The organism is Amycolatopsis sp. A133 (assembly GCF_031082405.1).
In the GTDB taxonomy this organism is placed as follows: domain Bacteria; phylum Actinomycetota; class Actinomycetes; order Mycobacteriales; family Pseudonocardiaceae; genus Amycolatopsis.
Genome location: NZ_JAVHJU010000023.1, coordinates 54,851 through 112,521, shown reverse-complemented (window position 1 = coordinate 112,521; position 57,671 = coordinate 54,851). Strand labels below are relative to the sequence as shown.

General features: G+C 71.2%; 52 protein-coding genes and 1 pseudogene (1 of these 53 cut by a window edge). 27 read left to right on the top strand and 26 right to left on the bottom strand.

The annotated features are described in order from the left end of the window. Both Q5425_RS18195 and Q5425_RS18190 read left to right on the top strand, forming a co-directional pair. Positions 1-348, top strand: partial view of a carbohydrate ABC transporter permease gene (locus tag Q5425_RS18195; RefSeq protein ID WP_308673434.1) — the end only. It extends 501 nt beyond the left edge of the window; only the last 348 of its 849 coding nucleotides appear in the window; its start codon lies off the left edge, out of view; it ends in the stop codon at positions 346-348. A gap of 1 nt (position 349) precedes the next feature. After that, complete coding sequence (locus tag Q5425_RS18190; RefSeq protein ID WP_308673433.1) at positions 350-1,720, top strand: beta-N-acetylhexosaminidase; 1,371 nt, start codon at positions 350-352, stop codon at positions 1,718-1,720. Positions 1,721-1,722: 2 nt separating this feature from the next. Here Q5425_RS18190 and erm read toward each other — a convergent pair. The 4 genes and pseudogenes from erm to Q5425_RS18170 all read right to left on the bottom strand — a co-directional run. Further along, positions 1,723-2,448, bottom strand: a pseudogene (gene erm, locus Q5425_RS18185) (23S ribosomal RNA methyltransferase Erm); the annotation flags it as partial. Positions 2,449-2,659: 211 nt separating this feature from the next. Continuing rightward, a complete protein-coding gene (locus Q5425_RS18180; RefSeq protein ID WP_308673431.1) occupies positions 2,660-4,408 on the bottom strand; it encodes a M64 family metallopeptidase in 1,749 nt (582 codons plus the stop codon). 93 nt (positions 4,409-4,501) lie between these two features. Then, complete coding sequence (locus Q5425_RS18175) at positions 4,502-5,170, bottom strand: response regulator (protein ID WP_308673430.1); 669 nt, start codon at positions 5,168-5,170, stop codon at positions 4,502-4,504. Continuing rightward, positions 5,167-6,741, bottom strand: a complete 1,575-nt coding sequence (locus Q5425_RS18170) for a sensor histidine kinase (RefSeq protein ID WP_308673473.1) — start codon at positions 6,739-6,741, stop codon at positions 5,167-5,169. Before Q5425_RS18170 ends, Q5425_RS18175 begins: the two co-directional genes overlap by 4 nt. A 154-nt stretch (positions 6,742-6,895) precedes the next feature. Here Q5425_RS18170 and Q5425_RS18165 point away from each other — a divergent pair, with 154 nt between their 5' ends. Continuing rightward, entirely contained in the window at positions 6,896-8,239 is a 1,344-nt protein-coding gene (locus Q5425_RS18165) for a cation:dicarboxylate symporter family transporter (RefSeq protein ID WP_308673429.1), read from the top strand. 206 nt (positions 8,240-8,445) lie between these two features. Here the strand turns inward: Q5425_RS18165 and Q5425_RS18160 are convergent, their stop codons facing one another. Next, positions 8,446-8,838, bottom strand: coding sequence for a helix-turn-helix domain-containing protein (locus tag Q5425_RS18160; protein ID WP_308673428.1), 393 nt, complete (start codon positions 8,836-8,838; stop codon positions 8,446-8,448). 104 nt (positions 8,839-8,942) lie between these two features. Between Q5425_RS18160 and Q5425_RS18155 the strand changes: the two genes are divergently transcribed. Continuing rightward, on the top strand, positions 8,943-10,352 hold the full coding sequence (locus tag Q5425_RS18155; protein ID WP_308673427.1) for an MFS transporter: 1,410 nt from the start codon (positions 8,943-8,945) through the stop codon (positions 10,350-10,352). A gap of 179 nt (positions 10,353-10,531) precedes the next feature. Here Q5425_RS18155 and Q5425_RS18150 read toward each other — a convergent pair whose 3' ends face one another. The 4 genes from Q5425_RS18150 to Q5425_RS18135 all read right to left on the bottom strand — a co-directional run bounded on the left by Q5425_RS18150 (position 10,532) and on the right by Q5425_RS18135 (position 12,891). After that, positions 10,532-10,975: an SRPBCC family protein gene (locus Q5425_RS18150; RefSeq protein WP_308673426.1), complete on the bottom strand. Its 444-nt coding sequence runs from the start codon at positions 10,973-10,975 to the stop codon at positions 10,532-10,534. 5 nt (positions 10,976-10,980) lie between these two features. Next, positions 10,981-11,694, bottom strand: coding sequence for a zf-HC2 domain-containing protein (locus tag Q5425_RS18145; protein ID WP_308673425.1), 714 nt, complete (start codon positions 11,692-11,694; stop codon positions 10,981-10,983). Beyond that, the gene (locus tag Q5425_RS18140) at positions 11,691-12,242 is read right to left on the bottom strand and encodes a sigma-70 family RNA polymerase sigma factor (RefSeq protein WP_026469270.1); all 552 of its coding nucleotides are present in this window, start codon (positions 12,240-12,242) and stop codon (positions 11,691-11,693) included. Before Q5425_RS18140 ends, Q5425_RS18145 begins: the two co-directional genes overlap by 4 nt. Before the next feature lie 145 nt (positions 12,243-12,387). Next, complete coding sequence (locus Q5425_RS18135; RefSeq protein WP_308673424.1) at positions 12,388-12,891, bottom strand: hypothetical protein; 504 nt, start codon at positions 12,889-12,891, stop codon at positions 12,388-12,390. Positions 12,892-13,115: 224 nt separating this feature from the next. Between Q5425_RS18135 and Q5425_RS18130 the strand changes: the two genes are divergently transcribed. Next, on the top strand, positions 13,116-13,664 hold the full coding sequence (locus Q5425_RS18130) for a fibronectin type III domain-containing protein (RefSeq protein WP_308673423.1): 549 nt from the start codon (positions 13,116-13,118) through the stop codon (positions 13,662-13,664). 5 nt (positions 13,665-13,669) lie between these two features. Here Q5425_RS18130 and uvrA read toward each other — a convergent pair whose 3' ends face one another. Beyond that, complete coding sequence (gene uvrA / locus Q5425_RS18125) at positions 13,670-16,531, bottom strand: excinuclease ABC subunit UvrA (protein ID WP_308673422.1); 2,862 nt, start codon at positions 16,529-16,531, stop codon at positions 13,670-13,672. Positions 16,532-16,617: 86 nt separating this feature from the next. Next, entirely contained in the window at positions 16,618-17,823 is a 1,206-nt protein-coding gene (locus tag Q5425_RS18120) for an acyltransferase (RefSeq protein WP_308673421.1), read from the bottom strand. Between the two features lie 110 nt (positions 17,824-17,933). Between Q5425_RS18120 and Q5425_RS18115 the strand changes: the two genes are divergently transcribed. The 3 genes from Q5425_RS18115 to Q5425_RS18105 all read left to right on the top strand — a co-directional run bounded on the left by Q5425_RS18115 (position 17,934) and on the right by Q5425_RS18105 (position 20,532). Next, a complete protein-coding gene (locus tag Q5425_RS18115; RefSeq protein ID WP_308673420.1) occupies positions 17,934-18,611 on the top strand; it encodes an MBL fold metallo-hydrolase in 678 nt (225 codons plus the stop codon). 59 nt (positions 18,612-18,670) lie between these two features. Next, on the top strand, positions 18,671-19,909 hold the full coding sequence (locus Q5425_RS18110; RefSeq protein ID WP_308673419.1) for a hypothetical protein: 1,239 nt from the start codon (positions 18,671-18,673) through the stop codon (positions 19,907-19,909). A gap of 131 nt (positions 19,910-20,040) precedes the next feature. After that, positions 20,041-20,532, top strand: coding sequence for a hypothetical protein (locus Q5425_RS18105; RefSeq protein ID WP_308673418.1), 492 nt, complete (start codon positions 20,041-20,043; stop codon positions 20,530-20,532). A 15-nt stretch (positions 20,533-20,547) separates the two neighbouring features. Here the strand turns inward: Q5425_RS18105 and Q5425_RS18100 are convergent, their stop codons facing one another. From Q5425_RS18100 to Q5425_RS18085, 4 genes are all read right to left on the bottom strand, one after another. Beyond that, positions 20,548-21,330 (bottom strand): DUF1684 domain-containing protein, encoded by a 783-nt coding sequence (locus Q5425_RS18100; RefSeq protein WP_308673417.1) that lies wholly within the window; start codon positions 21,328-21,330, stop codon positions 20,548-20,550. Between the two features lie 128 nt (positions 21,331-21,458). Then, a complete protein-coding gene (locus Q5425_RS18095; RefSeq protein WP_308673416.1) occupies positions 21,459-22,397 on the bottom strand; it encodes a hypothetical protein in 939 nt (312 codons plus the stop codon). Between the two features lie 232 nt (positions 22,398-22,629). Then, on the bottom strand, positions 22,630-22,797 hold the full coding sequence (locus Q5425_RS18090) for a hypothetical protein (protein ID WP_308673415.1): 168 nt from the start codon (positions 22,795-22,797) through the stop codon (positions 22,630-22,632). Between the two features lie 111 nt (positions 22,798-22,908). Next, positions 22,909-23,613 (bottom strand): Crp/Fnr family transcriptional regulator, encoded by a 705-nt coding sequence (locus Q5425_RS18085; RefSeq protein WP_308673414.1) that lies wholly within the window; start codon positions 23,611-23,613, stop codon positions 22,909-22,911. Between the two features lie 74 nt (positions 23,614-23,687). Here Q5425_RS18085 and rnhA point away from each other — a divergent pair, with 74 nt between their 5' ends. Then, complete coding sequence (gene rnhA, locus Q5425_RS18080) at positions 23,688-24,149, top strand: ribonuclease HI (protein ID WP_308673413.1); 462 nt, start codon at positions 23,688-23,690, stop codon at positions 24,147-24,149. A gap of 43 nt (positions 24,150-24,192) precedes the next feature. Here the strand turns inward: rnhA and Q5425_RS18075 are convergent, their stop codons facing one another. After that, positions 24,193-25,005 carry a hypothetical protein gene (locus Q5425_RS18075; protein WP_308673412.1) on the bottom strand — a complete coding sequence of 271 codons (813 nt, stop codon included), beginning with the start codon at positions 25,003-25,005 and terminating at the stop codon, positions 24,193-24,195. Between the two features lie 303 nt (positions 25,006-25,308). Between Q5425_RS18075 and Q5425_RS18070 the strand changes: the two genes are divergently transcribed. From Q5425_RS18070 to Q5425_RS18050, 5 genes are all read left to right on the top strand, one after another. Continuing rightward, on the top strand, positions 25,309-26,004 hold the full coding sequence (locus tag Q5425_RS18070) for a hypothetical protein (protein WP_308673411.1): 696 nt from the start codon (positions 25,309-25,311) through the stop codon (positions 26,002-26,004). Then, positions 26,001-26,768 carry a hypothetical protein gene (locus Q5425_RS18065; protein ID WP_308673410.1) on the top strand — a complete coding sequence of 256 codons (768 nt, stop codon included), beginning with the start codon at positions 26,001-26,003 and terminating at the stop codon, positions 26,766-26,768. Before Q5425_RS18070 ends, Q5425_RS18065 begins: the two co-directional genes overlap by 4 nt. 73 nt (positions 26,769-26,841) lie before the next feature. Beyond that, complete coding sequence (locus Q5425_RS18060) at positions 26,842-27,216, top strand: YchJ family metal-binding protein (RefSeq protein WP_308673409.1); 375 nt, start codon at positions 26,842-26,844, stop codon at positions 27,214-27,216. A gap of 43 nt (positions 27,217-27,259) precedes the next feature. Next, the gene (locus Q5425_RS18055; RefSeq protein WP_308673408.1) at positions 27,260-28,492 is read left to right on the top strand and encodes a hypothetical protein; all 1,233 of its coding nucleotides are present in this window, start codon (positions 27,260-27,262) and stop codon (positions 28,490-28,492) included. A 109-nt stretch (positions 28,493-28,601) separates the two neighbouring features. Continuing rightward, positions 28,602-31,673 (top strand): glycosyl hydrolase 2 galactose-binding domain-containing protein, encoded by a 3,072-nt coding sequence (locus Q5425_RS18050; RefSeq protein WP_308673407.1) that lies wholly within the window; start codon positions 28,602-28,604, stop codon positions 31,671-31,673. Between the two features lie 47 nt (positions 31,674-31,720). Here Q5425_RS18050 and Q5425_RS18045 read toward each other — a convergent pair whose 3' ends face one another. Continuing rightward, positions 31,721-32,569 (bottom strand): aminoglycoside adenylyltransferase domain-containing protein, encoded by an 849-nt coding sequence (locus tag Q5425_RS18045; RefSeq protein WP_308673406.1) that lies wholly within the window; start codon positions 32,567-32,569, stop codon positions 31,721-31,723. Then, positions 32,566-33,963, bottom strand: coding sequence for a carboxylesterase family protein (locus tag Q5425_RS18040; protein WP_308673405.1), 1,398 nt, complete (start codon positions 33,961-33,963; stop codon positions 32,566-32,568). The genes Q5425_RS18045 and Q5425_RS18040 overlap by 4 nt, the downstream gene beginning before the upstream one ends. Positions 33,964-34,073: 110 nt before the next feature. Between Q5425_RS18040 and Q5425_RS18035 the strand changes: the two genes are divergently transcribed. The 4 genes from Q5425_RS18035 to Q5425_RS18020 all read left to right on the top strand — a co-directional run bounded on the left by Q5425_RS18035 (position 34,074) and on the right by Q5425_RS18020 (position 37,445). Then, entirely contained in the window at positions 34,074-34,307 is a 234-nt protein-coding gene (locus tag Q5425_RS18035) for a hypothetical protein (protein ID WP_308673404.1), read from the top strand. Positions 34,308-34,369: 62 nt separating this feature from the next. After that, complete coding sequence (locus Q5425_RS18030; RefSeq protein ID WP_308673403.1) at positions 34,370-34,777, top strand: nuclear transport factor 2 family protein; 408 nt, start codon at positions 34,370-34,372, stop codon at positions 34,775-34,777. 33 nt (positions 34,778-34,810) lie between these two features. Further along, complete coding sequence (locus Q5425_RS18025; RefSeq protein WP_308673402.1) at positions 34,811-36,694, top strand: Na+/H+ antiporter; 1,884 nt, start codon at positions 34,811-34,813, stop codon at positions 36,692-36,694. Positions 36,695-36,758: 64 nt separating this feature from the next. Then, positions 36,759-37,445 carry a histidine phosphatase family protein gene (locus Q5425_RS18020; RefSeq protein ID WP_308673401.1) on the top strand — a complete coding sequence of 229 codons (687 nt, stop codon included), beginning with the start codon at positions 36,759-36,761 and terminating at the stop codon, positions 37,443-37,445. Here the strand turns inward: Q5425_RS18020 and Q5425_RS18015 are convergent. Then, the gene (locus Q5425_RS18015; protein ID WP_308673400.1) at positions 37,429-38,172 is read right to left on the bottom strand and encodes an ABC transporter permease; all 744 of its coding nucleotides are present in this window, start codon (positions 38,170-38,172) and stop codon (positions 37,429-37,431) included. The genes Q5425_RS18020 and Q5425_RS18015 overlap by 17 nt on opposite strands. Before the next feature lie 22 nt (positions 38,173-38,194). Beyond that, positions 38,195-38,668, bottom strand: a complete 474-nt coding sequence (locus tag Q5425_RS18010; protein ID WP_308673399.1) for an MmpS family transport accessory protein — start codon at positions 38,666-38,668, stop codon at positions 38,195-38,197. Positions 38,669-38,812: 144 nt separating this feature from the next. On the opposite strand from Q5425_RS18010, the gene Q5425_RS18005 reads away from it, so the two are divergent. The 4 genes from Q5425_RS18005 to Q5425_RS17990 all read left to right on the top strand — a co-directional run bounded on the left by Q5425_RS18005 (position 38,813) and on the right by Q5425_RS17990 (position 42,413). After that, on the top strand, positions 38,813-39,631 hold the full coding sequence (locus Q5425_RS18005; protein ID WP_308673398.1) for a helix-turn-helix domain-containing protein: 819 nt from the start codon (positions 38,813-38,815) through the stop codon (positions 39,629-39,631). A 105-nt stretch (positions 39,632-39,736) separates the two neighbouring features. Then, on the top strand, positions 39,737-40,714 hold the full coding sequence (locus Q5425_RS18000) for a LacI family DNA-binding transcriptional regulator (RefSeq protein ID WP_308673397.1): 978 nt from the start codon (positions 39,737-39,739) through the stop codon (positions 40,712-40,714). A 409-nt stretch (positions 40,715-41,123) separates the two neighbouring features. Further along, positions 41,124-41,705: a DNA-binding protein gene (locus Q5425_RS17995; protein ID WP_308673396.1), complete on the top strand. Its 582-nt coding sequence runs from the start codon at positions 41,124-41,126 to the stop codon at positions 41,703-41,705. 51 nt (positions 41,706-41,756) lie between these two features. Next, positions 41,757-42,413 (top strand): RES family NAD+ phosphorylase, encoded by a 657-nt coding sequence (locus Q5425_RS17990; protein ID WP_308673395.1) that lies wholly within the window; start codon positions 41,757-41,759, stop codon positions 42,411-42,413. Here Q5425_RS17990 and Q5425_RS17985 read toward each other — a convergent pair. Genes Q5425_RS17985 through Q5425_RS17975 form a run of 3 tightly spaced genes read right to left on the bottom strand, consistent with a single transcriptional unit; the run spans position 42,395 to position 45,996 of the window. Next, on the bottom strand, positions 42,395-43,045 hold the full coding sequence (locus Q5425_RS17985) for a haloacid dehalogenase-like hydrolase (protein WP_308673394.1): 651 nt from the start codon (positions 43,043-43,045) through the stop codon (positions 42,395-42,397). The two genes, Q5425_RS17990 and Q5425_RS17985, sit on opposite strands and share 19 nt — an antisense overlap. After that, on the bottom strand, positions 43,027-44,982 hold the full coding sequence (locus Q5425_RS17980; protein WP_308673393.1) for a S9 family peptidase: 1,956 nt from the start codon (positions 44,980-44,982) through the stop codon (positions 43,027-43,029). Before Q5425_RS17980 ends, Q5425_RS17985 begins: the two co-directional genes overlap by 19 nt. Before the next feature lie 51 nt (positions 44,983-45,033). Beyond that, positions 45,034-45,996, bottom strand: coding sequence for a TerC family protein (locus Q5425_RS17975; RefSeq protein WP_308673392.1), 963 nt, complete (start codon positions 45,994-45,996; stop codon positions 45,034-45,036). Positions 45,997-46,301: 305 nt separating this feature from the next. Between Q5425_RS17975 and Q5425_RS17970 the strand changes: the two genes are divergently transcribed. Genes Q5425_RS17970 through Q5425_RS17960 form a run of 3 tightly spaced genes read left to right on the top strand, consistent with a single transcriptional unit; the run spans position 46,302 to position 50,862 of the window. After that, complete coding sequence (locus Q5425_RS17970) at positions 46,302-49,163, top strand: alpha/beta fold hydrolase (RefSeq protein WP_308673391.1); 2,862 nt, start codon at positions 46,302-46,304, stop codon at positions 49,161-49,163. Next, positions 49,160-50,083 carry an ABC transporter permease subunit gene (locus Q5425_RS17965; protein ID WP_308673390.1) on the top strand — a complete coding sequence of 308 codons (924 nt, stop codon included), beginning with the start codon at positions 49,160-49,162 and terminating at the stop codon, positions 50,081-50,083. Before Q5425_RS17970 ends, Q5425_RS17965 begins: the two co-directional genes overlap by 4 nt. Before the next feature lie 32 nt (positions 50,084-50,115). Then, positions 50,116-50,862, top strand: coding sequence for an enoyl-CoA hydratase/isomerase family protein (locus Q5425_RS17960; protein WP_308673389.1), 747 nt, complete (start codon positions 50,116-50,118; stop codon positions 50,860-50,862). Here Q5425_RS17960 and Q5425_RS17955 read toward each other — a convergent pair. After that, entirely contained in the window at positions 50,859-51,362 is a 504-nt protein-coding gene (locus Q5425_RS17955) for an SRPBCC family protein (RefSeq protein ID WP_308673388.1), read from the bottom strand. The two genes, Q5425_RS17960 and Q5425_RS17955, sit on opposite strands and share 4 nt — an antisense overlap. A gap of 235 nt (positions 51,363-51,597) precedes the next feature. On the opposite strand from Q5425_RS17955, the gene Q5425_RS17950 reads away from it, so the two are divergent. Together Q5425_RS17950 and Q5425_RS17945 are read left to right on the top strand one after the other, a co-directional pair. Next, positions 51,598-52,989 (top strand): S28 family serine protease, encoded by a 1,392-nt coding sequence (locus Q5425_RS17950; RefSeq protein WP_308673387.1) that lies wholly within the window; start codon positions 51,598-51,600, stop codon positions 52,987-52,989. A 75-nt stretch (positions 52,990-53,064) separates the two neighbouring features. Beyond that, entirely contained in the window at positions 53,065-53,454 is a 390-nt protein-coding gene (locus Q5425_RS17945; protein ID WP_308673386.1) for a VOC family protein, read from the top strand. Positions 53,455-53,813: 359 nt separating this feature from the next. On the opposite strand, the gene uvrB is transcribed toward Q5425_RS17945, so the two are convergent. Both uvrB and Q5425_RS17935 read right to left on the bottom strand, forming a co-directional pair. Continuing rightward, on the bottom strand, positions 53,814-55,970 hold the full coding sequence (uvrB, locus tag Q5425_RS17940) for an excinuclease ABC subunit UvrB (protein WP_308673385.1): 2,157 nt from the start codon (positions 55,968-55,970) through the stop codon (positions 53,814-53,816). Between the two features lie 104 nt (positions 55,971-56,074). Next, a complete protein-coding gene (locus Q5425_RS17935) occupies positions 56,075-57,646 on the bottom strand; it encodes a DUF5685 family protein (RefSeq protein ID WP_308673384.1) in 1,572 nt (523 codons plus the stop codon). Positions 57,647-57,671: the final 25 nt, after the last annotated feature.

The window sequence follows — 57,671 nt, the reverse complement described above, 5'->3', positions numbered from 1 at the left end:
GCGGCGGTGCCGGTCGAACTCGAGGAAGCCGCGAAGCTGGACGGCGCCTCGCGGGCGCGGTTCACCTGGCAGATCCTGTTCCCGCTGGTGGCGCCGGGACTGGTCGCGGTCAGCGTGCTCGCGTTCATCCACGCCTGGAACGACTTCCTGTTCGCGAAGACGTTCATCATCTCCAAGACCGAGAACCAGACGCTGCCGCAGGCGATCCTGGTGTTCTTCAAGCCGGAGGACACCGACTGGGGTGCGGTGATGGCGTCCTCGACGCTGATGACGATCCCCGTCCTCGTGTTCTTCGTCCTCGTCCAACGACGGCTGGTGTCCGGCATGGCCGGCGCCGTGAAGGGCTGACATGTCTTTCGCCACTCTGCTCCCCCGTCCGGTTTCGGTGACCCCGGCGGCGGGTTCGTGCCCGTGGCCGTCCACTGTGGACGTCCGGAAGGCCGACCTGCCGCCGGAGGGGTACCGGCTTTCCCTTTCCCCTTCCGGTGTGGTGCTCTTCTGCGGTGACGCGGCCGGGGAGTTCTACGGGCGGCAGACCCTGCGCCAGCTCGCGGGGCCGGACGCATTCCGCGCCGCTTCCCTCGAAGAGGGGCTTTCACTGCCCTGCGGCGTGGTCGAGGACCACCCGCGGTTCGGCTGGCGCGGGTGCCTGCTCGACGTCGCCCGGCACTACCGGACCAAGGCCGAGGTGCTGCGGTTCGTCGATCTCCTGGCCGCGCACAAGCTGAACGTGCTCAACCTGCACCTGACCGACGACCAGGGCTGGCGCTTCGAGGTCCCCGCGTTCCCCCGGTTGACGTCGGTGGGCGGCTGGCGGCCGTCGTCGATGGCGGGCAGCGGCGGTGCCCAGGACGGTCGGCCGCACGGCGGTTTCTACACCGGCGACGACCTGCGGGAGATCGTCGCGTACGCCGCTGCGCGGGCCATCACGGTGGTGCCGGAGATCGACATCCCCGGCCACGCGCGGGCGGCACTGGCGGCTTACCCCTCATTGGGGGATTCTTCGTCCTACGAGGTCTGGACCGACTGGGGCATCAGCACTTCGCTGCTCTCGCCAACGGAGTCCACTTTGGACTTCTTCCGGCAGGTGTTCGACCACCTGCTGGAGATCTTCCCGTCCCCGGTGATCGCCCTGGGCGGCGACGAGACCCCGGGCGCGACCGACGAGCACCGCGAGTTCGTCCGCCGGCTGGCCGAGCACCTGGTGGCCCGCGGCCGTACCCCGATGGGCTGGGACGAGGTCCTCGACATCCCCGGCCTGCCCCCGCTGGTGATCGGCTCGTGGCAGAACGAGGCGGCGGGCCTGCGCGCGGCCGAGGCCGGGCACGACGTGGTGATGTGCCCGGAGCAGCACGTGTACCTGGACCACCGGCAGTCTTCGCACCCCGACGAGCCGATCCCGGTCGGCTGGGTCCACACGCTGGAAGACGTCTACGCGTACGAGCCGGCGCTGACCGGGCCCCGGCTGCGCGGGGTGCAGGCCCAGGTGTGGAGCGAGCACCTGGACAGCGTCCGGCGGGTGGACTACATGGCGTTCCCGCGGCTCTCGGCGTTCGCGGAGGTGGCTTGGAGCAGCGGACCGCGGGACTACGCGGAGTTCCTGCCGCGCCTGCGGGACCACCACCTGCCGCGGCTGGACGCCCTCGGCGTGGAGTACCGGCCGCTGGACGGGCCGCACCCCTGGCAGACACGACCGGGAGTGCCGGGCCGGCCGCGCTAGCGGTTCCACAACGCCGCCCACTGCCGTGGCGTGAGGTCGCGCGGCAGGGCGGATGGCGGGATCCCGGCTGCCTCCAAGGTCGCGCGCCGCGGTTTCGGGAGGATCTCCCCGATCCCGCGGCCGCGTCCGGTGAAGACCGTGCGTACGAACTGTTCGTAGCCGCCGCGCTCGGCCGGGTCGACGAGCGGCGAACGCCGCCGCGAGATCGTGAGGAGCCCGCCGTCGACGGCCGGTTTCGGCCGGAACCCGTCGGCCGGGACGCGCCCGTGCAGGGCGAAGTCGAACCACGGCGCGCTCTGGGCGGTCAGCATGGTGCGCCCGCCGACGCCGGCGCGCTTGCGGGCCACCTCCCACTGGGTGAGGAGGACGGCCTCGGTCCAGCCGCCGTCGGTGAGGAGCCTGCGCAGGATCGGCGTGGTGAGGTGGAACGGCAGGTTGCCGACGACGACCGGCCGGTCCAGCGGGACCCGGAGGGCGTCGCCGTGGACCACGGACACCGACGGAAGGCGACGGCGGAGCCGGCGAACGCGGTGCTCGTCGAGGTCGACGGCCCGGACGTCACGCCCGAGCGCCGCCAGCTGCCGGGTGATCGCCCCGTCGCCGGCGCCGATCTCGAGGATCGGGCCGTCCGTCGCGCGGACGAGCCGGACGATCCGATCGATGGTCGGGGGGTGGTACAGGAAGTTCTGGCCGAGCTCGTGGCGGCCGCCGTGGATCGAGCGGGACAAGGGAGGTACTCCAGCCGTGCGGAATGGAGCACCCGGGAAGGGTCGGGGGACCGCCTCCGGGTGCCGGGGCATCCGGGGGTACGGCGCGATGTTCAGCGAGGCGCGCCGTCAGGCGCGGCGGTCACGCTGAGTCTTTCGCCCGCAGGCGGGCATCCACAAACTTCCCATGGCCGCGGACCCTACAAGCCCGCGGCCGCACCCGGCGACCGGTTTACGGCAGCAGCGTCACCGTGACCGCCCGCGTCGGACCCACGTTCCCCGCCGCGTCGATGGACCGGTACTCGATGCGGTGCTTGCCGTAACCCGGCTTCCGCTCCGAAAACGGCGACACCGTCAGCCCGCCCTCGCCCAGGTTCCCGTAGGCCAGCCCGTCGATCTCCGTACCGCGCGGGGTGAACAGGTACGGCGCGTCCGGATCCGTCGGCCAGCCGTAGAACTTGTGCCAGCCGTCGCCGTCCACGCGGAACTCCGGCATGCCGTCGGACGACTCGAGCCGCATGGTGAACGAACCGTGGTGCACCGGCCCGCCCGGCAGCTCCGCGGTCGTCGTCGGGCCCGTCGCGTCCACTGTCCAGGTCAGCGTGGTGCCGCCGGTCGTCGCCGTGAGCGTGTGCGTTCCGCGGGCCGCGTCGAGCGCGAAGTCGGGGCCGGTGCCCGCCATGCGGCCGTCCAGCGTCCACCGGACCTGCGGGATCGAGCCGGTCGGCTCCCCCGTCTCGACGTAGACGACGTCGTGGCCGCCGACCGGGCGCGAAACCGGCGTCGACGCCACGACCGCCGGTGCCCCGGCCGGCGGGGTGACCACCGCGGCGTCGACCGTCCACGTGCGGGTCGCCGCCGGACGGGCGGCCGGGTCGCGGACGAACGGCGTCGGGTCGGTCACCGTCGCCGTCAGCGTGTGCTTGCCCGGCTTCACGTGCGCCCGGCGCAGGTCGACCGCCTCGCGGCCGGGCAGCGCGACACCGTCGAGGGTCCAGCGGATGTCGAGGCGGTGGCTCACCGGGTGCATCGGGCGGACCCGGACGACGCGGTCGGCGCCGATCGTCCCGGCCGGGGTGCCGCCGGCGACGAGCGGGACCTTCGCCGCGATCCGCTGCGTCATCCGTTCGCGGCCGACCTGGTCGAAGGCGTAGCCGAGCGTCTTCATCATCGAGTGCGCACTCGGCCGCCAAACGCCGGTCTGGGTGTACAGCCCGCCTTCGAACCGGCCGATCCTGCCGCCCGACTCGCTCGGCTCGCCGAGCCAGCGCCACCACTTCGCGTGCTGGGCACGCAGTTGCGGCTCGGTCAGCAGCGTGTGGTGGATCGAGTCCGGCTCGCCGCCCTCGTAGGCGCCGCCCGGGACGTTGCGGGCGTAGTAGTCGTACTCGTCGTCGAGGCCGCCGAGCGAGTGACCGAGTTCGTGCGGCGAGATCAGCGCGGACAGGGCGTTCCCGCCGGACGCCGTCGCGTAGGTGCCGCCCGCGCCGCCGTAGGTGGTGCTGTTGCCCAGCGCCAGGATCTGGCGGTTCGCGCGGGTCGTGCCCGGCACGAGGTCGGCGTAGCGCTGCGCGGCCGCGTCGTCGACGGTCAGCAGCCGCTGCACGCTCTGCGGGTTGCAGCCGCCCCAGAACCCCATGTCGAGCGGGGTGTCCCGGCGCGGGCCGGCCAGGCCGGGGTCACAATCCACACCGGACTCCGGCGAGGCGATCGAAACGGCGTAGACGTTGAAGTAGCTGCGGTAGGACTTGAACGGCTCCAGCGACCACAGGGTGCTGACGTGCCGCTCGACGTCGGCGAAGAACTTCGGCTGCTCGGCGGCGGTGTAGCCGTCGCCGAGGACGACGAGGTTGAACCGCTGCGCGACGGACCCGGTCACCTGGACCTCGGTGACGCTCGCGGCCGGCTCGGCGGCGTAGGCGGGTGTGGCGATCCCGAGCGAAACCACGAGCGCTGCGACGAACCCGGCCCACTTCCGCATGGCGGCACTCCCCTGGTCGGTGATCTTCCCGGTGTACCGCACGGGACGCGGCGCCGGAACCGCCGGAAGTCGGAGGCGCGAACGTATAGACCGTTATACGCGGGTCAACCGGTACCAGACCTCCGGTCGCCCGACCTGGCCGTAGCGCGGCTCGCGTTGAGCCATCCCGTTGTCCGCCAAGTACTCCAGGTACCGGCGGGCCGTCACCCGCGACGCGCCGATCGCGCTCGCCGCCGCGCCTGCCGAAAGTCCTTCCGCGGCACCGGAAAGCGCGTCCGTAATCGCTTCGAGGGTCTGGACGCTCATTCCCTTCGGCAGCGGGGGCTGCTCGGTCGTGCGCAGCGCGCCGAGGGCCCGGTCGATCTCCGCCTGGCCGGTGACCTCGCCGGACGCGTCGCGGAATTCGGCGTAGCGTTCGAGCTTCTCGCGCAGGGTGGCGAACGTGAACGGCTTGAGCAGGTACTGCACCACGCCGACCGACACCGCCGCCTTGACCAGGCCGAGGTCGCGGGCCGACGTCACGGCGATGACGTCGATCGGCAGCCCGGCCGCGCGCAGCGAGCGGCACACCGCCAGGCCGTGCGTGTCCGGCAGGTAGAAGTCCAGCAGCACCAGGTCGACCGGCTCGCGTTCGCAGAACCGCAGCGCCTCGCCGCCGGAGTGGACGACGCCGGCCACCGCGAACCCGGGCAGCCGCTCGACGTAGACGCGGTGCGCCTCCGCGGCCACCGGCTCGTCCTCCACCACCAGCACCCGGATCACCGGCCCGCCCCCTGCCGCGGCAGGCGCACGGTGAACACCGCGCCGCCGTCCCGGCCGACCTCGACCGTGCCGCCGTAGCGGCGCACCGCCTGCCCGACGAGCGCGAGCCCGAGGCCGTGGCCGTCCTCCGCCTTCGTCGACCAGCCGCGGCGGAACACGTCGGCGCCTTCGGGCACGCCGGGCCCGGTGTCGGCGACGCGCAGCAGCAGCCCGCCCTCGTCGGAGCGGGCGGTGACGACGACCTTCGGGTGACCGGTGCCGCGCACGGCCGCGTCGAGGCCGTTGTCGATCAGGTTGCCGAGGATGGTCACCAGGTCGCGGGCCTCGATGCCGAGCGAGACGTCGTCGATCACCGTGTCCGGGGTGACCGTCAGCTCGACCCCGCGCTCGCTCGCTTCGGCGGCTTTGCCCAGCAGCAGCGCGGCGAGCACCGGCTCGGCGACGGCGCCGACGACCCGGTCGGTCAGCTCCTGGGCGAGCGCGAGCTCGGCGGTGGCGAACTCGACCGCCTGCTCGGGTTTGCCGATCTCGACGAGGGAAACGACCGTGTGCAGCCGGTTCGCCGCCTCGTGCGCCTGCGACCGCAGCGCTTCGGCGAGGCCGCGGGCGGTGGTCAGCTCGCCGGTCAGCGACTGCAGTTCGGTGTGGTCGCGCAGGACGACGACGGTGCCCTGCGCGCGGCCACCCGAGCGGACGGCGGTCGTGCTGACCAGCAGCACGCGCGCGTCCGTCAGGTGCAGCTCCTCGGCGCGGTTCTCCGCCGACGTGAACGCCTCGGCGAGCCCGTCCGGCAGGCCCAGCGTCGCCAGGTCGCGGCCGACCGGGTCGGCGTCGAGGCCGAGGAGGGTGCGGGCGCCGTCGTTGCAGAGCCCGATCCGCCCGTCCCGGCCGACGAGCAGGACGCCTTCGCGGACCGAGTGCAGCACGGCCTCGTGGTACTCGAAGAGGTTGCTCAGCTCGTCCGGCGCGACGCCCCGGGTCTGGCGCCGCAGCCGGGCGCTGATCAGCCAGCCGCCGAGCGCGCCGACCACCAGGACCGCGCCGGCCACGCCGAACAGGGGCCACAGGCGTTCGCGCAGCTCGGCGGAGATCGCCGCGACGGTGATCCCGACCGCGACCAGCGCGATCACCCGGTGGCCGGCGTCGAACACGGGCACAACCGTGCGCACGGACGGGCCGAGCGAGCCGGTGTAGGTCTCGGTGAGCTCTTCGCCGCGCTGCGCCTGGCCGATGTTCCCGATGTAGTGCTGCCCGATCAGCGCCGGAGTCGGGTGCGTGTACCGGATCCCGGCCGGGCTCATGATCGTGATGAAGTCGACGTGGGTGTGGTCCTTCAGGCGCAGCGCGAACGGCTGGAGCGTGGCGCTCGGGTCCGGCGTCCCCACCGCCGCCACGACACCGGGCTCCTCGGCGACCGTCACGGCGACCGCGCGGACCTGGTCCTCGGCGTTCTGCTTCACCGCGCGCCGCGCGTCGAGCCAGGCGAACGTGATCCCGGCGCCGGCCAGCACGCAGAGCACCACGAGCTGCAGCACGAGCAGCTGGCGCGCCAGGCTCCAATGGGACCGCAACGTCGGGGGCACCTCCTCATACCAGCACACGCGCACCCGGTGTCCGAACGGGACGGTGCGATCATCACACGAACTCAATGAACACAAGTGAGCCGGATCACCGAACTCGGCCTACAGTGTGCCGCAACCTGGACACCCCTAGCTGGAGGCAACGGTGCCTACACCGACCCCCGACGCGGCGCCGCGCCGTCGCGACAAGACCCACTACCTGTACCTGGCCGTGATCGTCGCGGTCCTGCTCGGGATCTTGGTGGGCTTCCTCTTCCCCGGCTTCGCCAAGGGCCTGAAGCCGCTGGGCGACGGTTTTGTCAACCTGATCAAGATGATGATCTCCCCGATCATCTTCTGCACCATCGTGATCGGTGTCGGCTCCGTCGCCAAGGCGGCGAAGGTCGGCAAGGTCGGCATCATGGCGCTGGTCTACTTCATCGTGATGTCGACGTTCGCGCTCGCCATCGGCCTGGTCGTCGGCAACATCCTGCACCCGGGCGAGGGCTTGCACCTCAACCCCGCCGACGTGAAGAGCGTCCAGAAGTCCGCCACCGGCGCCGAAGGCCCGGTCGACTTCCTGCTCCACATCATCCCGAAGACGTTCGTGTCCGCCTTCACCGAAGGCCAGGTCCTGCAGACGCTGCTCGTCGCGCTGCTCGTCGGCTTCGCGCTGCAGAAGCTGGGGCCGAAGGGCGCGCCGATCCTGCGCGGGATCGAGCACATCCAGCGGCTGGTCTTCCGGGTGCTGGCGATGATCATGTGGGCCGCCCCGATCGGCGCGTTCGGTGCCATCGCCGCCGTCGTCGGGGCGACCGGCTGGGCCGCGCTGAAGAGCCTCGCCGTCATCATGATCGGCTTCTACGTGACCTGCCTGGTGTTCGTGTTCGTCGTCCTCGGCCTGGTGCTGTGGCTGGGCGCCCGGATCAACATCTGGCACCTGTTGCGCTACCTCGGCCGAGAGTTCCTGCTGATCCTCTCGACGTCGTCGTCGGAATCGGCGCTGCCGCGGCTGATCGCGAAGATGGAGCACCTCGGCGTCGGCAAGTCGGTCGTCGGCATCACCGTGCCCACCGGGTACTCGTTCAACCTGGACGGCACGGCGATCTACCTGACCATGGCGACGCTGTTCATCGCCGCGGCGCAGGACGAGCCGTTGTCGCTCGGCGCGCAGATCGGCCTGCTCGTGTTCATGATCATCGCGTCGAAGGGCGCGGCCGGGGTCAGCGGTTCGGGCATCGCGACCCTCGCCAGCGGCCTGCAGTCGCACCGGCCGGAACTGGTGAACGGCGTCGGCTTCATCCTCGGCATCGACCGGTTCATGTCGGAGGCCCGCGCGCTGACCAACTTCGCGGGCAACGCCGTCGCGACCGTCCTCATCGGAAACTGGACGAAGGAGTTCGACCGCGAACAGGCGGAACGGGTGTTCGCCGGAAACGCTCCCTTCGACGAGGCCACGTTGATCGACGAGGAGCGTCAGCCCGAGCCCGAGGAAGCCACGGCGAAGTAACTCCCCCAGACGTTCGTGCTCACTGCCCCCGCTGAGCACGAACCACACGGGCCGCGGCGCGAGTCCCCCAACCTCGCCCCGCGGCCCGTTCCACGTCACTTTCCCTACGAAAGTGCAGCTTTGCGCCACAAAGCCGAGCTTTCACGTGAAAGCTCGGCTTTGCCGCGCAAAGTGCAGCTTTCACGTGAAAGCTCGGCTTTGGGGGTTCAGGGGGTGTCGTAGGCGGTGCGGGCGGCTGCTATGTCGTCGCGGTGGCGCTCTGCCCAGCCGAGCAGGCCGTTCAGCGACTGGTACAGCTCCTTGGCCATGGCCGTGGCCTCGTACTCCACGCGCGGCGGGACCGTCGGGTAGATCGTGCGGACCAGCAGGCCGTCGCGCTCGAGGTTGCGCAGGGTCAGCGTCAGCATCCGGCGGCTGATGCCCTCGACCGCGCGCTCCAGCTCGGTGAACCGCACCGGGCCCCGGATGGCCTCCAGGAGGATGCCGATCGCCCACTTGCCGCTGATCCGGTTGATGACCTCCAGCACCGTGCAGACGTCGAGTTTCTCCGGGTCGATCTCGGTGACCTGGACAGGTACACCGATGTTCCCCTGGGACATGGAAGTGCCTCCTTACGGCGAGATCCATGGTCACACATGATGGGCACTGTTACAAGAAGTGCCCTGGCAACGACCAGGGGAACTCTCGTCTGGAGGGGCCTGATATGGCCGAGAACCACCCCACCCGCTCGCGCGGTCTCGCGTTGGCGGTGCTGTGCGCCGCTTCGCTGATGGTCGTGCTCGACAGCAGCATCGTCGCGGTGGCGCTGCCCGCGATCCAGGCCGACCTCGGCTTCACGCCCGCCGGGCTGTCCTGGGTCGTCACCGCCTACCTGGTCGCGTTCGGCGGCCTGCTCCTGATCTCCGGCCGGCTCGGCGACCTGCTCGGCCGCCGCCGCGTCTTCCTCGGCGGGCTCGGCCTGTTCACCCTGGCGTCCCTGATCGCCGGCCTGGCCGCGGACGCGGGTGTCCTGGTCGTGGCGCGGTTCGCCCAGGGTGTCGGCGGCGCGCTCGCGTCGGCCGTGGTGCTCGGCATGATCGTCACGATGTACCCCGAGCCCCGGGCCCGGGCGAAAGCGATCGGTGTCTACAGCTTCACGCAGGCGGCCGGCGCGTCGATCGGGCTCATCGCCGGTGGCGCGCTGACGCAGGCGCTGAACTGGCACTGGACGTTCTACGTCAACCTGCCGATCGGCGTGGCGGCGCTGCTGCTGGCCGTCCGGGTGGTCTCGCCGGACCGCGGGACGGGCCTGCGGGCGGGCCTGGACGTGCTCGGCGCGGTCTTGGCGACCGCCGCCGTGATGCTCGGCGTGTACGGCATTTCGTCGTCGGCCTGGGGTGCGCTGGCCGCGGCCGTCGTCCTGCTCGCGGCTTTTGCGGTGCGGCAAGCGAAAGCGCGTACGCCGTTGTTGCCGCTGCGGCTGTTCCGGCTCCGCGCGGTGGCCGGCGCCAACGTCGTGATGGTGCTGATGGTCGCCGGGATGCTCGGGTTCCAGTTCGTGACCGCGTTGTACCTGCAGCAGGTGCTGGGCCTCGACGCGCTCGGCACCGGCGTCGCGTTCCTGCCGGTGCCGGTGGTGATCGCGGTGGCGTCGCTCGGCTTCGCGGAGAAGCTCGCCGCGCGGTTCGGGCCGCGGGCGGTGCTGCTGTCGGGGCTGGGCCTGGTGATCGTGGGCCTGCTGCTGCTCACCCGGGTGTCGGGCTCCTACTTCGCCGACGTCCTGCCGCCGCTGGTGTTGATGGGCCTCGGCGCCGGCGTGGCCATCCCGGCGTTGATGGGACTGGCGATGGCGGACGTCGCGGCGGCGGACGCGGGGGTCGCGTCCGGCCTGATCAACACGACCCAGCAGGTCGGCGCGGCGGTGGGCACGGCGGTGCTGGCCGCGGCGGCCGCGGCCCGGACGGAAAGCCTCGGTGCGCTGGACCACCGCGAGGCACTGGCCGCCGGCTTCCGGCTGGCCTACGGAATCAGCGCGGGATTCCTGATCGCGGCGGTCGCACTGGGCGGCCTGGTGCTGGGCCGCCACCGGCCCACGGCTCCCGCGCCGGAGCTGTGCACCGCCGATCTCGCGTGACCCGGCCCGCAACTCCCGTGATCAGGCCCGTAACTCACGTGATCAGAGCCGTAACTAGCGTGATTGGAGCCGTAACTCGTGTGATTGGAGCCGTAACTCGTGTGATTGGAGCCGTAACTCGCGAGTTCCGGCCTTAATCACGCGAGTTCCGGCCTTGATCACGCGGGTTACGGCCTCGATCACGTGAGGTAGGCCGAAAGCCCACGGTGGCCCCGCCGCATCATCAGCGCGTGGTTCGCGCGAAAGAGCGGCCGGGCCACCGTGTCGAAGCGCTGCAGCAACTTCTTGCGGGCCTGGACTTCCTGGGTGATTTCCAGCAGCGTGCCCGCGCCCGCCGCGCGGACCGCCCCGGCCAGGGTCCCGTCGAGGTCGCCGCTGAGCCTGACCCGCATCAGGCCCGTGCGCTCGTCCTGGTGGTCCCGGTGCATCCGGACGACGAGCCGGAACGGCAGCCGGGACCGGCAGACCAGTTCGGCGGTGTCGTCGTCCACGCGGCGCACCGCGCGGACGTCCGACCACCACCGCGGGTAGCCGGCGAGGTCGGTGACCACGTCGAACACCCGCTCAGGCGCGGTTCCGGGCAGCAGCCACGTGCTGCGGAACCGGTATTGCGTGCCCGTCATGCTCGTCACACCGGGGCCGAGACCAGCTTCCGGCCGTCGACCGTGACGATGTCGATCGACTTCACATCGTCGGGCGCGACCAGCGCGGACCCGTCGAGCGAGAAGCCCTGGCTCTCCCACTTCTCCGACACCTGCCAGCTGCCGGCGGTCACCGCCTGGCCTTCCTTGGTGACCACCTGGAGCAGGCACTTCTCCCCGGCTCGGACGCCCTTCACGCTGACGTTCGCCCGGACCCAGCCCTGGAACGGGCTCACCGACGCAGCCAGCTGCACGCCGGTCGTCGGATCCCGGCCTTCGACGGTCTTCGTGCCGGGCACGTCCGACGGCGGCGCGGCCACGACCCCGCCGTTGTCCGAGGCCGTCTGCCGTCCCACCAGCACGCCGCCGCCGAGGGCGGCCACGACCAGCACCGCCGCCGCGACCAGGGCCAGGCCCCGGCGTGGCGCACGACGGGCCGGAGCCACTCGTTCTTCCTCCTCGCGCACCCGGCGCAGGGTCTTCTGCAGCAGCAGGTCCCCGGCCTCGGGCGGCCCGTCGAGGAACGCCTCGGGCGGCACCTCGTCGAGCGAGTCGCGCAGGGCCACCAGCTCGTTCAGGTCGAACCGGCACTGCGCGCAGGTCTGCAGGTGCCGCCGCTCGAAGTCGGCCGCCTCCCCGGGGTCGAGCGCGCCGAGGGCGTACGCGCCGAGCTGCGTGTGACTCTCGTCGACCGAGTTCATCGCGCCACCTCCGTTCCGCTCGAAATCATCGCTGCTCTGAGTGCTCGTAGTGCGTAGTAAGACCTTGATTTCACGGTACCCGGTGCGACGCCCAGTGTTCTCGCCGCTTCGGCCACCGTCCGTCCCCGGTAGTAGATTTCCACCAGGACCTCTCGATGCTCGTTCGACAACCCGTCCATCGCGCCGAGCACGGTCATCGAGTCGACCACGCCCTGGGCGTGGTCCCGTTCGACGGCCGGGGTCGGCACGCCTTCGGCCGGTTCGGCCACCTCCTGTGGCCGGGCCGCCCGGGCACGTGCCCGGTCGGTGACCAGGTTGCGCGCGACGGTCAGCAACCAGCCGCGCACCGAGCCCTTCCCGTCGTTCTGCAGATCGTCCGCGTGTTTCCACGCTCGGACCAGCGTCTCCTGGACCACGTCCTCGGCTGCCGCCCGATCACCGGTCAACCTCGTCGCGTAAGCCAGCAGGCTTCGCCCGTGTTCGGCGTACAGCTGCCGAATCAGGTCTTCGCCTTTGGCCTTCTTAGGCCGCCTGCCTCCTATGGCCACCCTCGTCCTCCCGACGGTGTTCTGAGTCGTCGAGGACAGTAGTGCAACCCTCAGCTCCACCGGCGGTGCGTGCGCCGAGCGCAGCGCGACCATGGTGTTCATCGGCTGCCCGTCCTTCCTCGTTCTGCCCCGAAACCGTCGTCTGTCAGTTGCCGGCGCCGCCGGCCTTGCCGCCCGCGGTGATCTTGCTGCCGTCCGGGGCCATGGCGAACCAGGTGCCGTTGGCACCCTGGCCGTTCATCTCGCCCGGCGCCTTGTCGCCCGCGAACTCGTACAGCGGCCAGCCGTTCAGCGTGATCTGCTTGCTGCCGTCCTTGCGGGTCGCGGTGCCGACCTGGGTGTCCTGGATGCCCTTGAGCATCGGCGTGGCCACCCCGGCGAGCATCGGCGGCCACTGGGTCGCGCACTCGCCGTCGCAGTTGGACGTCGGCGGCTGGGAGAGGTCCTTGTCGAACCGGTAGAGCGTCTTGCCGTCGGCGTCGGTGACCACCGCGCCGACACCGTTGATCGTGGCGACCGAGAGCATCTTGTGCCCCGCTTCCCCGTGTTGCGGCCCTTGGGCGCCGCCGGCCATGTCACCGCAGGCGGACAAGGTGGCGACGGCGACGAGCGCCAGAGCGCTGACGACAGCCGGCCGGATACGGTTCATGACGTTCTCTCCTCGGTGAGGGCGGCACCGCCGTCCGGCGGACCTCGACACCGGGAAACACGGGCGCCGTCACAAAACGGTTCAGCCCGGTTTCGCGCCATTCGGTGCCGGTTCGCCGCCGGATTGGTGTGTCCCGGTGATCGGCACGATCTTGTCGCCGTGCGGACGGGTTCCTAAGCTGATCACGTCCGCACCGCCGCCCCCCGCCGTTCCGGGAGGCCGCCGTGTCCGTGAAACCCCTCGTCGTCGTGGCGCTGCTGGCCGCGGGCTGTTCCACAGCGCCACCGCCGCCACCGCCGCCCTTCACCGCGACCCTGACCTCGCCGACCGACGTCGTGCTGAGCTGGCCGGACGACGACGCCGGGCACCGCGTCGAGTACACGAACGACCCGGCCGGGCCGTGGACGACGCTGCGGTTCCTGCCGCCGCACACGACGAGCTACCACCACCCGGACCTGATCCCGGAGACGCCGTTCTACTACCGGGAGCAGCCGTTCACCGGTCCGGTCTCGACGGAGCTGCACGCCGTGACGTCCGGCGACACGGTGACGTTCACCTGGGCCGACCGTTCGCCGGACGAAGCCGGGTTCCTCCTGGAGATCCGCCGCCCGGGCGCGCCGGACTTCGACCCGGTCGAGGTGACCGGGCCCGGCGTGACGACCTGTGCGCTTTCGCTGCTCCCCGGCGAGGAGAAATCGGCCTTCCGGCTGCGGACGCTGTATTACGGCCCGCTCTCCCCGGTGGTCCACCAGACCACCGGGAAGGAGCGGTAGGCCGTTTACTGCGCCGTGAGCACCGTCCGCAGGAACTCGCCCGTGTAGCTGCCCTCGACTCCGGCGACGTACTCCGGCGTGCCCTCGGCGACCACCGTGCCACCGCCGTTGCCGCCCTCGGGACCCATGTCGATGATCCAGTCGGAGGTCTTGATCACGTCGAGGTTGTGCTCGATCACGATCACCGAGTTGCCCTTGTCGACCAGGCCGTTGATCACGCCGATCAGCTTGTTGATGTCCTCGAAGTGCAGGCCGGTGGTCGGCTCGTCGAGGATGTACACCGTCTTGCCGGTCGAGCGCTTCTGCAGCTCGCTGGCCAGCTTGACGCGCTGCGCCTCACCGCCGGACAGCGTCGGCGCCGGCTGGCCGAGCCGGACGTAGCCGAGGCCGACGTCCACCAGCGTCTGCAGGTGGCGGTGGATGGCCTTGATCGGCTCGAAGAACTGCGCGGCCTCCTCGATGGGCATGTCGAGCACGTCCGAGACGGTCTTGCCCTTGTAGTGCACCTCGAGGGTTTCCCGGTTGTACCGCGCGCCCTTGCAGACCTCGCACGGGACGTAGACGTCCGGCAGGAAGTTCATCTCGATCTTGATCGTGCCGTCGCCCGCGCACGCCTCGCAGCGGCCACCCTTGACGTTGAACGAGAACCGGCCCTGCTGGTAGCCGCGGACCTTCGCCTCGGTCGTCGCCGCGAACAGCTTGCGCACGTGATCCCAGACACCCGTGTAGGTGGCCGGGTTGGACCGCGGGGTCCGGCCGATCGGCGACTGGTCGACGCGCACCAGCTTGTCGACGTTGTTCAGGCCGTTGACCCGGGTGTGCCGGCCCGGCACCTGGCGGGCGCCGTTGAGCTTGTTCGCCAGCACCGTCGCGAGGATGTCGTTCACCAGCGTCGACTTGCCCGAGCCGGAGACGCCGGTCACCGAGACCAGGCAGCCGAGCGGGAACGAGACGTCCAGCCCGCGCAGGTTGTGCTCGCGCGCGCCCACGACGGTCAGCTGCCGCTTCTTGTCGATCGGCCGCCGGATCGCCGGGATGTCGATCTTCCGGCGCCCCGACAGGTACTGCCCGGTCAGCGACTCCTTGCTCTTCAGCAGCTTCTTGTACGGTCCGCTGTGGACGATGTGGCCGCCGTGCTCGCCCGCGCCGGGGCCGATGTCGACCACCCAGTCGCTGGACCGGATGGTGTCCTCGTCGTGCTCGACGACGATCAGCGTGTTGCCCAGGTTCCGCAGCCGGGTCAGCGTCTCGATCAGCCGGTGGTTGTCGCGCTGGTGCAGGCCGATCGACGGCTCGTCCAGCACGTACAGCACGCCGACCAGACCCGAGCCGATCTGCGTCGCGAGCCGGATCCGCTGTGCTTCACCACCCGAAAGAGTGGCGGACGCGCGGTCGAGCGAGAGGTACGTCAGGCCGACGTCGAGCAGGAAGCGCAGCCGCGCCTGGATCTCCTTGAGCACCGCACCGGCGATCATCGCCTCGCGCTGGCCCAGCTCCAGCTCGTCGAGGAACTGCGACGCCTCCGCGATGGACAGCGCGCAGACCTCGGCGATCGACATGTCACCGCGGGTCTTGTGGGCCAGCGTGACGGCGAGGATCTCCGGCTTGAGCCGGGTGCCCTGGCAGGCCGGGCACGGCACCTCGCGCATGTAGCCCTCGTACCGCTCGCGCATGTACTCGGACTCGGTCTGCTCCTGCCGCCGCTCGAGGAACGGGATGACGCCCTCGAAGGCCGCGTAGTACGAGCGCTGGCGGCCGTAGCGGTTCTTGTAGCGGACGTGCACCTGCTCGTCGACGCCGTGCAGCACCGCCTTCTGGGCGCGCGCCGGCAGCCGCCGCCACGGCGTGTCCATCCGGAAGCCGATGGTCTCCGACAGCGACTCGAGCAGCCGGATGAAGTAGTCCGCGCTCTGGCCGCCCGACCACGGCGCGATGGCGCCCTCGGCCAGCGACAGCTCGTCGTCCGGCACCACCAGTTCCGGGTCGACCTCCTTGCGGATGCCGATGCCGGTGCACTCGGGGCAGGCGCCGTAGGGCGAGTTGAAGGAGAACGAGCGGGGCTCGAGGTCCTCGATGGCCAGCGGGTGGCCGTTGGGGCAGGCGAGGTTCTCGGAGAAGCCGCGGATGCGGTGCGGGTCGTTCTCCGGCAGGTCGACGAACTCCAGCTCGATCAGCCCGTCGGCCAGCCGCAGCGCCGTCTCGACCGAGTCGGTGAGCCGCTGGCGCGAGCTCGACTTGACGCTCAGCCGGTCGATCACCACGCCGATCTGGTGCTTTTCCTGCTTCTTCAGCTTCGGCGGGTCGGTGAGCGCGTGCATCGTGCCGTCCACGACCACGCGCGCGTAGCCCTGCTGCTGCAGGTTCTCGAACAGGTCGACGTACTCGCCCTTGCGCCCGCGCACCACCGGCGCGAGCACCTGGAAGCGGACGCCCTCGTCCATCTCCAGCACCTGGTCGACGATCTGCTGCGGGGTCTGCTTGCTGATCGGCTCGCCGCACTTGGGGCAGTGCGCCTTGCCGGCGCGGGCGTAGAGCAGGCGCAGGTAGTCGTAGACCTCGGTGATCGTGCCCACGGTCGAGCGCGGGTTGCGCGAGGTCGACTTCTGGTCGATCGACACCGCGGGCGAAAGGCCCTCGATGAAGTCGACGTCCGGCTTGTCCATCTGCCCGAGGAACTGCCGGGCGTACGCCGAGAGCGACTCGACGTAGCGGCGCTGCCCTTCGGCGAAGATGGTGTCGAAGGCGAGGCTCGACTTCCCGGACCCGGACAGGCCCGTGAACACGATCAGGCTGTCGCGGGGCAGGTCGAGATCCACGCCGCGGAGGTTGTGCTCGCGGGCACCGCGAACAACGAGGCGATCAGCCACGCCAGGGTCCTCTCAGGTCATTCTCAGTCATACTCAGCTGCGGTTCGCCGACCGGTCTCAAGCTGCACGGGCGGCCGCGGCCCATGCTACGAGCCACCACCGACAGAAACTGGTTCCGCGTCTTCGACCTGCGGTTTTGCGGGCTTTCGGCGGGTGGTGAGCCACCGGTGGGCCGGACGTTCGACCCCCACGGTGACCGCCCAGCCGGCCAGCACGGCGGCGCCGACGACGGCGGGGAGCCGCAGCCAGCCGGGGAGGCCGAGGTCGACCAGAGCGCGGGCCAGGATGTAACCCAGTTCCTGGTGCACCAGATAAAGACCATACGAGATGCCCGCGAGCCAGGTGACGGCCGGGGCGATCCGGGCCAGCCCGGGGAACCGCCAGTCCGGGCCCCAGGCGGCCAGGCAGACCAGCAGGAGCAGGACGGCGAACCCGATCGTGGACGGCCAGCGCTCGGCGTCCTGCGGCAGCGCCCGGTGCAGCGGGAACACCTGCAGGTCCTGCGCGGCGACCGCGGCGAACACGAACAGCGCGGCGTGCCAGTGCGCCAGCCGCCGCTGCGACCACAGCCAGACGGCGACGCCGATGGCGAAGACGTGCAGCCGGTGCAGGCCCAGTCCGTAGTAGAACGTCTCGACGACCGGGCCGGCCGTGCCGGGTGGGAACACCAGGAACCGCAGTGCGAGCGGGACGAGGACCAGCGCCCACAGCAGGGCGACGGTCAGCCGGTGGGTGCGCCACGACCGCGGCCACAGCAGGGCCGCGCCGGTGAAGGCCAGCAGCTGCACCGGCAGCGTCCAGTAGGAGCCGTCGAGGTAGTAGAACGCGTCCCAGCGGATGCCCCACTCCTGCACCATGCCGAGGTTGGCGACCAGGTCCAGCCCGGTCGGGATGTACCACGGCGAAGGGTTCGACGGCGGCCCCTGCGGCACGCCGAACAGGAACCCGGTGACGCCGGGCGGGTAGGGCAGGCCGCTGAAGGAGATGGCCGCCCACCGCGTCACGACGTAGGTCACCAGGACGGCGACGAAGTACGCGGGCACCAGGCGCGCGACGCGGTTCCACAGCCACCGGCGGGGACTGCCCTTGCGGAGGCCGGCGCAAACGAAGAAGGCGGAGATCACCAGCAGGACGGCGGCCCCGAACTGCGCTGTCACCCGCACGGGGTACCCCGTGAGTTCGGGGTGCAGGAGCGCACCCTGGTGGGTGACGTGCCCGAGGATGACCGCAAGAACGGCGACGACGCGGAGGAGGTCCCAGCTGATCCGGCGCGGCGTCGGGGAGGTGGGCACGGTCGTCCTGAGGTCGGGGCTGGCGGGGGTCGCCGTGAGCCTACGTGGCGGGGGGTGCGGACGCTTGTGCGGGTGGAACCGCTTGGAGTGAAACGACTACCGTGTGCACGGTGAACATCGTGGAGACCTACACCGGGCACGTCGACCCGGGCGGCGACGCCACCAGGCGGACCCTCGACGCGCTGACCATCACCAAGCTGTCCGTCGGCCCGATGGACAACAACGCGTACCTGCTGGTGTGCCGGGAGTCGAACGAGGCGCTGCTGATCGACGCGGCGAACGACCCCGAGCGCATCTCCGACCTCATCGGCCACGGCCCGGACCGGCCTGCGTTGCGGACGGTCGTCACCACCCACCAGCACCAGGACCACTGGCAGGCACTGGGCGCGGTGGCCGGCGCGAACGGCGCCAACACCGCGGCCCACCCGCTGGACGCCGCGCCGTTGCCGGTGCCGCCGGACTTCCTCGTGGAGCACGGGGACACGCTGTCGGTGGGCCAGGTCACGCTTTCGGTCATCCACCTGCGGGGGCACACGCCGGGCTCGATCGCCCTGCTGTACCGCGACCCGGCCGGCATCCCGCACCTGTTCACCGGGGACTCGCTGTTCCCGGGCGGGGTGGGCAAGACGGCGTCACCGGAGAACTTCACGTCGTTGCTGGACGACGTCGAGACGCGGATCTTCGGGGAGTTGCCGGACGAGACGTGGTTCTACCCGGGGCACGGGGACGACTCGACGCTGGGCGCGGAACGGCCGAAGCTGCAGGAGTGGCGCGAGCGCGGCTGGTGAGCAACCGGGGGGCTGCCTCACGCAGCCCCCCGTCCGACGACAGAACATCCGGGGCCGAAGTGGATCTCGCGGGAGCTTTCAAGGTCATCGGCACCCCGGTGCGGCTGCCCGGGCGCAGTGACGATGCCCTGGTGCGGCAGATTCAGAAGCAAAAGGGGTTCACCGCACCCGGCAAACCCTTGTGCCCCGCGGAAGGTTTGGCGGACGGCATCGCCCTCCGGCCACTCGAAGCGTTGCACTGGCTGTCCTACGTGACGCGGCCGCGCTATCAGGACGACGTGCTCGACGTGTACCTGCGATGGGGCCTTCTGCGCTACCTGGGCTTCTTCGCCCACGACTACACCCATTCCCGGCTTCCCCGGCTCACGCTGAGCGAAGCCGGCCGCCGCATATCCGGCAACCAGCGGCGCGTGACCTCGGAAGAGATGGGCATCGCCTTCGGGACGGCGCTGGCCAAACGCTGGTTCGAAACGACCGGCGTGGCCGATCTGCGGGCGGTAGTCGACATCGATGTGGCGCTGGACGCTCGTTACGTGTTCGGACCGAGTTCGGCGGTGCAGCACATCGGCACCCAGCGTCCCGACTACCTCCTCGTCGGCGCCGATCCCCGGGACAGCACTCGATACCTGGTGCGGGTGCTCGAATGCAAGGGAACGAAGAACGCCGGCCACGCCGTGCCCCAGCTCGCCAGGGCCGTGGGCCAGCTCGACGGTGTCACGATCGGCGGGCGGGTGCCCCACGGCCTGGCCACCACGGTCATCACCGCCGAGAACAAAACGTCTTATCTGGCCGTCGACCCGGGTGACGATGACGAACCAGCCTACGAAGTCACGGCGGAGACGATCGATCGTGTCCGGAACTTCCGCTTCGAGGCCGACCGATCCGACGCCTCGGCGGCCGAGATCGCCGGCGCCTCCGTGCGGGCGTCCTGGGCGGTGCTCGCCGACTTCGGCAGCAACCTCGGTGCGCTCCGGCGCTGGGCACCGGAAGTGATGGAACGTCGCATCGAGCGGCGGGTGCGGGAACGGCGGACGTTCTCCACGCCGGTCGAAGAGGCGCGGGGTACCAGTTTCACCTTCGGCTTCGACCAGGAACAGCTCACCGTCGAGTACGGCATCGCTCGGTCGATCGACGATTCGCTGTCGGAAGGGTCCGCCGGGGCGATCATGGAGGCGCAACGCGTTTTCGCCGAGCGCTTGCGCGAGTCACCGGCCCCGGATCAAGCAGGATCGGACACCGTCTACTCGGCGACGGCCGACGGATCGATTCTCTCGCTGACCCTCGAACGACGCCGCTGACACGGTCGGCGCAGCCGGGTAACGCTTGGGGCGTCAAACGCCGCCTCCGGGCAACGGACCGGACGAACCGGGCGTCTCCCGCAAACCCAGCGCTGGGACTTCCATCGGTTCTCTCCGCCAGGAGGCCCACCATGTCCAGACCCCACCGGCGCGCGCTCGCCGCCGTCACCCTGCTGCTCGCCGGGGGCGGGATCGTCGCCGCGGCGTCGCCCGCCCAAGGCGCCGCTCCCGTCATCCCGGCCATGACGAACATCCGGACCGGGCTCAACACCGGCTTCGACCGGGTCGTGCTCGACCTGAGCTCCGGGCCCGCACCCGCCGTCTCCCACCAGCTCGCCGACGAGCTCACCGCCGACCCCAGCGGGGAAGTCGTGTGGCTCACCGGGGAGTACTTCGTCAACGTCACCGCCACCCCCGCGGCCGCGCACGACGTCAACGGGAACCCCACCTACCCCGGGCCGCAGAAGTTCCGGACGCGGAACCTGCAGAACGTGATGGCCGTCGCCGTCACCGGGGACTTCGAGGCGCACCTCTCGATCGGGCTCGGTGTGCGGTCGCGGACGACGGTGAACGTCTTCACGCTCACCTCGCCCAACCGCATCGTGATCGACGTCGCCCACTGAAGGCGGGCGGGGGAGTCACCCGCGCTCGTGCGGGATCTTCTCCCCCGCCTCGACGGCGAACGGCAGGTGGTTGCCCGCCGGCGGCAGCGGGCAGGTCGCGAAGTCGGTGAACGCGCACGGCAGGTTCACCGCGCGGTTGAAGTCGAGCGTCACCGAGCCGTCCGCGGCCGGCGCGCCGACCGGCAGCGACCGGTTGGCCGCGTAGGTCGTGACCCCGCTCGTCGCGTCGGTGAACAGGATGCTCAAGCCCCCGTCCTTGCCGTTGAACGCGGTCAGGGTGTGCGATTCGCCATCGCGGGAGAAGCGGACCACGCCCGGCGCCGTGTAGACGTGGCTCAGTCCCTCCACCACGGCACCGACCGTCGTGGGCCTCGGCGAGGCGAACGGCTCGAACCGCCCGGCCAGCACCCAGGACGGCGACGGCTCGTACGCCGGGACCCCGCGGAACTCGCGCAGCACTTCGGCCTTGGGGTCGTGGACGCGGATCAGGTACCCCGAGCGGCGGGCCACCTCGATCTCGATGTCGCCGGCCAGCACCCGCGTGCCCGCGCCGCTGTTGACCAGCTCGAACCGTCGGACGCCGGTGACCGGTTCGCCTTCGTGGGACAGCGAGGCGCCCGCCGGGTCGACGTACGCCGCGTCCGCGTCCTGCCACCAGCGGCCGGGGATGCCCGGGTACTCCCGCGGCCTGCCGGTCAGCCAGTCCAGCGAAACCAGCGCCAGCCAGCCGTGCGGCTCCGCGAGGTCGGCCTCGCGCCGGGCCTTCCAGTCCTGCCACTCCTGCGTGAACGTGCTCATCGCGGGCCCCTTCCCGTCGGCTACGACGGTGCCAACCCGTCGCCCGCGGCGCTATTCCGCGTCCCAGCATCCGGACCCGCCTGCAGCCACGCGACCGGCCGCCGGCCGGGCCGGTGCGCATCGCCGCCTCAGTGCTCCCGCGGGCCGAACGACCACTGCAGCCCGTAGCTGAGGCCCTGGTGCAGGTCGTGGAACTCGAGCCCGACCTCGCCGACCCGGTTGACGGTCAGCGCGTCGCCCGAATCGACGCCGTCGTCGACCACCCGGCCTGGCACGCCGTTGAGCCGCCACACCCGCGAGGGCGGCGCGGCGCGGTCGAAGCGGACCCGCACCGAGAACTCTTCGCACCGGCGAAGCGGGGTCATGGCGTAGTAGGGCCGCAGTTCGGTGCGCTGCGGCGTGAACCGGATGCCGTACTCGTGCCGCTGGCCGAGCCGCAGCGGGCTCGGCAGCCGCATGACGAACTGCGCGTGGCTCGCCGAAACCTGGCGCGCTTCGACGATTTCGCCGCCGAACAGCGCGTCGGCGGTGATGTCCGGCAGCGGGTCGCTGCCCGCTTCGGCCGGCACGCTGAACGGCAGGACCAGCTCGTCGAGCTCGTCGACCTCCGCGACGATCCGGCGTTCCTCCTGCAGCTCCGGCGGGTCGCGGTCGAGCCGCAGCATCGCCTTCATCGACTCGACGTACCAGCCGGCCAGCGGGTGCAGGTCACCGCGGGGCGCGGGCGCGCCGAGCAGCTCGTCGAGCCGGCGGAACGCGAGGTCGATCCGGCGGCGGGCGGTGCGGGGGTCACGGTCGAGCACGCTGGCCAGCCAGGAGATCCGCCGGTCGAGGAACTCCCCCGCGGCCTCCTCGTGCAGGCCGAGCGCGGCCAGCGCGGCCAGCTTCAGGTCCGGCGGCAGCCGCCCGCAGAGTTCGGTCAGGCGCAGCACGAGCTTCTGGCGCGCGGCCGCGGGCTGGTCGGCTTCGGTGATGGCGCACGCCGCTCGCAGGTACGGGCCGATCCGCTGGTGCAGGTCGGCCGCGTCCAGCCCGCGGCCGCGGCGCAGTTCGTTCAGCTCGCGCACGAACGGGAGGGTGTGCTCTTCCGTCGTCCCACCCCCTCGATTTCCCCGCGGAAGAAATGCTCACGTTACCAGGAGCAGTTCCGCGAAAGCAGGACAAATGCCGGACACCGGTATTCGCGCGAATGCCCGGCCGGCCGGCCCCCCACGAGCCGGCCGGCCGGGTCTCACCGCGGGTCAGCCGGCCCCGAAGATCAGGGCCCAGATCGAGTGGCTCTCCATCACACACACCTCCTCATCGCTGTACCCAGGCCGAGGCGGAGAGCGGCGCGGAGCCGTGGAACGTCGGCGCGGCCGGTTCCGCCGCGCTTCCGGCGGCCGCGACGAAACCCGCGACGGCACCGGCCACGAACGCGGCGAAGACCGATTTCACCAGGGTCAAAATTCTGCAGTAGACGTTCACGACAAGGACTCCCCGACCTCGCTCGAAATGGAAATCCGGCCGGTGGCATTGTTTTTCTTTCCGGCCGGGTTCCAGGATCGCCGGGCGGCGGCGTCCGTCAGATGTCCGCTGTCACGGGTGGTGTGTGCCGTTTGGCTCAGAACGGGCGAAGGCGCGCAGGACCCGCGGCTCGCGGATGAGGAACCGGCGACGGCCGGTCTCGACGATCCCGCGCTCGCGCAGCACGCGCAACGCCCGTGCGACGGTACGCCGGGCGGCGCCGATCTGCGCGGCGATGTCCTCCTGCGACAGCGCGTCGACGACCACCCCCTCGGCCACGGTCCGGCCGTGTTCCTCGGCCAACCGCACCAGGACCACGGCGACCCGGCGGCTGACGTCGAAGGCGGCCGAGTCGACCCGGGCGGACTCGGCGTTGCGGAGCCGGGCCGCGACCGTCTTGATCGTCGCGATGGCGATCGCGGGCCGGGCGTGCAGGACGTCGACGAACTCCGCGCCGGTCAGCTGGAAGACGGTGCAGGGTTCGATCGCGCGCACCGACGCCGACCGCGGCCGTCCGGTGACCGCCGCGAGATCGCCCAGCACTTCGCCGGGGCCGCGCAGCCCGAAGAGCACCTCGCGGCCGTCCTCGACGATCGTGGAGACGCGCACCCAGCCGGCGACCAGCACGTGGACGTGGTCCGACGGGTCGCCCTCCATGAGCACGACGTCGTTCGCGCGGAACCGGCGGCGGGTGCCGCGGGCGAGCAGGTACTCGCGATCGGCGTCGGCGAGGTAAGTCAGGAGCGCCCCCTCCGCCGTGTCGTCGTGCCCGCTCATGGCTCCCCTCCGGATCACCACCGTAACCCGGCGTGGCGGAGTTGGGCGAGAGCCGAGACCGGTAGGGTCGCCGCGTGGACGTGGAGATCTACACCGACGGCGCGTGCAGCGGGAACCCCGGACCGGGCGGCTGGGGCGCGGTGCTGCGCTACGGCAGGCACGAGCGCGAGCTGTACGGCGGCGAGGCCACCCCGACGACGAACAACCGCATGGAGCTGACGGCGCCGATCCGCGCACTGGAGAGCCTGACCCGCCCGTCCCAGGTGCGCGTGTACACGGACAGCACGTACGTGCGCAACGGAATCACGCAGTGGCTGCCCCGCTGGAAGAAGAACGGCTGGCAGACGACGGCCCGCGAACCGGTGAAGAACGCGGACCTCTGGCAGCGCCTCGACGCGGCGGTGGGCGAGCACGAGGTCGAGTGGCTGTGGGTCAAGGGCCACGCTGGGCACCCGGAGAACGAACGAGCGGACCGGCTCGCGGTGCGGGGTGCGCAGGAGGCGCGGGAGAGCGGGGAACCGGTCAACGTGGGTTAGTCCTCGGTGGACCGGGTGACCGCCACTGCCGACCGGGTCGTCATCACCATACCCACCGGAATCCCACGACCGTGTTCTCCATCGACCGGACGAACCTCCTCGTTGCGGAGTTGACAAGCTCGATCGGTTTCTCGTCGACCGGTGAGCCGTCTAGGTGGTCCGCCCACACACACCACCAAACTCGGCGTGGGACCCTGCCGGTGAACGCGACGGCCATGTCGACGTTCTCGGCTCTGGCGAACGCCGCCCTTCGCACTTCCGTCAGACCCGCGGAACGCCGGTCGAAGACAGCACAGTACTCGAGCGCCGCTGTCTCGTCTTTCTGCAACGGCCGGTCAAGCTCGATTTCGACGCTGCGCAGTCCGCGACCGTACTCATGACTCTGCCCGAGCTGCCCACCGTAGGCGACCTCGATACGAGAGGCTTCCGGCTCGTGGTTGAAGAGGTAGATGTCGACGCCGTCCTCGATCGCCCGGATCGTGTGCACCGTGCGGCGCACGCTCAGGCGCCCGTCGGTGACGTCATACCGTTCGACCAGGTTGATCGTGCGATGCCGCTGCCCGCGGATCATCTCTCGCCTGCTTCGTAGCGTATGGGCGATCTCACTGGTCGGCGTGTGCCGGCCTTCGTAGACCTCGCGAAGGTGCCTTCGGTCCGTGTCCGTCATTTCGAACGCTTCCAGGAACCAGGTCAGCGTCTCGTACGAGAGACTCTGTCCGGTCAAGGCTCGGCCCACCCGGTCCTTGAGCATGCGCGCCGTACGCTCAGTGCCTGTCGGGTCTTGTTCCCACAAATGGTGTTCGATCACTTTCGCGATCGCGGACTGATTCAGCTTCCCCGCGACTCGCGAGGTCAAGGCCCGCCACTTCGCCCGATAGGGCGGAGATTCGGCAAGGAGCCGGGCTAGAAGAGCGCCTGCTGCACGAACGTTGGGGTCAGACTGAGCCACAACCGGTACCTCCAAGCTGCACGGCGACGATTGTAGTGACATCGGAGCGCAGGAAAACTGCGCTTCCGGGTGACACGGAGGAATCGCGACCTGCAACTATGTCGCTCCCACACGGTCACGCCGAACGCCATGCGACACAACTGCGACAGAGAAGCGCCAACTCGGCGCTAGCTTTGGAGCACGCCACCGAATCATCCGGAAAGGATCACCATGGACGACGAGACACCGACGACTCCAGAAGACTCCGAGCACGACCTCGCCGACGGAGCTCCGAGCAACGTCGTGCACACGGATTTCGAGCCGAGGGCAACGAAAACAGCTGATTCCGCTGAGGACGCGCTCACCGAGCTCAAAGCCATGCAGATCTCTTTCGAAGCGCTCAGTCCGCTCGCGGAGGAAGCCCGCCGGCGCGCGGTCTTCTGGCTGATCGAGGCGCTGGGGCTGACCGACCTCGCACTGACCGGTTCGAACTCGAGTCAGCCGCACGAGAACCCGTCGTCCTACGCACCTGCGAGCGTCGGCAAGAAGACGGTCAGCGCTCGCGACTTCATGAGTCAGAAGAAGCCCGGCTCCCAGGTGGAGCGGATCGCCTGCCTCGCCTACTACCTTGCCCATCACCGGGACACCCCACACTTCAAGGCCTCGGACATCTCCGCTCTCAACCTCGAGGCAGCCGGGCAGAAGTTCGGCAACCTGCCGAGGGACTTGGACAATGCGGACCGGCAGAGCGGCTATGTGGTCTCGGCAGGACAAGGTGCGAAGCAGATGACCACCCGCGGCGACGCGGTCGTCGAGGCACTACCGGATCGGGAGGCGGTCAAGGCAGCCTTGCATGAGCACCCGCACCGGCAGAAGCGGTCCAGCGGTGGCAAGAAGAGTTTGCCGGACGAAAAGAGTGACAAGTGATCACCGCTCGAGACGTACTCGAATCGTCATACGATCACACCCTCGCCAAAGAGTTGCTCGACGCCTACGCAGAAGCCAAGCACAATTACCTCCTGGGCGGGCATCGCCTCAGCGCCGTGGAAGGCGGCAGGTTCTGCGAGGCCGCATACCGGATTCTCGAACAAATGACGAAAGGCCGCCATACGCCCATCGGCGAGCAACTGAACACCGAGAAAGTTGCGAAAGCGCTGGAATCCCTGAGCGCCACCGACTTCCCCAAGGCCGTCCGTATCTACTTGCCTCGTGCTCTACGTGTCGTCTACGACATCCGCAACAGCCGAGACATCGCACATCTCGCCGACGGGATCGATCCGAACCTTCAGGACGCCACCCTGGTGACGGCCGTCCTCGACTGGGTGATCGCCGAGTTCGTCCGGTTGAGCAAACGCGTCGATGCCGACACCGCCCAACGGCTCGTCACAGAACTGGTCACGCGCAAGTACCCGGTTGTGCAGATGTTCGGCGACCGCCCCAAAGTGCTGCGAACCGACCTTCGCGCGAGCGACACGGTGCTCGTTCTCCTTTATCACCGAGGCGCGACACCGACGACGTTGAGCGAACTCGTGACGTGGGTAGCGGACTCGATGCAAAAGAATCTGCGCCGGACCATACGGGCGCTGGACGACAAAGCCCTCGTGCACCTCGAGGGCAACAAAGTGCTGATCACCCGCGCGGGAGAGCACGCGGTCGAATCGCGAAGGATCCTCGAGTTCGAGAGCACTTGAATGGCCAACACGTGCGACCCGTACTCCGTGATCTTCGCCGGGACTACGCCAGTCGCCGTGGGACGATTTCGGCATGACTTCGTGCCCGTGCGGCCTCACCGCGTCCTACGCCGCCTGTTGTGGCCGGTTTCACGACGGCCGCCTCGCCGCTCCGACCGCCGAGCTGCTGATGCGGTCGCGGTTCAGCGCCTTCGCCGTCGGGGACACCGCCTACCTGCTGCGCACCTGGCACCCGGGCACCCGGCCGCGGCGGCTCGACCTCGATCCGGACCAGGAGTGGACGCGGCTGGAGATCCTCGGCCGCACCGGGGGTGGGCTGCTGCACGCCGAAGGCACGGTCGAATTCCGGGCACACTACCGCCACCACGGCCGGGACGGCTTCCTCGAGGAGCACAGCCGCTTCCGGCGTGAGGACGGCCACTGGGTCTACCTCGACGCGGAAGCGTAAACCCGCCCCGCGGACCGGCTCCGTCGTGCTAAACAGTGCGGCGATGGGAAAACTGACGCGCCGCGCCCGGGCGAAGGCGGACTACTTCGGCTTCATCGGCGCCCGGGAATGGCCGCTCGCCGCGTCCGGGCTGGGCGTGGTGCTCGGGGCCGTCACCATCCTGCCGAGTGCCGTCGGCGTGGTGCTCTCCGTCCTCGCGCTCGCGCTGGGCGTCACCACCTTCACCCGGGACGTCCGGCTGCTGCGGCGCCGCTGGGCCGGGTTCGAGTTCACCACCATCGCCGCTCCCTTCCCCACCGCGGAACTGCCGCCGCCGCCCGCCTACCCCGCGTCGGAGTACCTCGCCGTGCCCGCCCGCGGGACCGCGCTGGTCAGCGCCGCGATCGACCGGGACCTCTGGGAAGAGCGGCACACGATCGACGTCGCCGAGGAGCCGTACCGGCTGCCCCCGGCCCTCAAGGCCACCGCGCCGCACGTGCTGCCGATGCGGGCCCGCGGCCGGCTGCTGTTCAACGGCCCGATCGTCGGCATGCGCGGCGATCCGCTACCCGTCGCCGGCGCCCGGCCCGCGCCGATCCGGCTGCACCGGGCCCGGTTCTTCGACGCCGTCTGCTCGAACGAACTCGGCACGCTCCGCATCACGCGCACCGGCACCGGCGAGGAGTTCGACCTGCGCAAGGCCGAGCTCACCGACACCTCCGGCGCCCTGCGCGAGCTGAGCAGCAGCACCCTCGCCGACCTCGTCGGCGTCTCCACGGTGGCGTTCACCACCGACGGCAAGCTGGTCACCGTCCGGCAGTCGGCGCTCAACTCCGTCAGCGGGCTGCTGCTCGCGCCGTCGGGCAGCGGCTCGCTCGAACCCCGCGACCTGCGCACGCCCGACGGCCGGCCCCGGCGGCTGCTGCATGACGTGGTCCGCGCCGGGATGGAACGCGAACTGTGCGAGGAGACCGGGCTGACCCCCGGATACGTGCGGGAAACGAAGGTGACCGGGTTCGCGCGCTGGATGGAGCGCGGCGCCAAGCCCGAATTCTTCGGGCTCACCGAGCTGACGGTCGACAGCACCGAGGTCGCGCGGCGCCGCCCGGTCAGTGGCGAACGGCTCTACAGCGCCGGGCTGACGCTCTTCGACGTCGACCTCCCGGCGATCGGCGCCGCGCTGGGCGGCGGTGTCCCGCTCAGCGAGGCACTTCCGCAACGGCTCTGGGAAGACGGCTCCCTGCCGCTCTTGCTGGCCCTGCGCGCCGCCGCGGCGTGGCAGGCCACCCGGTTCTGACGGAACGGCCCTGTTCTCGACGTGATCGGGCCGCTACCATCGTCCGCAATTGTTAGGAAAGTTCCCTAACGATGGTCCCCCGCCGCCGTGGTGCCTAGGAGGCGCGCTAGTGAGCTATCGGCAGAGAAGAACCCGGATCGTCCTCGCGGCGGCCGCGCTGGCCGTCGCGGTGACCGGGGCGAGCGTCCCCGCCGCAACCGGGCAGGAGCCGGCGAGAGCGGTGGTCACCGCCGCGGCGCCGGCCACCGCGGTCCCCGGCTTCCTCATCCAGACATCCGCCAAGGTCGGCGACGACTCCGCGGTCTCCAAACCCGGCTTCGACACCGCGGGCTGGTACCCCGTCGGCCCGCGGTCGACCGTTTACGCCGGGCTGCTGGCCAACGGCAAGTACGCCGACCCGTTCTACTCGACGAACATGAAGAACGTGCCGGTCGCGGACTTCCAGGTCCCGTGGTGGTACCGGACCGACCTGACCGTCACCGACACGTCCCAGCGGACCTACCTCGACTTCAGCGGCGTGCTGTCGAAGGCCGACGTCTGGGTCAACGGGACGCGGATCGCCGACAAGACCCAGGTCAACGGCGCCTACACCCGCCACGACCTCGACATCACCGCGCAGGTGAAGGCCGGGACCAACAGCATCGCGTTCAAGGTCTACCCGAACGACCCCAACAAGGACCTGTCGATGGGCTGGATCGACTGGGCGCAGACCCCGCCGGACCAGAACATGGGCATCGTGCGGGACGTCCTCGTGCGCCGCAGCGGGCCGGTGGCGCTGCGCGGCGGTCACGTCGTCACGAAGCTGACCGGGCTGACCCACGCCGACCTGACGGTGAAGGCCGACGTCCGCAACGACTCCGCCGCCGCGGTGTCGGCGACGGTGTCCGGCACGGTCGCCGGGCGCGCCATCAGCCAGACGGTGTCGCTGGCGGCCAAGGAGAAGAAGACCGTGACGTTCCCGGTGCTCGGGATCGACAACCCGCAGATCTGGTGGCCGGCCGGGATGGGCGGCCAGCCGCTGCACGACCTCGACCTGACCGCGAGCGTCGGCGGCACGGCGTCGGACTCCGCGCACTCGAGCTTCGGCATCCGCCAGGTGACGGCGAACAAGAACTCGAGCGGCGGCCGGGCCTACACGATCAACGGGCGCCCGCTGCTGATCAAGGGCGGCGGTTATTCGCCGGACCTGTTCCTGCGCTGGAACGAACAGGCCGCGGCGGACAAGCTCGCCTACGTCAAGGACCTCGGGCTCAACACCGTGCGCCTGGAGGGCCACATCGAGCCGGACGAGTTCTTCGACCTCGCCGACCGGATGGGCGTGCTGACCCTGCCCGGCTGGGAGTGCTGCGACAAGTGGGAAGGCCAGGTCAACGGCGAGGAGAAGGGTGACCCCTGGACCGCCGCGGACTACCCGGTCGCGAAGGCGTCGATGACCGCGGAAGCCGAGCGGCTGCGCGACCACCCGAGCGTCATCTCGTTCCTCATCGGCAGCGACTTCGCCCCCGACGCGACGATCGAGAAGAACTACCTCGACGCGCTGAGCGCCGCGGACTGGCAGACGCCGGTGGTGCCGGCCGCGTCGGCGAAGTCGTCGCCGCAGCTGGGGTCGTCCGGGATGAAGATGAACGGGCCGTACGACTACGTCCCGCCGAACTACTGGTACGACAAGGCGCACAGCGACCTCGGCGGCGCCTGGAACTTCAACTCCGAGACCAGCGCCGGGCCGGACATCCCGACGATGGACACGCTCAAGCGGATGATGTCCGCGAGCGAGCTCGACACGATGTGGAAGAGCCCGTCGACCCCGCAGTACCACCGGTCTTCGTCGTCGACGTTCGCCAACCTGAAGCTCTTCGGCGACGCGCTCACCGGCCGCTACGGCAAGCCGGCGAGCCTGGACGACTTCGTCCGGAAGGCGCAGCTGGCGCAGTACGAGAACGTCCGCGCCGAGTTCGAGTCGCACTCGCGCAACTTCAGCGACAGCTCGAACCCGGCCACCGGGATCATCTACTGGATGCTCAACAGCGGCTGGACGTCGCTGCACTGGCAGCTGTTCGACGCCTACCTCGACCAGAACGGCTCGTACTTCGGGGCCAAGAAGGCGAACGAGCCGCTGCACATCCAGTACTCGTACGACACGAAGTCCGTCGTGGTGGTCAACCACAACCACGACGCGGCGTCGAACCTCACCGCGTCCGTCAAGCTCTACAACCTCGACGGGACGGAGAAGTTCAGCCAGTCCAAGGCCGTTTCGGTGGGCGGTGACGGCGCCAAGACCACGGCGCTGACCATCGGTTCGGTGAGCGGGCTGTCGACGACGTACCTGGCGAAGCTGGTGCTCAGCGACTCCTCGGGCAAGGAGGTCAGCCGGAACGTGTACTGGCTGTCCACCAAGGCCGACACCCTGGATTGGGCCAACAGCGACTGGTACTACACGCCGACCACGTCGTACGCGGACCTCTCGGGACTGAACGGCCTCGCCCAGGTCTCTCTCGGGTCGACGGCCACCTCGACGGCCAACGCCGACGGCACCACGACCACCAAGGTGACGCTGAAGAACGACGCGGGCGGCAAGGTGCCGGCGTTCTTCGTCGACGCGCACGTGGTCGGCGCGGCGGGCGCGCCGGTGCTGCCGGTGCGGTGGACCGACAACCAGGTCAGCCTCTGGCCGGGGGAGTCCACCACGCTGACGGCGACGTACCGGACCGCGGACCTCAAGGGCGCAAAGCCGTCCGTGCGGATCGCGGGCTGGAACACCGAGACGAAGACGATCCCCGCGGACGGCACGACCGGCCCGGGCACCCCGGCCGACTACCAGGCCGAGAACGCCACGATCACCGGTGGCGTCGCGGAGTCGAACCACCTCGGGTACACCGGCACCGGGTTCGTCAACTACGACAACGCGACCGGCAGCGCGGTGGAGTGGTCCGTGACCGCGGGCGCGGCGGGACCGGCGAACGTCGTCCTGCGGTTCGCCAACGGCACCACGGCGAACCGGCCGATGGACATCACGGTGAACGGCACGAAGGTGGCGTCCGGAGTGGCCTTCGGCGGCACGGGGAACTGGGACACGTGGCAGACGGTCACCGTGCCCGTCTCCCTGCTCGCGGGGACGAACAAGATCAAGGCGACCGCGACCACCGCCAACGGCGGCCCGAACGTCGACAAGATCACCGTCTGAGTCCGGACAGGCCACCTCGAGGGACGTCGAGTCCCCCGAGGTGGCCTTCACGGCGCAGAAAAGCGGCGCGTCAGCTCCGCGGCGAGCTCCGGTCCTCCGGTCAGGAATTCCTTCGTGGGGCCCACGGTCGCCGGATCGCTCCGGCGGTGGACTCTCCGCCACGGGTCCGGCCGGTCGTCGATCGCGGCGCGGATCAGCCCGCTCCAGCGGGCGTCGAGGTGGCGGATCGCCCACTCCCCGGCCGCGGTCTTCGTCGCCACCGAACCGGTGGCAACGGTGTAGAGGAACCGGCACAGGGCCAGGACGCAGTGCGGTTGCCCCCACGCGTTGGCGAGCAGGGCCGGGTCCTCGGCCACGTCGGCGACGGCAGAGACGGCAGCGACGGCCTCGGTCCTCAGCCGGTCGGGTCCCACGGCGTCGAGCAGGGTCTCCGGGGCGGGCCCGGCCAGGGTGATCCCGTGTTCCCGGAGCATCCACCGCGTGACCGCGCTGTTGTCGTGCCGGGACCACTCCATGACGCGGCTCCCGTTGTCGACGTAGAGCCAGACCCCGCCGTCGGACTCTTCGCGCCGGAGCTCCGCACGCGATACGTAACTGCCTTCCAGGTGCTGGGCCCAGCCGGACCCTTGCTCCGGCAAGGCGGCGTGGAGCCGGCGCACCGACTGCTCGTCCTCGGCTCCGAGCCGGTTCTCGGTGACCACCAGGAAGTCCACGTCGCTGTCCTGGTCCCCGGCGCCTCGCGCGAAAGACCCCATCAGGTAGGCGCCGGCGAACTCGCTTCCGAGCGCAGCCGTGGCTCCGTCGACCAGCCGGGTCAGCACCGCCGTCAGCTCGACGAGCTGAGCCTCGGTCAGCGCGTTGGTGCTCTTGATCCGTTCCCGCGTCGATCGTCTCACTGTCCGAGTGTGTCCCAGAGGAGGCGCTGCTCGCGGTCCGGGTCGGACACCGTCGTCGAGACGTCGTCGAAGAGGCGGGTGACGCGGTCCGCCGTCGTGTAGCGGGGCCAGCCCGGGTCGCCGGTCGTCACGAAGCGGACCCAGGCGCCGAACATCTCCGTGGCCATCGCCTGCATGCGCTCGGCCGGGAACGTGCGCCCGGCGAACAGGAACCGCCAGTTGCGGTTGCGGATGTCGTCGAACACCAGCGGCAGGTCGAGCCCGTGCGCGGCGCCGAGCCCCTTGCCGCGCGGGGCGATCCGCCAGTCGAGCCGGTACATCCAGGCGTCCGGCTGCGCTTCGGCGAAGCGGATCGCCGGGATCCACCAGTCCCCCGCGGTCAGGGCGCGGTTGCGGATCCGGTCCGCCGGCCAATCGAGTAAGTCGTTATACGCCGCGACGGCCTTTTCGACTTGAGCGGCGTCCAGCACGGTCGAGCCGACGCCCAGCAGCTTCGCGCCGCCCGATTGCAGCCAGCTGAACAGGTCCTCCTCGTCGGCCGTCGTCCCGATGAGCAGCGGGACCGCACGGACGCCGTCGAGCGGCCGCTGCGGAAGCAGTTCGTCGCCGACGACCACGCGGTAGGTCACCTTGGTGCCGGACGTCGCCGAAACCCGTTGCTGCGCCTCGAGGATCCGCGTCACCGTTAGCGTCGCCAGGTCGTCCGGCGAGGCATCGAGCTCCCCGAGGACCGCTTCGGCCACGGCCGTCCCTTCGGCCGGGGTGTGCACGACCGAGCCGACGCCGGTGCCGCTCTGCACGATCGCCCGGTGGACCAGCCCGCGGGTGGCGGGCACGGCCAGCAGCGTCCCGACCGTGCGGCCGCCGTTGGACTGCCCGGCCAGCGTCACGCGGCCCGGATCGCCCCCGAACGCGCCGACGTTGTCCCGCACCCACTCCAGCGCGGCGACCTGGTCGCGCAGCGAAAGGTTCGAGTCGGCGACGCCGGGCAGGTGCAGCATCCCGAGCACGCCGAGCCGGTAGGCGACGGTCACGACGACCACGCCCCGCCGGGCGTACGCGGACGCGTCGAACTGGTGCGGCGCGCCCAGCACGCCGCCCCCGCCGTGGATCCACACCAGCACCGGGTACGAGCCGGGCGACGCGGGGGCGTAGACGTTCAGGTAGAGGCAATCTTCGTCGCCGGTGAAGCCGCGTCCGGTCAGGGTGGGCTGCGGCGCGCGCGGGGCCCACTCGGTGGCGTCGCGGACGCCGTCCCACGGCGTCACGGGCCGCGGAGCCCGGAAGCGCAGCTCCCCCACCGGCGGTTCGGCGTAGGGCACGCCGAGGAAGGTCCTGACCCCGTCCCGTCCGGACCCGCGCAGGGCGCCCGCCGCGATCTCCACCGTCGTCACGCGGCCAGCCTAAGGGCCGGATGACAGCGGACCGCAACAATGGGCTCCATGGTGCTCCGCACTCTGGCCACCGTGCTGATCGCGATGGGCGGTGCCGCGGTGCTCGCACGGTGAGCTTCCCGGGGTTCACCGCGGAGCAGGACAACGAGGTCGAAACACTTGCGAAGACGCTGGGCGCGGACACGCTTTCGGAAGCGGACCGGGCCTGGATCCAGCAGCGCGTCGACGAGATCGCGGCGACCGTGCCCGACGAGGTTCGACCGCACCACGACGAAGGCGTTTCGCTCGGCCCGCTGTGGGGTGCCGGGCTGGTCGGCATCATCGTGCTCATCCGCCGGGAGTGACGCAGGCTTGCCCTGGAGTGCGCTCCAGCGTGTTGACTGGGGGCCTCACCCTGGGAGGGATCTTGACCGCAGCGGAGAACAAGCAGCTCCTGAAGACGGCCTTCGACGCGTGGGCGACCGGCGACATCCGGCCGCTGCTCGCCGCGCTGGCCGACGACGTCACGTGGACGGTCAGCGGCCACAACAGCTGGTCGGGCCGCTTCCACGGCAAGGACGCCGTCCGCCGCGACCTGCTCGGGCCGCTCGGCGAGCAGTTCGACGGCGCCTACACCAGCACGGCGAGCCGGTTCGTCGCCGAAGACGACGTCGTGGTGGTCGAGACGCAGGGCAGCGTCGCCACCAAAGCCGGCGGGCGTTACGACAACCAGTACTGCTTCGTCTTCCGCGTCGAGGACGGCCGGATCCGCGAGATCACCGAGTACATGGACACCCAGCTGGTCGTGGAGGCGCTCCCCGAGCTGGCCCGGTGACGTCCGCCCCGGCGCCCGGGTGATGATGGGCCCGTGCACATAGCGGCAGAGATAGTGGCGCTGGTCGTGACCGTCCTGGTCGTCAGCGCGGTGGCGCGGCGGCTGGACTGGTCCGCCCCCCTGTGCCTGATCGTCGTCGGCGTCGCCGGCTCGTACGTCCCCGGCGTACCCGAGGTCCACCTCGACCCCGAGGTCGTGCTGCTCGGCCTGCTGCCCCCGCTGCTGTACTCGGCGGCCATCCAGACGTCGCTGGTCGACTTCCGGAAGAACCGCGGGGCGATCGGGCTGATGTCGGTCGGGCTCGTGGTGTTCACCGCCATCGGCGTCGGCCTGGTCGCCTGGGCGGTGATCCCCGGGCTCCCGCTGGCCGGCGGCATCGCGCTCGGCGCGATCGTGGCGCCGCCGGACGCGGTCGCCGCCAGCGTCGTCGCCCGCCGGGTCGGCATGCCGCGGAAGCTGATCCGGCTGCTGGAAGGCGAGAGCCTCTTCAACGACGCGGCCGCGCTGGTCGCCCTCCGCACGGCCATCGCCGCGCTGGCCGGCTCGGTCAGCCTCTGGCAGGTCGGCGCGGACTTCTTCCGCGCGGCCATCGGCGGCGCCGTGGTCGGGCTCGTCGTCGGCTTCGTGGCCGCGTTCATCCGGGCCCGCCTGAACGAGCCGGTGCTCGACACCGCGCTGTCGTTCGCCGTGCCGTTCATCGCCTACATCCCGGCCGAGGCGATCCACGGCTCCGGGGTGCTCGCCGTGGTGATCGCCGGGCTCATCCTGGGGCACAAGGCCCCGCAGATCCTCTCCGGCTCGACCCGGCTGGCGTCCCGGCTGAACTGGCAGACCATCGCCTTCCTGCTGGAAAACCTGGTTTTCCTGCTCATCGGCCTGCAGCTGCGGCGGATCCTCTCCGAGGTCGGCGAGAGCGGGCTCTCGCTGGCCATGCTGACCTGGATCTGCGTCGCCGTGCTCGGCGCGACGATCCTGACCCGGGTGCTCTACCTGATCGGCATCGGCACGGTGAAGCGGCTGGAGCGGCGCCTGCTGCCCGGGAAGACCAAGACGAAGATCTGGCCGTGGCGCTACTCGGCCGTCATCGCGTGGGCGGGCATGCGCGGGGTGGTGACGCTCGCGGCCGCGTTCGTGCTGCCCGCGGACACCCCGCAGCGGGCCGTGCTGGTGCTCGCGGCGTTCGTCGTCGTGGCCGGCACCCTGGCCCTGCAGGGCATGACGCTGCCGCCGCTGATCCGGCGGCTGCGCCTGCCGCGGCCGGACCCGGCGGAGGACGCGCTGCAGGAGGCGGCCGTGCTCCACGACATGACCCGGGCGGCGCTGACCAAGCTGGAGGAGATCCGGCAGCCCGACGACCCGCCGGAGATCATCCAGCGCCTGCGCGACCGCCTGCAGCACCGCGCCGACTCGGCGTGGGAGCAGCTCGGCCGGCAGAGCGCGCTGGCCGAAACGCCGAGCGACGCCTACCGGCGGCTGCGCCTGGAGCTGCTCGAAGTGGAACGCGACCAGTTCCTGAAGGCCCGCGCCAGCGGCAGCGCCGACGACGACGTCCTGCGCCGGGTCCTGGAGCGGCTCGACATCGAGGAATCGATGCTCGACCGCGCCGAGGAAGAACCCGAAGTGGAAGGCCGCGAGCTGCGCACCCCGGCCGCGACGGCGGGTTCGTGCAAGCACCTGGCCCACGAGTGGGTCGACAAGGACCCCAGCTCGGCCGACAGCTGCGCCGCCTGCCTCGAGGAGGGGACGACCTGGGTGCACCTGCGGATGTGCCTGAAGTGCGGCAACGTCGCCTGCTGCGACTCCTCGCCGCGCCGCCACGCGACCCGGCACTTCCACGAATCCCGCCATCCGGTCATGCGCAGCTTCGAGCCGGGCGAGACGTGGCGGTGGTGTTTCGTGGACAAGCAACTCGGTTGACTCCGCCTTCCTCCCCACCGCCACCCTCAACGGAGGCGCTTCGCGCCGCTGTACCGTCTTCAGCATGAGCACGCCCGAGCAGGAGATCGAATACCGCCAGCACCGATTCAGCCCGCCCCTGGGTTCGACGGAGATCTTCCTGGTCCGGCACGGCGAGTCCGCTCCGGCCCGCGGCAACGACCCCTTCGAGCTCGTCGACGGCCAGGCCGACCCGGACCTCGCCCCGGAGGGCCGCGACCACGCCCAGCGCGTCGGCGACCGGCTCGCCGGGGAGCGGATCGACGCGATCTACGTGACGACGCTGCGCCGCACGGTGCAGACCGCCGCTCCCCTGGCGGAGAAGCTGGGGCTGACCCCGGTCGTCGAGCCGGACCTGCGCGAGATCCACCTCGGCGACTGGGAAAACGGCCTGTTCCGGAAGTACACCACCGAAGGCCACCCGATCGTCGAACGGCTGTGGAGCGAGCAGCGCTGGGACGTGATCCCCGGCGCGGAGTCCGACGAGCGGTTCGGGGCCCGGCTGCGCGGCGCGCTCACCCGCATCGCGGCCGCCCACCCCGGCCGGCGGGTCGCGGTGTTCACCCACGGCGGCGTGATCGGCGAGGTGTTCGCCCAGGCCAGCCGCTCGGTCGAGCGGTTCGCGTTCCTCGGCGCGGACAACGGGTCGATCTCGCACCTCGTGCTGCACGGCGACACCTGGATCGTGCGGCGCTTCAACGACACCGCCCACCTGGCTACGCCGCTCGGCTGAGCTTCCCGGCCGCGACGAGCTGCACGGTCACCAGGATCGAGACGGCTTCCGCGGCCAGCAGCCCGATCAGCACGAGCACCTGCGTCACCCCCGCCTCGACCGGTCCCGCGCCGCCGAGCAGCACGCCGACGTAGGCGCCCGGGAGCGTCACGAGACCGACCGTGCGGGTCTGGTCCAGTGCCGGGATCAGCGCGTGCCCGGCCGACGGGCGGCAGATCTCCAGCGCGGCGGGGCGCGGCAGGAAGCCCAGCGCCAGCGCGGCTTCGTACTCGCCGTGGCGGGACTTGAGCTCGTCGAGGGCCCGGCGGGCGGCCTGCGACGTCGCGGTCATCGCGCCGCCGATCACGATGCCCGCGATCGGCACCACGGCGATCGGCTGCAGCGGGACCACGCGGGAGCCGAGGACCAGCGCCAGCACGGGCGCGACCCCGGCGGCGATGGCCAGTGCCGTCCACGGCAGGTTCGCCCAGGTACCGGCGCGCCGCGCCGACGTCACCGAGGCGATGCCGAACATCAGCAGCACGAACAGGCCGGTGAGCGGGACCGAGCGCAGGACGGCGGTGATCACCAGTGAGACGAGGGCGAGCTGCGCGACCGCGCGGGCGGCGGCGATCAGGACGGCGCGTCCCGGGCCGAGCCCGCCGGCCTGGACGACGGCCGCGGCGGCGACGGCGAGCAGGACCAGGACCGCCACCAAGGCGGGTCCGAAGGTGATCGCGGCGTTCACGCCGCCGATCCTGCCGCAGAACTCAGACGGCGCAGCTGAAGAGGCGGTCCGGCTCGGTCTCGGTCTTGTCTGCGACGACGACCCCGTCGACGACGATCCGGCACCGCAGCGCGCCGGGACCGGGGTTGCGGGCGGCGATGCTGTAGAACTCGGTGCGGCCGGCCGGGCCGACCCGGGTGAACTGCGCGGACCACGGCGTCACGACCTCGGTGTGCTGGGTCAGCGCGGAGCCGGCGGCGGCGTAGGTGACGTTGCGGGCACCGTGCGCGCCGAGCAGTTCGTAGACGACGTCGTGGCTCACCGTGCGGACGGCGGCCGGGGCGACCGGCGCGCCGGCGGGCTCTTCCTGGGCGGGGCCGCGTGCGGACCGGGGCACGATGTAGGCGGTCACCGCGAAGGCCGCGGCGAGCACGCCGAGGACGACGACGAAGCTTCCGGCCGAGCGAGCCCGTCCGGCGCAGTCGTGCTGGGGCCGGGTCGCGGTGGAAACGCCCATGGAGAGGTCTTCTCTCGTCGCGCGCACTTCCGTCGAGTGCGTCGACCTATATCTCGCCGTGACCTAACTGCGCGTTAGCCGCTCTTCGCGGGAAGTTCGACTTTCACCCGGACGGGGGTCTCCCGCCTCGGGCATGATCGGGGTGTGTACGAAGAGGCGGCGCCCCCCGCGCAGCTGCGGAGCGTGGCGCGCTGCGTGTGGCGATCGGCTTCGGAGGGCCCGAAGCGCATCGTCCCCGACGGCTGCGTGGACCTGGTCGCCGGCGACGGTGAGGTGTTCGTGGCGGGCCCGGACACTTCGGCGTGGTCCTCGGTCACCCGCCCCGGAGCGACGCTGAGCGGAGTCCGGTTCATCCCGGGCCGGGCAGCGGCGGTCCTGGGCGTGGCGGCCGACGAGCTGCGCGACCGCCGGGTGCCGCTGGGCGAGCTGTGGGGGCGCGCGGGGGAAGTGGTGGCGGAGCGGTTGCTGGAGGGCGAGTTGTCGCCGGCGCAAGCGGTTGCGTCCCGGGTCGGGGAGGTGCCGGTGGCGGATTCGGCGGTGGCGGATTCGGCGGTGGCGGAGCTGATCGCCCGGTTGGACGCGGGGGTGGCGCGGGTCGCCGAAGCAGCCGCCATGCTCACGCAGCCGGACTCCGGATCAACGAACATCGCCGGAACTGCGCTCACCCGAACCGGCTTGGATGCCGCGTCGGTCGGTGTGGGCGAGCGGCGGTTGCGGCGGCGGTTCGTCCAAGCCGTCGGGTACGGGCCGGCCACCTACCTCCGGGTCAGCCGGTTCCAGCGGGCCGTGGCGCTGGCTCCGCGCGTCGCGGGTCTGGCCGCGCTGGCCGCCGCCGCGGGGTATGCCGATCAGGCGCACCTCAGCCGCGACTGCCGGGCGCTGACCGGTCTCACGCCGCGCGGCTACTTCCGCGGAACGTCCACTGTGGACGTGGCGGTGCGTGATCGGCTCCGTTCGGCGTAACTCCCGCGGTCAACCGGAAGTGGCTGCTCGCCCAAAAAGGTAAGCGGACGGTAAACGACTACCAAGAGCGCTATCCTCCCTTCGACGAGTGATCAGGGAGGGCGTGTGGCCACCATCAGCGACGTCGCGGCGCGAGCCGGCGTCTCCACGGCGACCGTGTCGCGCGCGCTCAACGGCAAGTCCACTGTGGACCCCACACTGGCCGCGCGGGTCCAGGAGGCCGCCGCCGAGCTCGGGTATCACCCGAACGGGCTGGCCCGGAACCTCCGCCGCCAGGAGACGGCCGTCCTCGCGCTGATCATCTCCGACGTCGAGAACCCGTTCTTCACCGCCATCGCGCGGGGCGTCGAGGACCTCGCGCAGCGGTCCGGGTATTCGGTGGTGCTCTGCAATTCCGACGAAAACGAGGACAAGGAGCGGCGCTACATCGAGGTCGCGCTGCAGGAACGGGTCGCCGGGGTGGTGCTGTCCCCCACCGGCCGGTCGACGAACGTCGAGGGTCTGCGCCGCCAGGGCACCCCGCTGGTGGCGGTGGACCGCCCACTGCAGGCGGCGGAGGGCGACCAGGTGCTGGTCGACACGCGGCACGCGGCCGCCGAAGCAACGCGTCACCTGCTCGCCGGCGGCTACCGGCGCGTCGGCTGCCTGACCGGACCGCCGGGCGTTCGCACGGCCGAGGACCGCCTCACCGGGTACACCGACGTCGTGGGCGCAGAGAACGTCCTGTTCCGGCGGGGGGAGTACCGCGCCGAGGGCGCCCGGCTGGCCGCGCTGGAACTGCTGGACGAGCCGTCGCCGCCGGACGCGCTCCTGGTCGCGAACAGCACGATGGCGATCGGGGTGCTGGAGGCCCTGTCGGCCCGCGGCCTGCGCCCGGGGCGCGACGTGGGCATCGTTTCGTTCGACGACGCACCGTGGACCACGCTGATCGACCCGCCCCTGACGGTGGTCGCCCAGCCGGCGTACGAAGTCGGCCGGGTGGCGGCGCAGCTCCTGCTGGCCAGGATCACCGACAGCAGCCGCGACGCCACGACGACGACGCTCGAGGCCCGGCTGATCGTGCGGAAGAGCTCCCGCCGCTGACGCCCGCGGCCGCAGACGGTCGGCTCGCGCACCCAGGGGTCGGCTCGCGCACCCAGAGGGTCGGCTCACGACAAGACGGTGAGCGACGTGCCCGGGGGCCGGCTCGTGCCGGGCCCCCGGGCACGCCCCACCCCCTGTGTCCCCCATGACCGGCGCCCGAACGCCGGATCCTGCGAGCACGGAGTGGAAATCGTTTTCTCATCCGGAACGTAAGTCTCCGACCGCGCAGTGTCAAGCGGGAGCAGGTCTGGACAAGCTCACCCGATCCAGGGAAACTGACCGGAAGTTGCCTACTCAACGTGTTGGACAATGTGCCCTGAGTGTCGATCTCTGGTGAATTCACCCACAGACAGGGCAAGAAACCGCACGAACCCGCACACGCGCGCTGTTTCGGGTTAACCTGAGCCACATGTCTGTAGCGCTGGAGAACATCCTCGCCAAGGCGGGCCTGAAGGTCGACGCGAACGAGTTCCTCACGCTCGTCGAAGACGCAGCGCGCAGGCTGTCCCCACCGAATCCGGATCCATCGCACTACTTCTCGGCCGATCAGCGCGCCGCGCTCACCGAAGTGGGCCTGGACCTCTCCCCCCGGCGCGAGGACGAACCCGACTTCCGGGCGCGCACCGTGGCCGCCCACGCCGTGCTCGCCGAAGGCGCACTCAGCGTCAACGAGGCGGCCAGGGCCCTCGGCGTCGACGACAGCCGCATCCGGCACCGCCTCAAGGAAGGCAGGCTGACCGGCTGGAAGGACGGCGGCTGGCGGCTGCCCGCGTGGCAGTTCGCCGGCTCGGGCGTGCTGCCCGGCCTCGAAACCGTCCTGAAGGCGCTGCCCGACGACCAGCCCGCGCTCGTCGTCGCCGCCTTCATGAGCACTCCGCAGGCCGATCTGGTGATCAACGACCACCCGGCCACCCCGCGCCAATGGCTCCTCTCCGGTGGTGATCCGGACCACGTAGCCCGCCTCATCGCCACGCTCGGCACGCCGCTCTAGGCTGGACTCTCCCGAGCAAGATCACCGACAAGGACGGACCACCCCCGACCCATGGCCCGGCTCCCGCTGCCGCCCGCCCGATCCGTCCTGGTCCGGCAGCTGAACCGCGCCAGTGACGTGGTGACGGTCCAGCCCACGACCAGGCTCGTACGGATCTTCACCGCGCACGGCAACCACCCCCAGCAGTGGAACTCGTTCCGCTACACCGGCCCGCTCCCGCACGGCCGGTTCGACCAGCAGTCGCCCGGCCGCGGCGGCGCGCCGGTCACCGATCCCGCGAACGGCGTCCTCTACTTCGGCCTCACCGTGCGCACCTCGGTCGCCGAGGTCTTCCAGACCAGCTCGACGGTCGACCGCCGCACCCGCGGTCCCCGGCTGGTCGTCGTCCGCCCGACGCGCACCCTGCGCCTGCTCGACCTGACCGGCCTGTGGCCGACGCGGGTCGGCGCGTCGCAGGAGATTTCCAGCGGGCCGAAGAAGCTGACGCAGGCGTGGGCCCGCGCGATCCGCGGCGCGTTCAGCGACCTCGACGGCCTCTGGTACCGCTCGTCGATGGACTCCGGCGACCCCGCGATCTGCCTGTGGGACCCGCCGGCGGGCGCCGCGCTGCCCATCGCGCCGGACGTGCTGCTGCCGCTGGACCACCCGGGCCTGGACGTCCCGCTGGGCCGGGTCTGCGAAGAGCTGAACTACACGCTGCTCAACTGAGCCGCCAGCACCGGGATGACGGCCCGCAGGTCCGGACCGTCGACGAGGTGCGTGGCGACGGCGCGGGCGACCGGCGCCGCGTTGAAGCCGATGCTCGTCCCGACGGCGGCGAACAGCGGCAGATCGGACCGGCTGTCCCCGACGGCGGCGCAGCGTTCCGGCGCGAAGCCCTGTGCCAGCGCGAAGTCGCGTTTGCCGTACTCGTCCAGGTGCTCGGCGACTTCGCCGGTGTAGCGGCCGCCGACGGCTTCGGGCACCGGGCCGCAGTAGGCGGCGAACCCGAACCGCCGGGCGAGCATGCGGCCCACCGGCGTCCACGCGAGCGTGGTCAGGATCGGGCGCAGGCCGTGGTCGTGGCACCACCGCACCGTCTCGGCGATCCCGTCGACCAGCGGCAGCGTCTCGAACCGCGCCGAAATCCCGGCTTCGGTGTGCCCGGCCCACCCGCGGGCGTCGATCACCGACGCCTCCTGGTTGGTCATCTGCCCGGCCACGTACGCCGCTTCGGCCGCGACGAGTTCGGCCTCGTGCCCCAACGCGGCGGCCACCCACGCGCACGAACTCGTGCCGGGCACGAGGGTGCCGTCGACGTCGAAGCAGACCAGCCCGTGCACTACAGGTGCCGCCCCCACCACTCCAGGATCGCTTCGAAACGCTGGACGCGGTGCCGCGGACGGCCCGAGCGGCTCAGTTCGTGGCCTTCACCGGGGAACAGGAGCATCTCCGCCGGCGCTCCCGCGCGGCGCAGGGCCACGAACATCCGCTCCGCCTGCTCCAGCGGGCAGCGCCAGTCCTGCTCCGAATGCACCACCGCGAACGGGATCTCGATCTGCGCCGCGTACGACAGCGGCGAACGGTCGCGCTGCACGTCCGGGTCGGTGCCGATGTAGGCGTCGACGAAGAAGTAGCCGATGTCGGAGCTGCCGACCATCGAGTCCCACGCGTTGACCGCGCGCTCGCTCCACGCCGCCTTGAAGCGCTCGCCGTGGTGGGCGGCCAGCCAGCTCGTCATGAACCCGCCGTACGAGCCGCCCATGATGCCGACGCGGGAGGCGTCGAGGTCCGGGCGTTCGAGTGCCTTGTCGAGCAGGGCCAGGACGTCGTCGACGTCAACCGTGCCGAAGCCGTGCGTGATCGCGTGGCCGTGCGTCTGCCCGTACCCCGCCGACCCGCGCGGGTTGCCGACCACCACCGCGTACCCCGCGGACGCGTAGACCTGCGCTTCGTCGAACAACGCCCACTCCTGCTGGGTGAACGGGCCGCCGTGCACCACCCGCAGCACCGGGTGCGGGCCCTCGCCGTCGGGCAGCACCAGCCAGCCGTGCACCGGGTAGCCGTCCGGCGCGGTGGTCTCCAGCTCGATCATCGGCCGGATCCCGTTGTCCCGCAACGGCTTCGCGTAGTCGGTGAGCACGCGCGGCTCGCCGTCGCCGAGCAGCACGACCTCACCCGCGGTCGACGGCGTCGCGATCACCGCCGCCAGCACCGAGCCGTCCAGCGTGAACGACCGGAGGGCGGTGCGGTCCGCGTAGACCACCGGAAGGTCCGCGAGCGGGGCGTCGACGGCGTCGACGGCGACCGCGCGCAGCTCCACCGCACCGCGGTTGCGGACGGCCACGAGGACGTCGTCCCCGCGCGGGGCAGGCGGGCCCGCCCCGGCCTCGCAGTCCACCGTCTCGGCGTCGGTGAGCCGGCGCGGCTTCACCGGGCCGGCGCCGAACTCGGGCGTCGCCGCGTAGAGCCCGGTCGGCGCGGCTTCGTGGTGCTCTTCGAAAGACTGTCCGAAGTAGAACAACGTGCCGTCGGCGGCGAACGCGGGCCGCTCGGAGTACCCCTCGCAGCGCACGAGGACCTCGGGCTCGCCGCCGTCGGCGGAGATCGCGCAGATGTCGCGCGCATCGCTTTCGGCCGCGCCCCAGTCCGGCGGCGCGGTGAAGACCACGCGGGTGCCGTCCGGCGTCCACACCGGGTGGGCCGCGTCGAACGCGTCCCCGGTCAGCGGCTCGAGGTCCCCGGGCTCGTCGCGGTCCAGCGCCGCGACGGCGTCGACGACGAACAGCCGCTGCAGGCGGTCCCGCAGGAACCCGACGTCGTCGATGCGGTAGTCCATGCGCGTGATCCGGCGCGGCGCCTCGGCGGCCGGCTCGGGCGTCTCGCCGTCGGCATCCGGCGTGCCGTAGCGGCCGGCCTCGGGCACCCGGGCGGTGAACGCGATGCGCCGCGAATCCGGCGCCCACACCGGCTCCCCGGCCCCGAGGTGCAGCGACGTCAGCCGGCGGGCCTCACCGCCGGCCGACGGCATCACGTGCAGCTGCGGGTTGCCGTCCGCGCCCGTGCCCTCCCCCGCGCGGAGGAACGCCACCCAGCGTCCGTCCGGGGAGATCGCCGGGGCCGAGTCGCGCGGACCGTGGGTCCACGCGGCCTCGGCGCCGTCGAACGACACGCGCCGCACGGCGCTGTGCGCGGCGTTCGCACGGAGATCCGGTCTCTTCAACGCCGTGAGCAGCAGGTTCCCGCGCAGCGCGGGACGGCCGGGGGCGACGAGGTGTTCGATGTCGGCAGGACGCACGTCCCGACCGTACCCGACTTCCTTAGCGGTGCGAACGACTTTCGCCAGGACTCACGCGGAGACCTCGTTGCGCTCCTCGCGGCGGGCCTTGGCCAGGCTGGTCACCGTGGTCACCGTCAGCACGACGACGATCACGCCGAGGGAGACCCAGTTGTTGATGTCCAGCCAGTCCGGCACGACGTGGTACTCGTGCAGCGCGTGCAGGAACAGCTTCGCGCCGATGAAGGCGAGGATCACCGCGAGCCCGTAGCTGAGGTAGACGAGCTTCGTCACCAGGCCGCCGAGCAGGAAGTACAGCTGGCGCAGGCCCATCAGCGCGAACGCGTTGGCGGTGAAGACGAGGAACGCCTCCTGCGTGATGCCGAAGATCGCCGGGATCGAGTCGACGGCGAACAGCAGGTCCGCCGAGCCGATGGCCACGATCACCAGCAGCATCGGCGTGATCATCCGCTTGCCGTCGATCTTCACCGTGTACTTGTGGCCGTGGTAGTCGTCGGTCACCGGGGCGAACCGGCGGACCTGCCGGGTGACGGCGTTCTCGTGGTACTCCTCGTCCCCGCCCTTGCCCCGCACCATGCTGACCGCGGTCCAGATCAGCACCGCGCCGAAGAGGAAGAACACCCAGACGAACTGCGCGATCAGCGCGGCACCGATGGCGATGAAGACGCTCCGCATGGCGAGCGCGAGCAGGATGCCGACCAGCAGCACGCGGTGCTGGTGGATGGCGGGCACCTTGAACGACCCCATGATGATCATGAAGATGAACAGGTTGTCCACGCTCAGCGAGTACTCGGTGATGTAGCCGGTGAAGAACTCGACGCCGGGGTCGTGCCCGGCGAAGATCCACACGCCGATGCCGAAGACGATCGCGCACGAGACGTAGAAGATCACCCAGCGAGCGGCTTCCCCCGTGGTCACTTCGTGCGGCTTGCGATCGACGATGACCAGGTCCAGCGCGATCAGCGCGAGCAGACCACCGATCGTCGCGATCCACAGCCACAGGGGGACAGTCATGAAACCAAAACCTCCGGATAGTGCGCAGCAGCAACTAACCGGAGGTCTCTTCCGCCGGTTAAAACACCGGCCGACGGTGCCGGGGGCGCAGGGCCACCGTGCTGACGACACCGCCGCGAAGGAATACTCCCCTCACAGCGAGTCCAGTTTGCCGGTTCCCCCCGGCCGAGCGCCAGCCGGAATCGCGCACGTCACCGGGTTGGGCGTGTAATTTCGGTCACTTCAGTCCACCAGGTGGTCCGGCGGCGTGTGATCGACGTGAGCCCGTGAGGACACTCTCAGCAAACTTCACCTACGGTCACGTCGTGCCCCGACTCCCGCTCCCGCGCACCCGCCGTGCCCGTCTCACGGCGATCGGCGCCGTCGTGGTGGTACTCGCCGCCGCGGCCGTCCTCTGGGTGACGTGCGACACGGCCCCGCCCGCCGTGCCCGCCCAGGACGCCCTGCTCGACATGCCCGCCGCCCCCGGCTCGGCCGAGCAGGTCAAGATCGACACGACCACCTACCTCCCCACGACCGTGCCCGCGCCCGCGGTCCTGCTCGCGCACGGCTTCGGCGGGGACAAGAACAGCGTCGCCGACGACGCGCGCGAGCTCGCGCGCAACGGCTTCGTCGTGATGACCTGGTCCGCCCGCGGCTTCGGCCGGAGCACCGGCAAGATCGGGCTCAACGACCCGGACGGCGAGGTCGCCGACGCGAGCCGCCTGATCGACCGGCTCGTCGCGCAGCACCAGGTGACCCTCGACGCGAAGGGCGATCCGAAGGTCGCCGTCACCGGGGCCTCCTACGGCGGTGCGCTTTCGCTGCTGCTGGCCGGCACGGACAAGCGCGTCGACGCGATCGCGCCCGTGATCACCTACAACGACCTGGCCCAGGGCTTGGTCCCGAACGCGGCGACGCCCGCGTCCGCGGGCACGGGCACCCCGGCCGCCGGCGCCTTCGCAACCGACGGTGTCTTCAAGAAGAGCTGGGCCGGCATCTTCTTCTCGGCCGGTTCCGGCGCCGCGGCGAGCGGCTCGCCATCCGCCGAAGCGCCGGAAGCCGGGCAGGAGACCGACACCGGCGCCGCCGGGACCGCCGCCGCCGCGGGGGCCGCGCTGCCCGCCGGGGCGCCGGGCGCGGGCGGGCCGCGGAGTGCGCCGGCCGACCCGTGCGGCCGGTTCACCGCCGCGGTCTGCCGCGCCTACACCGAACTCGGTACCACCGGGCGGGCGAGCCAGGCGAGCGTCGACCTCCTGCGGCGCGTCTCCCCCGCTTCGGTGACGAGCAAGATCACCGTGCCGACGCTGCTGGTGCAGGGCGAGAGCGACACGCTGTTCGGCCTCGACCAGTCCGACGCCAACGCCCGGCAGATCACCGCGGCGGGCGGCAAGGTCAAGACCATCTGGTACACCGGCGGCCACGACGGCGGCAAGCCCGGACCCCAGCTGCGCGCCAAGATCGGCGACTTCCTGAAGACGGCGCTGGACGGCGGCGACCCGGGCACCGGCTTCAGCTACGACGTCCAGGGCACGTTGCGCGCCAACGGAACGCCGTCGGTCCGCACGGTCAGCGCGGCCGCCTACCCCGGGCTGGCCGGACCGGCCACCGAACGGCGGCAGCTGGCGCTGACCGGCCCCGCGCAGCCGGTGGTGCGCCCCGCCGGCGCCAACCCGGCCGCGGTGAGCGGGATCCCCGGGCTCAACGGCATCGCGAGCAGCACGTCGCGGCTCGGCGCGCTGTTCAGCAACGACCCGCCCGGCCAGGCCGCGCAGTTCACCACGGCGCCGGTGGACGGGCAGATCGTCGTCAGCGGCGCCTCGACCGTGCGGCTGCAGGTCGCCGCGGACCCGGCGCACCCGCAGCCGGACGCGGTGCTGTTCGCGAAGCTCTACGACGTCGGGCAGGACGGCTCCCGGGTGCTGCCGGCCAACGCCATCGCGCCGTTCCGGGTGAGCGGGCTGCCCGCCGACGGCACCCCGGTCGAGGTCACCGTGACGCTGCCCGGCATCGTCCGGCCGATCGAGGGCGGGCACGCGCTGCGGCTGGTCGTCGGCACCACCGACCAGGCGTTCGCCGCCCCGGCCGCGCCCGCGGTGTTCCGCATCGGGCTCGCCGGCGGCACCGCGCTGTCCGTGCCGCTCGTGCCCGGGACGTCGGTCGGTTCGCCGGCCCCGGTCGGGCAGCTGGCGGGCATCGGCGTGACGCTCGCGATCGGCCTCGCCGCCGTGCTCTTCGCGGCCCTGCGCCGACGCCGGGCCACCGACATCGATCCGGAGCTGTCGACGACGCCGCTGGTCATCGAGGGGCTGCGCAAGCAGTACGCGGGCGGGTTCCTCGCGGTGAAGGACCTGTCCTTCCGCGTCGAACCGGGCCAGGTCCTCGGCCTGCTCGGGCCGAACGGCGCCGGCAAGACGACCACCCTGCGGATGCTGATGGGCCTGATCACGCCGACCGAGGGCAGCATCCGCGTGTTCGGGCACAAGATCACCCCCGGCGCGCCGGTGCTCTCGCGCATCGGCTCGTTCGTCGAGGGCTCGGGGTTCCTCCCGCACCTGTCCGGCCGGGCGAACCTCGAGCTGTACTGGGCCTCGACCGGGCGTCCGGCCGAAAAGGCGCACTTCGCGGAGGCACTGGAGATCGCCGGGCTCGGCAACGCGGTCGAGCGCCGCGTGCGGACCTACAGCCAGGGCATGCGGCAGCGGCTGGCGATCGCCCAGGCGATGCTCGGCCTGCCGGAGCTCATGGTGCTCGACGAACCGACCAACGGGCTCGACCCGCCCCAGATCCACCAGATGCGCGAGGTGCTGAAGCGGTACGCCGCGACCGGCCGCACCGTGGTGGTGTCCAGCCACCTGCTGGCCGAGGTCGAGCAGACCTGCACGCACGTCGTGGTCATGCACCGCGGCTCGCTGGTCGCCGCGGGCGAGGTCGGCGAGCTGGCCGCCGCCGGCGGCGAGGCGACGTTCCGGGTCGACGACCCGGCCGCGGCCGCGGCGGCGCTCAAGGCGCTGAGCGGGGTCACCGACGTCGACGTCGAGGGCGAGCTGGTCCACGCGAACCTCGGCGACCTGCCGCGGGCCGAAGGCGTGGCCGCGCTGGTCCGCGCCGGTGTCGCGGTAGAGCAGGCCGGGCCGAGGCGCCGGCTGGAAGACGCGTTCCTGCAACTGGTCGGAGAAGAGTCGTGAGTCAGGGTGTCCACACCGATCCGCACGCGCTGGACGAACTGAGCGACGTCGCTTCGGCCGAGCACGCAGGTGTCGGGCCGGACGGCGCCGTCGAGGGCTATTCGGCGCGGCGCACGCTGCGGCTCGGCGTCGAGCTGCGCCGCCAGCTCAAGCGGCGGCGCACGCAGTCCCTGCTCGGGTTCGTCGCGCTGCTGCCGTTCATCCTGGTGATCGCGTTCCAGCTCGGGCAGTCGAGCCCGAACCGGCGCAGCGGCGGGTTCGTCGACCTGGCGACGGCGTCCGCGCCGAACTTCGTGGTGCTGGCGCTGTTCGTGTCCGGGACGTTCCTGCTGCCGATGATCGTAGCGCTGTTCTTCGGCGACACCATCGCGAGCGAAGCGTCGTGGTCGAGCCTGAAGTACCTGCTGGCCGTGCCGGTGCCGCGGCAGCGGGTGCTGCGGCAGAAGGCGATCGTGTCCGGGCTGCTGTCGGCTTTTGCGCTCGTCCTGCTGCCCTTGGTGTCACTCGGCGTCGGCATCCTCTGGTACGGCGCGGGCGACGCGATCAGCCCGACGGGTGACGCGGTGTCCTTCGGCGACAGCCTGCTGGCCATCGCGCTGTCCACTGTGTACATCATCCTGCAGCTGGCCTGGGTGGCCGGGCTCGCGCTGGCGCTGAGCGTGTCGACCGACGCCCCGCTCGGCGCGGTCGGCGGGGCGGTGCTGGTGGCGATCCTGTCCCAGATCCTCGACCAGATCACGGCGCTGGAGGGGCTCCGGAACTACCTGCCGACGCACTACGCGTTCTCGTGGATGGACCTGATCTCGACCGACGTCGACTGGACCAACCTCGCGAGCGGCATGCTGTCGGCGGCGATCTACGGGACGGTGTTCTTCCTCTACGCCGGGCGCCGGTTCGGCAAGAAGGACATCACCAGCTGACCCCCGCGGCCGCGCCGCGGTACGGTCGGGCCGTGCCGATCACCCTGGACAGCCGCCACGACGTCGCCGTGCTCCGGATCGACCACGGCGGCGGCAACACCCTCGACACGGACTCGTGCCGCGAGCTGGTGCTCCGGCTCGAGGAGGCCGAGCAGGCCCGTGCCGTGGTGCTCACCGGGACCGGCGGCATCTTCTGCGCCGGCGTCGACCTCAAGCGGGTCGACGCGGGCGGCGCGTCCTACGTCGCGGAGTTCCTGCCGCTGCTGTCCGACGCGCTGCTGGCGGTGTTCGGCTGCCCGCGTCCCGTGGTCGCCGCGCTGAACGGGCACGCCGTCGCCGGCGGTGCGGTGCTCGCCGCGGCCTGCGACCACCGCGTGCTGACCACCGGGCCCGGCCGGATCGGGGTGACGGAGCTGCTCGTCGGGCTGCCGTTCCCGCTCGCGGCGATGGAGATCCTCCGCTGCGCATACGGGACGACGCCGCTGCCTTCGCTCACCTACTCGGGTGAAACCCGGGGCGGCGACGAGGCCCTCGCCCGCGGGCTGGCCGACGAGCTGGCCCCGCCGGAGGAGGTGCTCGAGCGGGCCGTCGCCGTCGCGGCCCGGCTCGGCGCGCTGCCCGCCGGGCCGTTCGCCCACACCAAGGCCCAGATCCGGCAGCCCTTCCACGAGCGGATCGCCGAATACCGCCACTCCGACGACCCCCAGGTGGAGCGGATGTGGCAGTCGGCGGAGGCGCTCGCCGCCGTCAAGTCCTATGTGGACCGGGTGCTCGGCTAGGAGGCGCGCACGCCGCTCTCGGCGAGCGCCTTGATGCCCTCGACCGTCTTCTGCATGTTGGTCTGCAGCTCCCCGAGCCGCATCGCGACGATTTCCTCTTCGTGCTCGGGCATCGAACCGATGATCGTGGTGAGGTTGGACGGGCCGGGGCCGATCTGGGCCCACTGGCGCAGGATCGTGCCGTCGCCGTCGGGGACGAGCTCGAAGCGCCACGACGCGGCCGGGTTCGTCACGTCCATCACGGCCCAGGCGAACAGCCGCTCGGGCTCGTAGCCGGTCACGGTCGAGACCGTCTCCCACTCCCCGGCGACCGGGTGGGAGTTGCGGCCGCGGAACTGCGCGCCGAGGCCGGGCTCGGAGCCCTCGACCCAGCCACCGCCCTGGAACTCGGTGGAGAACCGGGCCGGCAGGTCGACGTCCAGCAGCCAGGACCAGACCTCGGCCGGCCGCGCGCCGATGCGGACCTCGACCTGGGTCGTCGGGCAGTCGGAAACCTTCATGGCGGACCCCTCGCTCGATGCCGGTGCCTACGGATTCGGACCGTAACGTGGCGCCGATCACCCGGACAACTCGCACAATGCCCGCGGCTGCGCACCCCTGAGGACGCCACCCGGGCGTCGCGCCACCCGCCGAAAGTCGGATCCTGACCGATTCTGCGCCCGGACAGCCGATTGCCGACCCGGGCCGGTTCTGTGAGGGTCCCACGGAGGGTTCGGTGAGCCGGGAGGGTGCTCGATGCGCAGACTTTTCACCGCTGGTGCGGTCCTGCTGGCCATGGCTGGCCTGGCTCCGGCGGCCGCGGCGGCGCCGGACATCAAGGCGCAGCTGCAGCGGATCCCGGGGCTGACGGTCGTTTCGGAGGACGCGGCGCCGGCCGGGTTCCGGTTCTTCAAGCTGACCTACACCCAGCCCGCCGACCACCGGCACCCCGGCGCCGGCACGTTCCAGCAGCGGTTCACCCTGCTGCACCGCGACTTCGCCGCCCCGACGGTCGCCTTCACGAGCGGCTACAACGTCAGCGGCTCGCCGAACCGCTCGGAGCCGACGCAGATCGTCGACGGCAACCAGCTGTCGATGGAGTACCGCTACTTCACGCCGTCCCGCCCGGAGCCGGAGAACTGGGCGAAGCAGCTGACGATCTGGCAGGCCGCGGCCGACGAGCACCGCGCGGTGCAGGCGTTCAAGGCGATCTACCCGGGCAAGTGGCTGGCCACGGGCGGCAGCAAGGGCGGCATGACCGCGACCTACTTCCGGCGCTTCTTCCCCGAAGACGTCGACGCGACGATCCCCTACGTCGCGCCCAACGACGTCATCGACCCGCTCGACGTCTACAACCGGTTCCTCTCGCGCGTGGGCAACGACCCGGCGTGCCGCGACGCGCTCAAGGCGATCCAGCGCGACGCGCTGAAGCGGCGTGACGAACTCGGGGCGATCGCCGCGGCGGACGCGGCGCAGCGCGGGCTGACGTTCTCGATCGTCGGGTCGGCCGACAAATCCCTCGAGATCTCGGTGATCGACTCCTACTTCGCCTTCTGGCAGTACCAGACGCAGGCGGACTGCGCGACGGTGCCGGCACCGGGGGCCCCCGCGGCGGAGGTCTACGCCTGGTACGAGAAGGTGGAAAGCCTCAACACCTACTCCGACCAGGACCTGGCGCCCTACATCCCGTACTACTACCAGGCGGCGGTGCAGCTGGGCTCGCCCGAGGCGTACGACGGGTACCTCCGCGACCTGCTGCGCTACCCCGGCGCCGACCAGCCGAAGACGTTCGTGCCGAGCTCGATCCGCCTGCCGCGCTTCGACTACCTGGCGATGCCCGACATCGACTTCTGGGTGAAGTCCCGCGGGAGCCGGCTGCTGTTCGTGTACGGCTCGAACGACCCGTGGGGCGCGGAGCCGTTCGAGCTGGGCTTCGGCAGCCGCGATTCGTACCGCTACTACGTCCAGGGCGGCAACCACGGGTCGAAGATCGCCCAGCTGGCCCCGGCCGACGCCGCCGCGGCGACGGCCACGATCCGGCGCTGGGCCGGCTTGCCACCGGTTTCGTCGTCGGCTCTTCGCTCGGCTCCGGCGGGCTTCCCGGACTTCGACGCGGACCTGACCCTCCGGGAGCGGCCGCGGCTGTGACTTTGCAAGGCTGTGACTTTGGCCGGGCCGGGCGTACTCTCACGGCACCTGACGGCCCGGCCTGAGGAGGCGCGCATGCCTCGTCCCGTCCACTTCGAGATCCACGCGGGTGACCCCGAACGCGCGGTGGCGTTCTACACGGCGGTGTTCGGCTGGAAGTTCGAACGCTGGGGCGACGTCCCCTACTGGATGATCACAACCGGCGAAGGCGACGGAATCGACGGCGGCCTGCTCCCCCGCCAGGGTCCGGCGCCCGAGGCATCAGCTCCGGTTCACGGTTTTGTCAACACGATCGATGTGGCGAACTTGGACGAGGCGCTGGGTGAGGTGAACCGCGCCGGCGGGACGCTGGCGCTGCCGAAGAACCCGGTGCCGGGTGTGGGGTGGCTGGCTTATTGCAAGGACACCGAGGGGAATGTTTTCGGGATGCTGCAGCCGGATGAGAACGCTCCTGCTCCGGAGTGAGTCGTCTCCTGGAGCTCGATCGGGCTGTGGGGGTCCGGGTTAGTCGGGGACCGGCTGTGGGAGGTCCTTCATCCCGATGCCCGATTGTGACTACGGCCGGTGGTACCGCGTCAAGGCGGGAAAGCGTGCCTTGACCCGGTTCCACCGGCCGTGTCGGGGCTTCGGATCGGGATGCAGGGTGGGGTGTGGCTGGCGGTCCTGACCCGCGCGGCGCCGAGCCGGCTCGACGCTGACCTTCTCGGCGGTGCCTCGCTTCCCCTGCCTGCCCCGGACCCGGCCGCCCCCTCTTCCCGGGCCCGGCCCGGCGGCAGACCGTTCCCGGCCCCGGCCGCGCCCCGCCCGGCCCGGCGACCCGGCCGCTACTTGATTCCGGCCGCGTCCATGCCCCTCAGCTCCTTCTTCAGGTCCGAGATCTCGTCCCGCAGCCGCGCTGCGAGCTCGAACTGGAGGTCGCGCGCCGCCTGCATCATCTGGTCGGTCATCTGCTGGATCAGGTCGGCCAGCTGGGCTCGCGGCATGGCCGAGACGTTCTTGTCGACCAGCATTCCGGAGCTGCGCACCCGGTCGCCCTGCTCGGGCTTCTTGCCGCGCGAGGAGTTGCGGCCCGAACCGCCCACCGAGACCTGCTCGGTGTCCTCGGCCTCGCTGTACACCCGGTCGAGGATGTCCGCGATCTTCTTCCGCAGCGGCTGCGGGTCGACGCCCCGCTCCTTGTTGTAGGCGACCTGCTTCTCGCGGCGGCGGTCCGTCTCGTCGATCGCGTGCTGCATCGAATCGGTGATCTTGTCCGCGTACATGTGGACCTCGCCCGACACGTTCCGCGCCGCGCGGCCGATCGTCTGGATCAGCGACGTCCCGCTCCGGAGGAAGCCCTCCTTGTCCGCGTCGAGGATCGCCACCAGCGACACCTCCGGCAAGTCGAGGCCCTCACGCAGCAGGTTGATGCCGACCAGCACGTCGAAGTCGCCCGCCCGCAGCTGCCGCAGCAGCTCGACCCGCCGCAGCGTGTCGACCTCCGAGTGCAGGTAGCGCACCCGGATGCCGAGCTCCAGCAGGTAGTCCGTCAGGTCCTCGGACATCTTCTTCGTCAACGTGGTGACCAGGACCCGCTCGTCCTTGTCCGCGCGCTCGCGGATCTCGTGGACGAGGTCGTCGATCTGGCCCTCGGTCGGCTTCACGACCACCTTCGGGTCGACCAGGCCGGTCGGCCGGATCACCTGCTCGACGAACTCGCCGCCCGCCTGGCCCATCTCGTACGGTCCCGGCGTTGCGGACAGGTAGACGGTCTGGCCGATCCGGTCGGAGAACTCCTCCCAGGTCAGCGGCCGGTTGTCCACCGCGCTCGGCAGCCGGAAGCCGTACTCGACGAGGTTCCGCTTCCGGGACATGTCGCCTTCGTACATGCCGCCGATCTGCGGGACCGTCTGGTGCGACTCGTCGATCACCAGCAGGAAGTCCTCCGGGAAGTAGTCGATCAACGTCGCCGGCGCCGTGCCCGGGCCGCGGCCGTCGATGTGGCGCGAGTAGTTCTCGATGCCGGAGCAGAACCCGACCTGGCGCATCATTTCGATGTCGTAGGCCGTGCGCATCCGCAGGCGCTGCGCCTCCAGCAGCTTGCCCTGCCGCTCCAGTTCGGCGAGCCTGTCCTCGAGCTCCTTCTCGATGCCCTGGATCGCCTTTTCCATCCGCTCCGGACCGGCGACGTAGTGCGTCGCCGGGAAGATCCGGACCTCGTCGACCTCCTTGACGATGTCCCCGGTCAGCGGGTGCAGGTAGTACAGCTTTTCGACCTCGTCGCCGAAGAACTCGACCCGGATCGCGAGCTCCTCGTACGCCGGGATGATCTCGACCGTGTCGCCGCGGGCCCGGAAGGTGCCGCGCGCGAAGGCGATGTCGTTGCGCGTGTACTGGACGTCGACCAGCGCGCGCAGGAACACGTCACGGTCCAGCTGCATGCCGACCGCGAGCTTCGACGACCGGTCGAGGTACGACTGCGGCGTGCCCAGGCCGTAGATGCAGGAGACACTGGCGACCACGATGACGTCCCGCCGCGACAGCAGGTTCATCGTCGCCGAGTGCCGCAGCCGCTCGACGTCGTCGTTGATCGACGAGTCCTTCTCGATGTAGGTGTCCGTCTGCGCGATGTACGCCTCGGGCTGGTAGTAGTCGTAGTAGCTGACGAAGTACTCGACGGCGTTGTTCGGGAACAGCTCGCGCAGCTCGTTGGCCAGCTGCGCCGCCAGGGTCTTGTTGGGCGCCATGACCAGCGTCGGCCGCTGGACGCGCTCGATCAGCCAAGCCGTGGTCGCCGACTTGCCGGTGCCGGTGGCGCCGAGGAGCACGATGTCCTTTTCGCCGGCGTTGACCCGGCGTTCGAGCTCGTCGATGGCCGCCGGCTGGTCACCGGCGGGCTGGTAGTCACTGATCACCTCGAAGCGGCCGCCGGTCCGCGGGATCTCCGAGACGGGCCGGAAGTCGGACTGGGCGAGCACGGGGTGTTCGGTTGCGAAAGCCACGTGGACCAGAGTAGGCCGACCCACCGACAATTTCCGTCGGCCCTGGTCAGCGTGGGCGGAGCACCGTGACCGAGGTGACATCGGCACCGTCCGGCTCTGCCGGATCAGCAACTGCAGTCACAACAGGAACAGCAGTCACAGCAGCCGTCACAGGGACAGTCGCAGCCGTCGCACGTGCTCACCGGTTTCCCGCTCCACGGCCCGGGGTAGGGATCGCGGCAGCAGAACTGGCAGGTGCAGCACATGTAGGGCGTGAGGGCGCAGCCGAGGAAGAGGTTGCGCTTCTTCGGCGGGACGGCGAACTTGGGGTACCAGAGGCCGCCGCCCTTGCCGTCGAGGGGGCCGGAGCCGCCTGGGCCTTGGGGATCGCCTGGGTCTTGGGGACCACCGGGGCCGCCGGGTCCTCCTGGACCGCCAGGGCCACCGGGACCGCCCGGGCTTCCCGGACCACCGCCTCCGGGACCTCTTGGGCCGCCGGGTCCACGGCCACCCGGCCCACCGGGACCTCCCGGACCACCCGGGCCACCCGGCCCGCCGGGACCGCGGCCGCCGGGCCCACCCGGACCGGGAGCGCCCGGCGGCACCTGGTGCGGGTGCTGCTGCGGCGCCGGTCCCGGCCCGATCCACCCCGGCGGCACCTGGTGCGGGTGCTGCTGCGGCGCGGGCCCCGGCCCGATCCACCCCGGCGGCGGCTGGTGCCCGGCCAGACCGCCCGGCGACCGGTCACCGTGCCCGGCCGGCGAGCCGTGCCCCAGCACCGCGCCGGAGCCCGCCGGCGAGGCCGGCCCGCCGGCTCCCGGCCCCGACCCGTACCCCGCCGGGCAACCGTGCCCGAAGGCCCGCCGCACCGCTTGGCGCAGCTCGTGGACCAGCAACGCGTGCACCAACGCCGGCTCGGCGAACTCCGCTTCGCGCAACGCCAGCTCCACCCCCAGCACCGCGTCGTCGCACAGGCGGCGGGCCGCCGGCAGACCCGTTCCCGTGGCCGCCAGCGGGTTCCAGGCCCCCGCCGCCGCGTCGGCCGCGTGGTCCTCGACCGCGTCCAGCAGGTGCGCCACCCGGCCGAACAGGCGGCCCGCCTCGGCCAGAGGAGCCGCGTTGCCCGGCCGTCCGGCCAGCTCCGCCGTCCGGGCGAAGGCCGCCGCCGTGGCCAGCTCGGCCGGCTCCGTCGCGAGGAGCACCGAATCGCCGGGACGCACCGAACGCTCCAGCGCACCCTGCCGCTCGACCGCCTCGGTGAGCACCGCCGTGTCGAACCCGACGCGGCCGCCGGTGCGGCTGCCCTGCGTCGCCCACCGGGCCGCGACCCGGCGCGCGGCCGCCGCCACCGGGCGCCTCCCGAAGGCGCCGTCGCGGTCCTCGACGTGGTCGCCGACCTTCGCCGCGGCCAGCACCAAGGACACCGCAGCGGCCAGCCGGGCGCCTTCGCCGCGCGCCACCGACGCCGTCCGCATGCCCCGCAGCGGACACGGGCCCGCGTCGCGGCGCAAGTCGCCGCGCGGTGCCTGCGCCTCGACGAGCACCGAGATGATCAGCCCGTCGTAGTTCGTGACGACGCGGGCGAACTGCCCGTGCTCGTCGCGCAGCGTGAGGCACAGCCCGCACAGGTGCGCGAGCCAGTCCGCGTGCAGCCCCTCGGACAGCCGGTGCCGGCACGGCCGGATGATCCCGAACATTTCCTGCTCCCCCACTCACGGTCGG

Bases quoted from the DNA above. Each gene is read 5' to 3' on its own strand.
- Q5425_RS18190 (WP_308673433.1), top strand. From the start codon at position 350: ATGTCTTTCGCCACTCTGCTCCCCCGTCCGGTTTCGGTGACCCCGGCG.
- Q5425_RS18180 (WP_308673431.1), bottom strand. From the start codon at position 4,408: ATGCGGAAGTGGGCCGGGTTCGTCGCAGCGCTCGTGGTTTCGCTCGGG.
- Q5425_RS18160 (WP_308673428.1), bottom strand. From the start codon at position 8,838: ATGTCCCAGGGGAACATCGGTGTACCTGTCCAGGTCACCGAGATCGAC.
- Q5425_RS18155 (WP_308673427.1), top strand. From the start codon at position 8,943: ATGGCCGAGAACCACCCCACCCGCTCGCGCGGTCTCGCGTTGGCGGTG.
- Q5425_RS18150 (WP_308673426.1), bottom strand. From the start codon at position 10,975: ATGACGGGCACGCAATACCGGTTCCGCAGCACGTGGCTGCTGCCCGGA.
- Q5425_RS18145 (WP_308673425.1), bottom strand. From the start codon at position 11,694: ATGAACTCGGTCGACGAGAGTCACACGCAGCTCGGCGCGTACGCCCTC.
- Q5425_RS18135 (WP_308673424.1), bottom strand. From the start codon at position 12,891: ATGAACCGTATCCGGCCGGCTGTCGTCAGCGCTCTGGCGCTCGTCGCC.
- Q5425_RS18105 (WP_308673418.1), top strand. From the start codon at position 20,041: ATGTCCAGACCCCACCGGCGCGCGCTCGCCGCCGTCACCCTGCTGCTC.
- Q5425_RS18100 (WP_308673417.1), bottom strand. From the start codon at position 21,330: ATGAGCACGTTCACGCAGGAGTGGCAGGACTGGAAGGCCCGGCGCGAG.
- Q5425_RS18085 (WP_308673414.1), bottom strand. From the start codon at position 23,613: ATGAGCGGGCACGACGACACGGCGGAGGGGGCGCTCCTGACTTACCTC.
- Q5425_RS18070 (WP_308673411.1), top strand. From the start codon at position 25,309: ATGGACGACGAGACACCGACGACTCCAGAAGACTCCGAGCACGACCTC.
- Q5425_RS18060 (WP_308673409.1), top strand. From the start codon at position 26,842: ATGACTTCGTGCCCGTGCGGCCTCACCGCGTCCTACGCCGCCTGTTGT.
- Q5425_RS18055 (WP_308673408.1), top strand. From the start codon at position 27,260: ATGGGAAAACTGACGCGCCGCGCCCGGGCGAAGGCGGACTACTTCGGC.
- Q5425_RS18020 (WP_308673401.1), top strand. From the start codon at position 36,759: ATGAGCACGCCCGAGCAGGAGATCGAATACCGCCAGCACCGATTCAGC.
- Q5425_RS18010 (WP_308673399.1), bottom strand. From the start codon at position 38,668: ATGGGCGTTTCCACCGCGACCCGGCCCCAGCACGACTGCGCCGGACGG.
- Q5425_RS17995 (WP_308673396.1), top strand. From the start codon at position 41,124: ATGTCTGTAGCGCTGGAGAACATCCTCGCCAAGGCGGGCCTGAAGGTC.
- Q5425_RS17990 (WP_308673395.1), top strand. From the start codon at position 41,757: ATGGCCCGGCTCCCGCTGCCGCCCGCCCGATCCGTCCTGGTCCGGCAG.
- Q5425_RS17975 (WP_308673392.1), bottom strand. From the start codon at position 45,996: ATGACTGTCCCCCTGTGGCTGTGGATCGCGACGATCGGTGGTCTGCTC.
- Q5425_RS17955 (WP_308673388.1), bottom strand. From the start codon at position 51,362: ATGAAGGTTTCCGACTGCCCGACGACCCAGGTCGAGGTCCGCATCGGC.
- Q5425_RS17950 (WP_308673387.1), top strand. From the start codon at position 51,598: ATGCGCAGACTTTTCACCGCTGGTGCGGTCCTGCTGGCCATGGCTGGC.
- Q5425_RS17945 (WP_308673386.1), top strand. From the start codon at position 53,065: ATGCCTCGTCCCGTCCACTTCGAGATCCACGCGGGTGACCCCGAACGC.
- Q5425_RS17935 (WP_308673384.1), bottom strand. From the start codon at position 57,646: ATGTTCGGGATCATCCGGCCGTGCCGGCACCGGCTGTCCGAGGGGCTG.